Origin of the sequence: Denitromonas ohlonensis (genome assembly GCF_007625205.1) — a bacterium.
Classification (GTDB): Bacteria; Pseudomonadota; Gammaproteobacteria; order Burkholderiales; family Rhodocyclaceae; genus Nitrogeniibacter; species Nitrogeniibacter ohlonensis.
Genome location: NZ_VMNI01000003.1, coordinates 164,955 through 219,265, shown reverse-complemented (window position 1 = coordinate 219,265; position 54,311 = coordinate 164,955). Strand labels below are relative to the sequence as shown.

The following is a 54,311-nucleotide window of genomic DNA, read 5'->3' as shown; positions in this document are numbered from 1 at the left end:
CGTCACGAAGGCCGTCTGGTCCCGAACGAGTCCTTCTCGCTCGAGCTGCCGCCGTATTCGCAGGATTTGTCCGACGCGGGTAAAGGCCCGTCCGAGGGCTGGTCCTTCACCAACTCTTTCTGCTCCGAGCGTTATGTCGGTGGTATCGAGAAGGGTCGTCCGCCGTATGAAGCCGGTTGTTCCGCCAAGGACACCGACTACATGCACGTGGTCAACTGGAAGAAGGCGGCCGAGCTGGTCAAGGCCGGCAAAGCCACCAAGATCAACGGCCACGACGTGCTGCCGATCGAAGTGGCAGTCAAGGAAGGCGTGCTCTTCCTGGTGCCCGAGCCCAAGTCCCCGCACGGTGTCGACGTGACGCCTGACGGCAAGTTCATCACCGTCTCCGGCAAGCTCGACACGCACGTGTCGGTGTACAGCTTCGAGAACATCATGGCCGCCATCAAGGCCGGCAAGTTCGAATCGAAAGATCCGTACGGCATCCCCGTGATCGCCATGAAGGATGCGCTGCACACCCAGGTCGAACTCGGCCTTGGCCCCCTGCACACCCAGTACGACGCCAAGAACTGCGTAGCCTACACCTCGCTGTATGTGGACTCGCAAGTTGCCAAGTGGAACTACTGCGAAGGCAAGGTGCTCGACAAGATCAGCGTGCACTACAACATCGGTCACCTGATGACCATGGAAGGCGACACGATGGCGCCGCAGGGCAAGTATCTGGTGGCCCTCAACAAGCTGTCGATCGACCGCTTCAACCCGGTGGGCCCGCTGCATCCGCAGAACCACCAGCTCATCGACATCAGCAACGACAAGATGCAGTTGCTGTACGACATGCCGCTGCCGCTGGGTGAGCCGCACTATGTGGTCGCCATCAAGGCCGACAAGCTGAAGCCTGCTGTGCGCTACAAGGTCGGCACCGATAGCCGCACCGACAAGCCGCACCCGGGTGCCGTCCGTGCCGGTCAGGAAAAGACCGTCCGCAATGGCAACAAGGTCGAAGTGTTCGGTACGCTGATCCGCTCGCACATCACGCCGGAAACCATCGAAGTCGAGAAGGGTGACGAAGTCACGGTTCACCTGACCAACCTCGAGCGTGCGCAGGACGAGACCCACGGCTTCACCGTCTCGACCTTCAACGTGCATGCGTCGGTTGAGCCGGGCAAGACGGTCACCGTCAAGTTCACCGCCGACAAGGAAGGTGTGTATCCGTACTACTGCACCGAGTTCTGCTCGGCGCTGCACCTCGAAATGCAGGGCTATCTCCTGGTCAAGCCGAAGGGCTGGAAGCCGGAGAAGGACGCCTCGCTGGCGGGTGCTGGCTATACGGAAGAGGACTACAAGAAGACGCTGAAGAAAGTGGCAGACACCCAGGTCGTCATCGACCAGGTTGTGGGCTACATCACCAGTGTTAACTACACCGACTTCCCGGACGTGGTTGCCATGATGGAAGACGCTGTCGATCAGCTCAACCGCACCAAGGAAGCCAAGGCCAAGCACGAAGATGCCGCTCGCGGCGCTGACTGGGACCAGGCTAACCTCTGGGCCGAGCAGGTGTGGCAGTACCAGGTGAAAGCCGCCGACCTCGGTCTGCGTGCCAAGACCTACCTTGAGCAAAATGGCGCCAAGAAGGTTGAGTAATTCTTGACCTGAACCAAAGCGGTACCGACCGGGGAGTGATATTTATTGCTCCCCGGTTTTTCATTTACGAGAGGGAATACCCATGAAGAAAGCAGTAGTATTCGCCGCATTGATCGGCCTGATGGCTACGCCGGCGCTGGCCGAAGATGGCGCCGCGCTTTACGCATCAAAGACCTGCGCCGCCTGTCATGGCGCCGACGGCAAGAAAACCCTGATGCCGAACTACCCGAAGATCGCTGGTCAGAATGCCGCTTATCTTGAAGCGCAGATGGCCGACATCAAGAGCGGCAAGCGCAACAACGGCCAGACGGCTGCGATGAAGGGTGTGATGCACCTGGTCGATGATGCACAGATCAAGGTGCTCGCCGACTACATCTCGAAAATGGCACCCTGAGCGATTCCGGCTGTTCGTGCCGCACCGTGCATTGGCCTTCGGGCCGATCCACGGTGTCTGTCTTTCAGGCGCATGCGGGCAGTTTTTGATGGGTATCAACGTACGCTTGCGAATGTTCGCGTACTTTAGCGATTACTAATTCTCCTCGGAGGGATGAGAGTCATGAAACAGTTTTTGATTGCAGCGTCGCTGGCCGTATTTGCCGTCGGCGCAGTGCAGGCGGCCGGCGGCCCCGCACCGAAGAAAACCGGTATCGAAGGCGAGGGCTATGTCTGGAACGCCGAGGGCGGCGAAAAGAACGAAGCCCTGACGCTGAAAGGCGACGTCAAAAAAGGCAAGGAAGTCTACGAGATCTGTGGCGCCTGCCACCTGCCCTCGGGCGCGGGCCGTCCGGACGGCACCTTCCCGCAGCTGGCCGGTCAGCACTCGACCGTGCTGATCAAGCAGATGGCCGACATCCGCGCCGGCCTGCGTGACAACCCGACCATGTATCCGTTTGCCGCAACCATGACCGACGCGCAGGACCTGGCCGACGTCTCCGCCTACATTGAAAGCCTGTGCGTGCCGGTCGATCATGGCAAGTACGACGAAGCCGACAAGATGCTGCAGATCGCCAAGGGCCGCACCCTGTACAAGAAAGAGTGCCAGGAATGCCATGGCGAAAACGGCGAGGGCGTGAAGGACAAGTTCTACCCGGTGATCGCCGGTCAGCACTATGCCTACCTGCTGCGTCAGATGACCGAAATTCGCGACGGTCACCGCCGCAATGCCAACCCGGACATGGTGAAAATCATCTCCAAGTATTCGGACAAGGATCTGGTGGCGATTTCGGCTTACCAGTCCAGCCTGAAGATGCCGGGCAGCATGTGTAAGTAATGCTACATTCCCGACATCGCGACCGGTGGTCGCGGTGTCGGGGTTCAGCGCGACATGAATGATCGCGCGACAACAATAATCATTGGCGCCGAAAGCGCCCGGACGGACCCCGTCCCGATCGGGCGCACTGTGTCCATGGTGCTGGCACCACACCGCGACGGGACTTCCAACGACACGGTGAACGTATGCAACCCCAAAACACTGCCGCTGCGAGCAAGCAATCGCTGATCGTGCGCGGATTGACCCTGATCGCTCTGGTGCTGATGATCGGCGCCTATTTTTCGCCGACCTGGTGGGTCGCGCTGACCGCGCCCAACTACCCGGAAGACGCCTTTCCCGATGGTATCCGCATCCACTTCAGCTTTACCGGCGTGGAGAACGGCTGCAGCACGGCACCGAAAACCAGCCGTCTGATGACCGAGACCTTCCAGGAAGACCTCGGCTCCCAGAAAGAGCGCTACAACCCGATTCTCGAAGCCCAGAAAAAGCAGAAGACCGACGTCAATAAGAACGCCGAGGCCCTCGACTGCGTGCACGAGATGAACACCATCAACCACTACGTCGGCATGCACCCGATCGGCATCGGCGCGCCCGTCGAGCGGCAGGTGTCGCGCTACATCTTCGGTTTCTTCGGGGTGATGCTGCTCGGCTTCGCGATGGCCAAACGCAAGGCGCGCCTGACCGTGATGGCCATCGGTTTCGCCGCGGTCGCCGCCTGGATGGTCGGCGAGCTGTTCGTGATGGGCAAGCTGCAGTCCTACGCCGAGTACTACATGGGCGAGGCCGGTGCGTTCTTCAATGAACCCGAGCGCATTGCCGAGTGGGGCAGCATGCTCAAGAGTGTGACCACTGGCGTGGCGGTGGGCCTGATGGCGGCGATGGCCGTGGTGTGGGTCGGTGTCTGGAAGATCCGTGGCTTTTCCTTGCTGCTGGCCTTTGTGCCTGCGCTCCTGCCGATCTTCTTCGTCATCGACTACGCGGGCTGGCTGTGGTTCTTCGGCCACAACCTGCACCCGTGGGGCGCATTTACCGTCAAACCCTTCATGCCGACGGTGTTCGGCGTGGGTAAGGTGGCGCAGTTCTCTACCTATTCCTATCCCTACTGGGGCTATCTGCTGGTGGTGATCATGAGCCTGTGCCTGTTGCTGGCCACGCTGCTGCGTCGCAAGCAGATGCGAGAGGGGACGGCCGAGTGAAAACCCTGGCGCGGCTTTTGCCGGTTGTCGCGGTGCTCGCTGGTTCGCTGTTCCCGCAAACCATCGCCCTGGCCGATGTCGATTCGATTCTCGACAAACTCAAGGCCTCGGGCCTGAAGGCGGCCGGAGAGGCGCCCAAGGCGGGGCCGGCCGAGCCGTTTGATCCCCGGGTGGCGTTTCCTGGCGCCGGCATGGAAAAAGAGGCGCCGAGCGAATCGGCTGCCGACTCCTGGGGCGATTCCAGCCGGCCGGCGCCCAAGCCGACCGCGCCCAATCGCACCGACATGCCCTGGTTCCAGACCCTGGTGGATGCGGCGCCGGTCGGCAGTGTGCTCAAGGTGCCGCCCGGCGACTACGCCGGCCCGGTGCTGGTCGACAAGACGCTCACCATCGAAGGCGATGGCAAGGTCGTGATTCATGGTGGCGGCAGCGGTACCGTGATGGTCGTGCAGGCGGCGGGCGTGACCTTGCGAGGGCTGCACCTGACCGGCTCTGGCGGGTCGCACGACTCGGACGACGCCTGTCTGAATGTGCGCGGCCAGCACGGCCTGTTCGAATCGATCCGGATGGATGATTGCCTGTTTGGGGTCGATCTCAAGCAAGCGAACCACAACACCCTGCGCAATAGCTACATCAGCTCCAAGCCCGCTGAGCTGGGTCTGCGAGGCGACGGTATCCGGCTGTGGTCGAGCCATCACAATCTGGTGGAGGGCAACGAGGTTGTCGATTCACGTGACGTGGTGGCCTGGTACTCGAACGACAACATCTTCCGCAACAACCTCGGCCGACGCTCCCGCTACTCGCTGCACTTCATGTTCGCCAACCGCAATCTGGTGGAGGGCAACAAGTACTACGAAAACTCGGTGGGCGTATACGTCATGTATGCCGGCTACTCGACCATCCGCAACAACGTCATTTCGCAGGCCAATGGCGCCACCGGCATGGCGGTCGGCATGAAGGAAGCCTCGGATGTGATTATCGAAGGCAACGAGATCATCTACTGCGCAGTCGGTATCGGCAGTGACATCTCGCCCTTTGAGCCCGACAGCACCGTAACCATCCGCGGCAACCGTATCGCCTACAACGGCATCGGCATTCAGTTCACCTCCGACATCGGCGGTACCGAGGTGAGCGGCAACGTCTTCGAAGGCAATCTGTCGCAGATCGCCGTCGGCGGTGCCGGCGCCGCCACCAAGAGCAAGTGGCACGGCAACTACTGGGACGATTACCAAGGCTTTGACCGCAATACCGATCGTGTGGGCGATACGCCTTACGAGCTGTACGCCTTCACCGATCAGCTGTGGATGGAGCAGCCCTACGCCCGCTTTTTCAAGAATGCGCCCATGCTCGAGGCGCTCGATTTTCTGGAACGGCTCGCGCCCTTCACCAGCCCTGTGCTGTTGCTCAAGGACGACGCACCGCTGTTCTACAACCCCAAAGAGGCAAGATCATGAGCCAGGAGACCGAATCCGGTCCGGCCGTGCCGGCCGAGTCTGACGCTGCGGCCGCACCCCGTGCCAAAAAGGGCGGCGCTGCACCGCGCTCGAACGCCCGGGCGCTCGAGGCGCGACGGCGATTCATTCGCACCGCGGTGATGAGCACTGGTGTGGTCGGCGCGGGGCTGGCCGGCTATCTGCCAGTGGCCGCGCAGGCCGACAATCCCCGCCTGCGCCCACCCGGTGCGCTGGACGAAAACGATTTTCTGTCGTCCTGTATCAAGTGCGGTCAGTGCGTTCAGGTGTGTCCGGTCGAAGCGATCGTGCTCGGTGACATCACCGATGGCTTTGGCCTGGGCGTGCCGCATATCGACTCGCGCAAGCAGGCCTGTGATTTCTCCTGCGATGCGGTGCAGTGCATTCTGGCCTGTCCGACCGGTTCGCTGGTCTATCGCAAGCCCGATTTCCTGAAGATCCGCCCCGGCGCAGAACTGGCGCATAAGCCGGTACTCAAGGCCAAGGCCAACGACCCCGAGCCCACGCTCAACCTGATCGAGCGTGCCGGTCTTGCGCGTCTGTCGCGTCCCGAGGCCTGTCTGGCGACGCAGGGCAAGGGCTTCAAGGGGCCGGCGCGTGGCGCCGACTTCACCGGGCAGATGCGCTACATGGACGTGGATCGCTGGGCGCCCATTCCGGTGGCCGACCACCCCTATGAGCGCGATCTGTGCGACCTGTGTGTCACCGAGTGCCCGATTCAGGACGCCATTCGCCTGGAAGTGACCGAAGCCGCCGACGGCAGCAAGCGCGGCATCCCGGTGGTGATGGAGCAATGCGTGGGCTGTGGCGTGTGTGAAATGATCTGCCCCGTGGAGCCGACCGCCATCGTGGTTGATTCGCGGGCAGTGTGGGAGGGCGAAGCATGAAAGGCCGATTTCTAGAGCAGATCATGCTCATGCTGGGCCAGGCGCCGAAAAAACCGGTGGAAATCACGCCGGAAGCCCAGAAAATTCACAAAATGAAGCGCCTGACCAAGGATGACTTCGAGGCCATGAAGCAGCATGTGCGCGACCATGCCCTCGAAAAGAACACTTGGCGCAACCGTCGCTGGACAGTGCTGATTCTGGTGAACATCCTGTTCACCTTCTCGTTCTGGCTCGACATCCAGATCCTCGAAGGTGCGCTCACCGCCTCGCGCTTTGTCGGCTTTCACCTCATCGATCTGAACTCGGCCTTGCAGGTGATGCTGGCGCACAAGCACATCATCGTGAACCTGTTCATTGGCACGGCCACGGTGTTCCTGCTGTGGGCGGCACTGGGCGGGCGCAGTTTCTGTTCCTGGGTGTGTCCCTATCACCTGGTGGCCGAACTGTTCGAAAAGCTGCACCTCAAGCTGGTGGCCAAGAAGCTCGTCACCGACCATGAGTTCCATCGCGGTGCCCGCACCGTGATGTGGGTGCTGTTCTCGCTGCTGGCGATCGTCACCGGCTTCACCGTTTTCGAAACCCTGTCGCCGACCGGTATCCTCAGTCGCGCACTCATTTATGGCCCCAGCCTGGCGCTGGGCTGGGTCGCGCTGCTGCTGGTGTTCGAGGTGGTATATTCTCGTCGCGCCTGGTGCCGGTATGTCTGCCCCATCGGGCTGACCTACGGCGCAGTCGGCGTGATCTCGCCTGTGCGCGTGGTGTATGACCTAAATCATTGCTTCCACGAGGGCGACTGCCGCAAAGTGTGCCTCGTGCCCCACGTGCTCGAAGTTGTCATCAAGGGCCGCTCGCCGGACGTCAAAGTCCCGATCGGACCCGACTGCACCCGCTGCGGTCTGTGCGTGGATACCTGCCCCAGCGGTGCCCTCAAGTTCGAGGTCAAGGGGCTTAACAAGCTGCTTTAAGCGACCCCGGATGATTCGTTTCGATAGCGTCAAAAAACTGTTCCGGCGTCACCCCGTCCTCGACGGCGTGACGCTGGACATCGCCACTGGCGAGCGTATTGCCCTGATCGGCTCCAACGGTGCCGGCAAGACCACCTTGATCCGTTGTCTGCTGGGTGAGTACACCTTCGACGGCGAGGTGCTGGTCGATGGCGAATCGCCGCGCAAGCAGCGCGCCAGCGTGCTCGGCAAGATCGGCTTCGTGCCGCAATTGCCGCCGCCGCTCAAGATGCCGGTCGGCCAGTTGGTCACGTTTGCCGCCGCGGTGTGCAATAGCGACCCCAAGCGGATCGAGATCATCGGCACCCGGCTCGGCCTGAATATCGAAGAACTGCGCAACCGCCCCTTCAATCGCCTCTCGGGCGGCATGAAGCAAAAGCTGCTGATCGCCATCGCGCTCGGACGCGACGTGAAAGTGCTGGTGCTCGACGAGCCCGCCGCCAACCTCGATCCCGAAGCCCGGCACATTTTCTTCAGTCTGCTCGCCGAGCGGATTGAAAACACCTCGATGATCATCTCCAGCCACCGTCTCGACGAAGTGGCGCAGTTGGTCAATCGTGTGATCGAAATGGACATGGGTAAGGTGGTGCTCGACGACCGCGTGGCCGACGACTCGAATCTCGCCGCCATGCTCAACACCAAACTGCGTCTGCATCGTGCGGATGACGCCATTGCCCGGGCCCTGAGCGAGTGGAGCTTCACCGACGTGGGCGAGGGCATGGAGTGGCACGGGCTGGTGGCGGGCCCCGACCGTCTGCGCTTCCTCGGCATGCTCTCGCGCTATGTGGGCCTGCTCAAGGGCATCGACATGGTCGAGCTCGATCCGGGAGTCACCCTGCAATGAGCCGACGCCACTTTTTCCGCCAGATCGGCGCGCTCGCCGCTGTGCCGCTGGCCGGCAGCCTGCTGACCGCCTGCGGGCCGGACGACCCGAACACCGGGCCGGTCGAGGTCAAATGGGATCGCGACCCCTGCGAGCGTTGCAACATGGTGCTCTCCGATCGCCGCTTTGCCGCCCAGATCCGCGACCCCCAGAAAGTGCCGCACAAGTTCGACGACTTCGGCGACGCCATCATCTTCATGAGCGAGAAAGGCTGGCCCGAAGACCAGATCGAATTCTGGGTCACCGACTACAAAACCACCTTGTGGATTGACGCCTTCAAGGCCCGTTATTTTGGCGGCAAGATCACGCCGATGGGCTACGGCCTCGGTGCCACCACCATCCCCAATCCGGGCGACATGTCCTACGAAGAAGCCAAGCAGTACGTGCTGGCGCGAGGCAAGTAAATGAAACACCTGTGGCTCACCGCCAAGCTCGACTTGGTCGAATCCCTGCGCTCGCGCTGGTTCCTCATCTACTCGTTGGTGTTCGGCGGCATCGTTGCGCTGCTGTTTGCCTTTGGCCTGACCGAATCGCGGGTGCTCGGCTTCATCGGCCTGTCGCGCCTGCTGGTCACCTACATCCAGCTGGCCATGGCGATCCTGCCCATCTTCGTGCTCATCACCACCGTGCGCTCCGTCGCCGGCGACCGCGAAGCCGGTGTGTTCGAATACCTCCTCTCGCTGCCCGTGTCGCTGTCGGCCTGGTACTGGGGCAAGATCGTCGGGCGCTATATCTCCATCTTTCTGCCGGTGTTCGCCGCCATGGCCGGTGCCGCGCTGTGGGCGATGTTCCAGGAAATCGAAGTGCCCTGGGGCATGTTCCTTTACTACACCGCCATCCTCGCCGCCATGGGCTGGTGCTTCCTCGGCATCGGCATGCTCTTGTCCACACTGGCGCGCAGCACCGACGTCGCGCAAGGCCTGGCCTTCGTCACCTGGCTGGTGATGCTGCTCTTCCTCGACCTGATTCTGCTCGGCCTGCTGATTCAGTCGCGTGTTGCGCCCGAGTTTGCCATCACCCTGGCGCTGGCCAACCCGCTGCAGGTTTTCCGCACCGCCGCGCTGTCGATGTTCGACCCGCAGCTGATCGTCTTCGGCCCCTCGGCCTATGTGATTCTCGATCTGTTCGGCGTCGCCGGCTTCAAGATTTTCGCGGTGGTTTATCCTGTGCTCCTTGGCACCCTGTCTGCCGCGACCGGCTTCGTGCTGTTCCGCCGCAGCGATCTGCCTTAACAAGGAATCGCCATGCGCCACCTGTTTGCCCTGCTGTTTTTTGCGGTCACCAGCCTGTCGGCACACGCTGCCGATGAGGCCACGGCGCTGTTCGCCGCCGGCTTCCCCGGTCTGGATGGCCAGCCGGTCGCGCTGGCATCGCTCAAGGGCAAGCCGGCCGTGGTCAACTTCTGGGCGCGCTGGTGCGGCCCCTGCCGCAGCGAGATTCCGCATCTGGCCGAACTCGCCAAGCAGCACAAGGCGGCGGGCTTGCAGGTGGTCGGTATCGGGGTCGAAGACCTCGGCGACAGCGCCCGCGACTTCGTCGCCGCCTACGAAATGGACTATCTCGTCGTGTTCGCCGGCGCCGGCAAGGGCGTCGAGCTCATGAAGGCGCTCGGCAACACCAAGGCCGGGCTGCCCTTCACCGTGGTCATCGACGCCGATGGCAAGATCACCACCCGCAAGCTCGGCGTGATGAGCGCCGAGGACATGCAGGCCGCCGTCGCGCCGCTGCTGTGAAACGCCGACAGGCCCTGCATGCGCTGGGCGGCCTGACCGCCGGCCTGGTGTTTGGTCGGGCGCGCAGCGCGCAGGCCCTGCTGCCGCCCGCCAAAAAAGGCCGTGTCGTGGTCGTTGGCGGGGGTTGGGGCGGGCTCTCCGCCGCCGCCCATCTGCGCCGCGCATTGCCGGCGTGGGACATCGTCCTCATCGAGCGTCAGGCGCAATTCTTCTCGCTCCCGTTGTCCAACGCCTGGCTGATCGACCGGGTGCCCGACGCCACGCTCGAGCACGACTACCGCCAGGCGGCCGCGCGTCATGGCTACACCTTTGTGCAGGCCGAAGTGCGCGGCATTGATCGGCAAACCCGCCAGATTGAAACCGCCGGTGGCCGCCTGAGCTACGACTGGCTTCTGCTCTCGCCCGGCATCGCCGAAAATCTCGCGCCGTGGGTCGGTGGCGACAGCGACGCACTCACGGCGATTCGCCAGCAGTTCGATGGCGGCTTCGTTGGCGCGGCCGGCGTCCGGCAGCTCAAGCAGCGGCTGCATGCCTTCAAAGGCGGCGATCTGCTCATGACCATCCCGCCCGCGCCCTACCGTTGCCCGCCCACGCCCTATGAGCGGGCCATCGCCATTGCCACCTGGTTTCAACAAAAACAGATCAAGGGTCGGCTCATCGTGCTCGACCCCGGCGCCGGCATGGCCGGCTTCCGCGACAGCTTCGACCGCCAGCTCTCCGACTATGTCGACTTCAAGCCTTTCCAGCGTATCGAGCGTGTCGACCCGTTCAAGAAAGTGGTGGTCACCGATTTCGATGAATTCCCCTTCTCCGACGCCATCCTCGCCGGTCCGCAACACGCCGGCGCGCTGATCCGCCTCGCCGGCCTCGACCGACGCAACGACCACGGCGAGCCCACCGGCTGGGCCGACGTCGACGCCCGCACGCTGCAATCCGTCGCCGACGAGCACGTCTTCGTCATCGGCGACGCCGTCGGCCTTGTCTCCCCGCTCTTCGGCCACTACCCCAAAACCGGCCACATGGCCGTCCACCACGGCCGCATCGCCGCTGCCACCATCGCCGCCCGAATCCACGGCAAGCCCTTCGACCCCCCGTTTCCCGACAGCACCTGCTGGGTCTACGACAGCTTCACCCCCCCGGAAATGGTCCGCATCGACGCCAGCTACCGCATCCGCGGCGACGGCGCGCTGGAGCAACGTATCGACCAGTCGCGCGAGAACCAGCCGCGTGGCGAGGAAATGACGTGGGCGGCGGGAATGTTTGGGGAGATGTTCGGCGGCTAAGCTTGCCGCCGAACAAGCAGGATCAGTTAGAAACGGCCGAGCAGAAGTGTTGTTTCAGCGAGAAGACGGCTCTCTTCGTTGGGGCTCTTCGCTTTGTAGACAGCTTTGACGACGGCTTCATAGGCATGGCCTCGGCCGCCGGAGCATGGCGCCAGATAACCGGGGGATCGGTAGGCGCCTTGGCCGTACGACCGGGCTTCGATAAACGCGCCAGCCGGCATCTCGGCGCTGAAGCCTTTGACGCTCGGCAGGGTTGCGCTGCCGCCACCGCTCACCCAGTACCCAATCGTGCCGTGCCCGCCGTTGTTCGATAGCGGCCCGTAGTCGCGATCATTGAACTGGATGATGATCGCGTTTGCCCCCGTCGGGATATTGCTGACTTTCAATGCCGGACTGACGTCTTTGCCGCCGAAGTTGGAGCACACGCTGTCCGGCGGGATCGTCTTGCCGTCCCAGGCCGAATCGCGAATGCGACCTCCAGTGTGGGCAGTTTGTCGGCGACAGGACGATAGCCGCCCGATGAGACGCAGCCGGTGAGACCGATGAGTGCAGCGACGTAGATCGATGTGTAGCGCATGATGTCCTCCCGTGGTTATGCATCGACCATCTTAAATGGATGTTGGTGTGGGTGGTGGGGTTCGGCGGGCTGATCAATGGCTGCCTGGATGTCGCGTCGTAGGGTGGGTGGCTTGCCACCCACCATCGTGCTTTATGAAAAACGTTGCTTGGTGGGCAGCGGAGCTGACCACCCTACTACTCCGCGGTGGTCAAGCTGGGCACGATCGATCCGCCCTCTGTCGCGCCAACCGGAGGGGGTGGCGGGCGGAAAAAGGGGCTTCGCTTGTTTGAGCCCGCAGGGCGAGTTCGCGAAGCACCCCGCCCGACATCGCCGCAGGGCGGGAACCCCGAAGGGGCGCGAAAGCGGGCTGTGCTTCTTTGCTTAGCTTTCTTGCACAAGCAAGAAAGTAAGTCGCCCGCCGGGGCGAGACCCGGCCAATTCAAGTGATTCGAAGCCGCGGTATTTGACGGCGGGCGATGCGTGAATGGAGTTCATTTAGGCTGAGATGCCGCATGTTGGGCTTCGCTGCGCTCAACCCAACCTACACCCCTCGCCGCCTGTGCGGCGCACGGCCCACCCTCAGTGCCGCCACCACACCTTGCTGTCCCCGTCCTTGAGGATCAAAAAGGTATTGAAGGGCTCGCGCCGGGGGCGTTCGGTGCCCTGGGTCTTGTCCAGGGTGGTGCAGCCGGTTTCGCAGGTGGGGCTGGAGTATTCGCGGCCTGGGGCGCCGAGCGGCAGGCCGGGCACGGCGAGGCCGCGGGCGTCGGGCTTTTTCTTGAGCAGCAGCTGGATGTCTTCGGCGGGCACGTGGCCTTCAATGAAGTAGCCGGCGACCGTGGCGGAGGGGATGGCTTCGTAGCCGCGCGGGACCTTGAGGCGTTCTTTGGTGGCCTTGAGGTCGTCCATGGGCAGGCGATTGACGGTGACCTTGAAGCCGTGCTGGCGCAGGTGCTCGGCGTAATCGATGCAGGCCAGGCAGACGGTCGGGGCGTACATCTCGATCTCGGCGGCGGGGGTGTCGGCGTTTGCGGCGGTGCTCAGCGTGAGCGCGGTGAGGGCGGTAAGGAGCAGGGTTTTCATGGCGTCTCCTTCAGCACGGCTTGCCGGCCTGGCAGCCTTTGAGAATCCACAATGAGATGACGCCGACGGTTTCGTCGGCCTTGACCTTGCGGCCCATCGCGGCGGGGTCGCGGCCGTGGATGTTCTTGGCCACCGGGTCGGCGCCGGCTTCGAGCAACAGCTGGGCGTTGTCGGTTCGGGTGGCGTAGGCGGCCATGTGCAGCGGGGTGGAGCCGTCCTGGTCGCGGGCGTTGGGGTCGGCGCCGGCGGCGATCAGGGCGCGCATGGCGCTGAGGTCGGAATTCATGGCGGCCAAGTGCAACGGCGTGGAGCCGCGGGCGGTGCGCGCGTCGCGGGCCTTGGGGTCGGCCTTGAGCGCGGCAGTCACCTCGTCGCCGGTGCCGGTGCGGGCGATCTGGTGAATGGGTTGTTCGCCGGGGTTGGCGTCGGCGATGGCCAGCGTCGGCAGGCCGAGGGCCGCCGTGATGGCCAGCAGGCGGCTCAGGCCGCGCAGTCGGGTCAGCATCGACATCGGTCAGTTCTCCTGTGAGTTTGGGGCGCGCCCACGAGGCGCACACCTTGCCGTGGACGCACCCCGCCTGCCTTGCGCGGACGCAAATGCAGGGCGATTGGTCGCCATCGGATGGTCGCGCCATGATGCCACCGGGGCGGTTTTGCGTGGTGTGCTTCAGCGTTTGCTGATTTGGACCCGGATTGCGCTGAAGCGTTGCAGTGCTATAGCTCAAGTATGCCCACACGTGGCGCCGGCTGATGTGGGTGGCGGTGCGGCGCCTTGTTGCTCATGAGACCGTCGGACGTCTGGCGCTATGTCGTGTTGTGCTGCCTGCCCGCGACGGCCTGGGCGGCGTCGGCGAGTGCGGACTGGCTGGCGCAGATCGCGATGGGGCTGGGCGAGGGCTTGCGTCGTGTGGGCCTCGCGGTGGTGCACGGGGTGCTGCATCCGGGGGTGAGTGCCGACGGCATCGCTTTGGCCTTGTCGGATCGGCGACAGGGCCTGGAGGCATGGCAGGCGGCGGTGACGCATGGGTGGGCGGGTCTGGCGGTGGACCCGGCGGGCAGCGCCGGCGTAATCGTGATGTGGATGGTGTGTGCGGCCGGCAGTGTGGCCGTCGCGGCGGGTCTGAGTGCTGGCGGTGCGCGGCTGTGGCGCCTGGCAACGCGGTGGCGATCGGCGCCTCGACGATCGGGCCGCGTTGGCCGCTTGCGCCGGGCGTGGGCGATGCGGGTGGAGCGTCGGCGCGGCGAGCTCAGCGCGCGATGGGGGTGGTGGCAAGATGCGGGGCATGGCGTTGCGGACCTGCTGGCGACGCCGCGCTTGCTGCGCCGGCATGGGTTGGCCGGGGTGCGCTTCCTGGGGTGGCGGCTGCGGCGCGGGCTGGGGCGGCTCGTGGCGGTGCTTCTGCGCCAGCTCGGCCAGCAGTTCGCTTATCTGGCCTTGCCGCTGGTGTTGCTCGCCGGACCGTGGATTGATCTGGGCTTGCAGCGCGAGGCCACTGCGCGCCACGCGGCGCGGACGCTGGTGCCGGCGACGCGAGATTTTCTCGCCGATGCGCCGGGGGCGAGCGCGCCCTCGCTTATGGCGCAGGCGATGGCGCTACGGCAGCGCTATGCGGCGCACCGGCAGGCGTTGTTGGCACCGATTGTGCGATTGGATCGGCGCCTCGATGCCGATCTCAACGCGCTTGATGCGCTGGTCGGCGCAGGGCCTGTTGACAGCGGGATGCTCGATCATCGTTTGGATGGCGCGCTCGATCGGTTTGTGTCGGACCGTCTGCGTTGGGTGGGGCAACTGGTCTGGCCTCTGCCCGACAGGGCGCCCGATCCGCTCGCCGTGCCCCACACCTGGTTTGAGAGCCGGGCGACCGAGCACCGCCTCTTTGCCCAGGCGCGCGAACAGGCGGCCGACCCCGCCGCGCGCGCCGCGCTCGATACGCTCTTGACCACGCTGGATGCGGAGTGGGACTACGACATCTGCCTGCGCGCCTGGGATCCGAACCTGTTGCTGGATCGGCCCTGGTCAGCGGAGGAGGCCGCGGAAGCGGCGCGAGAATGCGGGAGGCGGCCATGAGCGTGCTGGTGCGCTACTGCAACCTGCTGGCGGCGTGGGTGGTGTTGCTGCATCTGCTCAGTCGCGGCAGTGTGACCGGCGATGGGTTGTCGGCGTCGATGGCGGCCATGGGCAGCGCCGCCTTCTTTTTGAGCGGTCGTGTGCTGGCGGCAGTCGAGCGGTGGTGGACACAGCGCAGACGGGACCGTCGCGCCGAGGCGGTGCTGCTGCAGCTGCTCAGCGGGGTGGATGATGTGGCGCCGCAGTTTGCGGTCTACCTGCGCCCGTTCTCGGTGACCGGTCGCCTGACGGTGACCAATCGCCGCTGGCGTGGCCTGCCCCTCATGCCGGCGTATTTCGCTCATGAGGCAGAGATGGAGTTCGAACGGGTGCTCGCCGCCGCGCTGTCGCCCGATCTGCCCCTGATTGCCCTGGGGCGGCCGGGCGAGGCGATTGGTGCGGGCCGGATCGCGGTGACGGACGCGGCGTGGAAGACCATGTTTCAGCAGCTCATCAAGCACGCCCGCTGGATCGTGATGATCCCGAGCGATCAGGGCGAAACCCGCTGGGAGGTGCAGCAGCTGGTCGCCCAGCAGCGCTTGGGCAAGACCGTGTTCGTCATGCCGCCGGCGCTCAAGCGCGGCCGCATCGACGTGCCCGACTATTGGCGGCAAGTGCGCGCCGGCCTCGCGCCGGATGGCGTGTGCTTGCCGGCCTATACGCCGGCCGGCCAGGCGTTCCGGCTCGGCCCGGGCGGGCGCTTTTATCGCAGCCGCTACTTGCATCGCTTGGGGGTGGCGGCCTTGCGCCGTACGCTGGCGGGCCTGACCGCGGAGCGGCCACGCTAGCACCAAAGCAATAGGTTTTCCGTCGGCTCGCCTAAAGTCTGGCGATGCTCCGCCGTAGTCTGCTTTGTACGTCACGGTGACCGCTCGCGCGTAGCGGTCCCGGGGACTCGATCAGGCAGAGGAGATTTTGATGGCGTCGACAGTTTTGGTGGTGGACGATTCGGCAATGGCGCGCAAGATGCTCATCCGCTCCTTGCCCGCGGCGTGGGATGTCGAAGTCCGTCAGGCCACAAACGGGCTTGAAGCGCTGGCCGCCTATCGGCAGGGCGACGTAGACGTGATGTTTCTGGATCTGACCATGCCTGAAATGGACGGCTTTCAGGTGCTCGAAGCCCTGAAAGCCGAGGGACTCAATTGTCTGGTGGTGGTGGTGTCGGCCGATATCCAGCCGGAGGCGCAGGAGCGCGTCAAACGGTTGGGGGCCATCGCCTTCGTCAAAAAACCGGTGGATGCCGAGAAGTTGGGCGTCGTGTTACGTGAATACGGAGTCGCCCTATGAGCACCGCCTTGTTTTCCGAAGACCAGCGCGATGCGCTGCAGGAGCTGACCAATATCGGCATGGGGCAGGCGGGCGCGTCTGTGGCGGCCGTGTTGGGTGAATTCGTGATGCTCTCGGTCCCGCGCATCCTGGTGCTCAAGCCGAATCTGATTCCCCCTGCGCTTGCGCGCATTGTCGGGTCTGAAAAGGTGACAGCAGTGCGTCAGGGCTTTCATGGCGATCTTCGGGGCGAGGCCGTGGTGGTGTATGGCGTCTCGCACTGCCGCGAGCTGGCCGATCTGATGGGCTATGACGACGTTATTGACGAGGCCACTGAGCAAGAATTGCTGCTCGATGTGAGCAACGTGCTGGTCGGCGCCTGCCTGGGCGGCCTGGCCGAGCAACTCAATGCCGAGATGGGTTTTTCCGCGCCCTCGTTGATGGCCACCGAAGCCGAGGTGAGCAGCCTGCTCGACGTGGAACGGATGGACTCGCCATGTGCCCTGTTTGTCGAGGTGAATTTCAGCCTCGAAAAACGTTCCTTCTCCTGCCATCTGGTCATGCTGTTGCCGGAGGACCAGATTCTGGTGCTGCGCGACGCGATCGACCGTTTCCTGGCGAGCTTGTGACATGACCGAGCTGACCCACAGCGAACTGAGCGGATTCATCGCCGACCGGGTCGAGATCGGTGTGTTTGCCCTGGACGCCGACTTCAAGCTCACGTTGTGGAATCGCTTCATGGCCACGCATAGCCGGCGTTCGGCCGCGGATGTGCTGGGGCGCAACCTCTTCGAGGTGTTCCCTGAGCTGCCCCGATCCTGGCTTGAACGCAAGGTGCGCCATGTGCAGGCGCTGCGCAATTACGCCTTCACCTCGTGGACACAGCGACCCTATCTGTTTCGCTTCGACCACAACCGGCCGATCACTGGCGGCGTCGACGCCATGCGTCAGAACTGCACGTTTTTGCCGGTCAAGAACGAAGCCGGTGAGGTGGTGCAGGTGTGCGTGACCGTGCAGGACGTGACCGACAACGCCATCGCTCACGAAGAGCTGGCGGCCAGCATGGCCGAGATCGAGCGCGAAAAGGCCGAGCAGCGAAAGCTGATCGGCGAATTGGCGCAGGCGCAGAACCAGCTGCTGCAGTCCGAAAAACTTGCCTCGATCGGCCAGCTGGCGGCCGGCGTGGCCCATGAAATCAACAACCCGATCGGCTTCGTCAATTCCAATCTCGGGACGCTGGCCAGCTATGTGGATGAGTTGATGGTGGTGCTTGACGCTTATACCGGCGCCCACGAACAGATGCCCGAGGGGCTGCGAAGTGCGATCGACGCGCAGATCAAGGGCGTCGATCTCGACTACCTGCGCGAGGACCTGGTCAATCTCGTTACCGAGAGCCGCGACGGGCTCGACCGGGTGAAGAAGATCGTGCAGGACCTGAAGGACTTCTCGCGCATGGGCGAGAGCGAAGCCGCCTGGGCCGATCTGCATCATTGCCTGGACACCACGCTCAACGTGGTCGCCAACGAGATCAAATACAAGGCCGAGGTGGTCAAGCAATACGGTGAGCTGCCCGAGATTGAATGCGTCGCCTCGCAGCTCAATCAGGTGTTCATGAACCTCGTCGTCAATGCTGCGCAGGCCATCGCCGAGCAGGGCACGATCACGGTGAGCACCGGCACCGAGGGCGAGCAGGTGTTTGTGGCGGTGCGCGATACCGGCGCCGGCATTCCGCCCGAGGTGCTCAAGCGCATCTTCGACCCCTTCTACACCACCAAGCCGGTGGGCACCGGCACGGGGCTGGGGCTATCGGTGTCCTACAGCATCATCGAGCGCCACGGCGGGCGCATCGTGGTCGACAGCAAGGTCGGCGAAGGCACCGAGTTCAAGATCTGGTTGCCGCTGCGCTACCCGGCGGCCAAGGCGGTCGCCAGCTGATGGACGCTCTGGCAGGCTACTTCAGGCTGCCCGACAAAAACTGACGCAGGCGTTCGCTGCGCGGGTTATCGAAGACATCCGCCGGGGCGCCGACCTCCTCGGCCAGGCCCTGGTGCAGAAACATCACCTGGCTGGACACCTCGCGGGCAAAGCCCATTTCGTGTGTCACCACCACCATGGTGCGGCCTTCCTCGGCCAGCGCGCGCATCACCTTGAGTACTTCGCCGACCAGCTCCGGGTCCAGCGCCGAGGTCGGCTCGTCGAACAGCAGCACCGCCGGCTCCATGGCCAGCGCGCGGGCAATCGCCACGCGTTGCTGCTGACCGCCCGACATATGTGCCGGGTAGGCGTCGCGGAAGCGGGCGATGCCGACCTTGTCGAGATAGGCCTCGGCACGCTCGCGGGCCTCAGCCTTGCGCAGGCCGAGCACATGCACCGGCGCTTCCATGACGTTCTCGATCACCGTCATGTGCGCCCACAGATTGAAGTGCTGGAAGACCATCGCCAGGCGGGTGCGCAGGCGCTGGAGTTGCTTGGCGTCGGCCACTTTCAGATGGCCATCGCCACCGCGCACCAGACGGATTTCTTCGCCCGCCACATGAATGCGGCCGGCGTCGGGCTGCTCAAGGAAGTTGATGCAGCGCAGGAAGGTGCTCTTGCCCGAGCCGGAGGAGCCGATGATGCTGATCACGTCGCCGGCCTCGGCCGACAGCGAGACGCCCTTGAGCACCTCGTGGTCGCCGTAACTTTTGTGCAGGTCTTCGACGGTCAGCTGGGTCATGCGGTGTGTCCTTTGATCGCCTTGCGCGGCTGCAGATGCGCCAGATAGCGCCGCTCGGCGAGGCGGAACAGGCCGACCAGCGCGAAGGTCAGCGTCAGGTAGAGCAGGCCGGCAAAGATGAAGGCTTCGAATGGGGCAAAGTGTTGCGAGTAGGCGTTGCGTGCCGCGCCGGTCAGGTCCATCAACGTGACGGTCGAGGCGATCGCCGTGCCGTGCAGCATGAAGATCGCCTCGTTGCTATACGCCGGCAGCGCCCGGCGCAGGGCGCCCGGAATCAGGATGCGCCGCAGCATCGTGAAGCGACTCATGCCACAGGCCTGGGCGGCTTCGATTTCGCCGTGCGGCGTGGTGCGCAGCGCGCCAGCCAGAATCTCGGTGGTGTAGGCGCAGGTGTTAAGGGTAAAAGTGACCAAGGCGCAGCCATAGGGCTCGCGGAAGATCAGCCAGAAGGTGTTACCGGCCTGCCATTGCGCCTGAACCCACTCAAACTGGCCGAGGCCGTAGTAGATCAGCAGCAACTGCACCAGCATGGGCGTGCCGCGGAAGAAATAGGTGAAGACCCACACCGGGCCGGCGACCAGCCGCTTGCGCGAGATCCGCATCACCGACAGCGGAATCGCGATCATCAGCCCGGCGGCCAGCGACAGCACGGTGAGTTGCGCGGTGAGCCACAGGCCGCTGGCGTATTGCGGCAGGCTGTCGGTGATGACGCTCCACTCGATCATGCCGCGCTCCGGCGCACGCCGACCGAGTAGCGGCGTTCGAGGTGATTGAAGACCACCGACGAGAGCGCGGTCATGGCCAGATAGAAGGCACAGACCACGGCGTAGAACAGGAAGGGCTGGTGGGTGCTGCGCCCGGCCTGGTCGGCCAGCCAGGTGATGTCCGACAGACCGATGATGGACACCAGCGCGGTGCTCTTCTGCATGACTTGCCAGTTGTTGCCCAGGCCCGGCAGCGCGTGGCGCAGCATTTGCGGAAACAGGATGTGGCTGAAGATCTGCCAGCGGCTCATGCCATAGGCGGCGCCGGCTTCGAGCTGACCGGCCGGCACGGCCAGAAAGGCGCCACGGAAAGTTTCGGTGAAGTAGGCGCCAAAGATGAAGCCCAGCGTGGCCACGCCGGCGACGAAGGGATTGACGTCGACGTAGTCCCATTCGAGCGCGTCGGTCGCCATGTTGATGAGCATCTGCCCGCCGTAGAACACCAGCAGCATCATCACCAGATCGGGGATGCCGCGCACGATGGTGGTGTAGGCCACCGCCGGTGCGCGCACCAGGCGCAGCTTGGAGAGCTTGGCCGAGGCCCCGGCCAAGCCGAGCACCAGCGCCAGCACGAGCGAAAACACCGCGACCTGGAAGGTCAGCCAGGCGCCGTCGAGCAGCGAAGGAGCGTAGCCGTGAAGCATGGCGTTAACGAGCACGCCCCGCGGGCGCGGGGCGATCGGTCAGCCGAGCGGCGGACAGCGTGCAGCTCATTCGCCGTAGATGTCCTGGGCGAAGTACTTTTTGCGGATGCTGTCGTAGGTGCCGTTGGCGCGGATCTCGGCCAGGGCCTGGTTGATCTTGGCTTTCAGATCGGTGTCCTTCTTGCGCACGGCCACGCCCACGCCTTCGCCGATGACGGCCTTCTCGTCGGCGTTGCGACCGAAAATGGTCGGGCCAGCGAAGGCGTGCCCTTCACCGGCGGGCTTGTTCAGGAAACCGCCCTCGGCTTCAAGCGCATCCACCCAGGTGGCGTCCAAGCGGCCAGCGGCCAGATCGAGATAGACCTCTTCCTGTTTGCCGTAGCGAACCACCTCAACGCCCTCGCTGGCCCAGAAGCGGCTGGCGAAGTTGTCGGCCACTGTGCCGCGCTGCACGCCGATGCGCTTGCCTTTGAGCAGCGCCAGATCGGGGCGCAGCGCGCTGCCTTTGGCGGCCACCAGACCCAGCGGCGTGGCGTAGTACTTGTCGGAAAAATCGACTTTTTTCTTGCGGTCTTCGGTGATCGACATCGACGCGGCGATGGCGTCGAACTTGCGGCCCATCAACGCAGGGATCATGCCGTCCCACTCTTGCTTGACCCAGGTGCACTCGGCTTGCATCTGCTTGCACAGCGCGTTAGCGATGTCCACATCAAAGCCCTGCACCGTGCCGTCGGGCGCGGTCATGTTGAACGGGGGGTAGGCGCCTTCGGTGGCGAAGCGGATCTTGGTCCAGTCTTTGGCTAGGGCGTTCTGGCTGAGGATGGCGAGGGCGGCCATCAGGCAAATGCGTCGGATCATGGGTGTCTCCTCCCGTCTTGTTCGATTCTGCCGTTCCTGCCTTGTGTGCGGCGGCGCGTGGGCCGCATGATCGCAGGATCGCACACTTGGTTCAATGTGCGGCTGACCGAAAGGGAAAAACGCGCGGAGATGGCCGGCTTCCCGGAAAAAGCCGCCGGAATTCGGCGTTTTGGCAAAAATTGATTCTTGCCCTCAGGCCTCGCTTGCGTCGGCCAGGCGTTTGATGATGGCCTCGGCGAGGGCGTCGGCCGCTGGCGGGTGGAAGCGGAAGAACAGTTCGGGCTCGACCAACTCGAGTTCCATGAGGCGAAAATCGTTCGGCCCGCGGCGCACGAAATCGACCCGCGCATACAGTGGCAGCGTGGCGCAGGCGCGTACGGCGGCTTCGGCAAAAGCGCGTTCGTCGTCGGCCGGTGCGTGCGCGTGCACGGTGCCGCCGTGGTCGTCCTGCACGCGGAAGTCGCCGACCTTGGCGGTTTTGCGAATGGCGTGGGTGGTGAGGCCATCGATGACGATCAGCGATAGTTCGCCGTCGCTGACGATGGCCGGCTCGAAGGCTTGCACCATCATCGCTTCGGCGGCAACGCAGTCGGCAAAGAGCGCTTCATGGGCGGCGGCGTTGTCGGTGTTGATGCGGTAGGTGAGCCGCGCGGCGCCGGACACCACGGGCTTGAACACCGCCTCGGGCCAGCCTTGTGCGGCCAGAATGTTGGCCAGCCTCGTCGCCTCGCCGCGATCGACATACACCGTCGGCACGATGGCCACGCCCGCCGCGCGCAGCTCGGCCAGATAGCGCTTGTCCATGTTCCAGCGCAGGGTGGCCGCATCATTGAAAAAGCGGGTCTGTGCGGCGGCCCGGTCGAACCATCGGCTGAAGGCGTCAAAGCGGTCGAAATAATCCCAGGTGCTGCGGAACAGGGCGCAGCGGGTGTCGCGCCAGTGCATGTCGGGGTCGGCCCAGGAGCGACGTTCGACACGCTGGCCACGGGCGCGCAGCGCGTCAGCCACCAGGCCGTCCTCGGTGGCAATCTGCTGCTGGTACCAGTCGCGGGGGTCGGGCGTGGTGTAGCGATCTTCGGTGAGGATGATGACGTCGGTGGAGGCGGACATGGTCGGGCGGGGTGGTAGCGCAAAGGCGGCATTCTATCCGCTTGCCCGGGCGCTTGCCGCGTTGAGGCTGGCGCGCTGGGCCGCCAGGCCGCATCATGTCGAAAGACTATTTGAACGCACAAAGGTGGCGTTGCCGTGAGCCTGGAAGCCCTGATGCTGGTGATTGCCGGCGCGATGTTGCATGCCGTGTGGAACCTGTCGGCCAAGCGGGCGGCGGGCGGGGTGGTGTTTGTCTGGGCCTTCAACATGGTTAGCGTGCTGGTCACGGCGCCGATCGCCGCCTGGCTGTGGCTGGACTTGCCGCAGGCGCTCAGCGCGCACGCCTGGCTGGCGATTTCGGCCAGCGCGGTGGTGCATATCGTCTACAACCTGGTGTTGCTGCGCGGCTATCGGGTCGGTGAGTTCTCGGTGGTGTACCCGGTCGCGCGCGGTAGCGGGCCGATGTTTGCGGTGCTCGGCGCCTTGCTGTGGTTTGGCGAAAACCCGTCGCTTATTGGCTGGCTGGGCATTGGCGCGGTGCTGGCCGGTTTGTTTTTGATCGGCGGCGTGGTGCGCACGGTGGTGGCCTCGCCGGGCTTGTTGACCGGCATTCACTGGGGGCTGATGACCGGCGTGTGCATCGCGGGCTACACCCTGATCGACGCCTGGGCGGTCAAGGCGATTGGCGTGCCGGTGATCTTGTATTACAGCCTCGGCCTGATGGTGCGCACGGTGTTCCTGGCGCCGCAGATGCTGGCCCGGCGCGCGGTCTTTCGTGCGGAGGTTCGGCGGAACCTGCGCCATATCGTGATGATCGGCGTGCTCTCGCCCGCTGCCTATCTGCTGGTGTTGCAGGCGATGACGATGGCGCCCTTGAGCTATGTGGCGCCGGTGCGCGAGGTGTCGATGCTGATTGGCGTGCTGATCGGGGCGCGGGTTTTGCGCGAGGCGGTGAGTGCGTCGCGGCTGGCCGGCGCCGGCCTGATGGTGGCCGGCGTGGTCTTGCTCGGCCTGGCTTAGCCTGCGACCGGCTGGTGTCGCGCGCGGCGGACGGCGATCACCGCAAAGGCGGTGATGTTCATCAAAAAGGCGTAGATCACCGCCGGCACGGCCAGCGCGGGGGCGGCCAGCAGGCTGACGGCGAGGGTGATGCCGAGCGCGCTGTTCTGCATGCCGCACTCCATGGTCAGTGCGACGCGGCCGGCGCTGTCGAGCCGCACCAGCGCGCCCAAGGCAGCGCCCGTGGCCATGGTGATCAGGTTGAGCAGCAAGGCGGCCGGCCCGACGCTCGGGAAGTGCTTGGCCATCGCCGGCCACTGGCTGGCGAAGGTGAACAGCACGATCAGCAGAAACAGCCCGGTGGCGACGCGGTGAATCACGACGGCGTGACGTACGCCGATGCGTTCGGTTTCGTTCAGCCACAGACCGAGGGTGACCGGCAGCAGCGTGATCAGAAACAGGCCGCCGACGGTCTGACCGAGGGGCAGTTGCACGGTCGCCGATTCGCCCATGAAGTGGGTCAGGCTGGCACCGACGATCAGCGGCACGGTGAGGAAGGCGGCGATGCTGGTGAGCGCGGTGAGGCTGATCGACAAGGCGGTTTCGCCGCGCGCCAGGTGCGTCACCATGCCGGCCGTGACGCCGCCGGGGCAGGCAGCGAGAATCATCAGCCCGACGGCGGCTTCCGGCGCCAGATTCAGGCCGGTGGCGATCAGCCAGGCGGTCAGCGGCAGCAGCAGGATCTGCGCCAGCAGGCCGAGGGCGATCGCGTCGGGGCGGGTCATCACCCGGCGGAAATCGGCCAGTTTCAGGCCCAGCCCGAGGCTGAACATGATGAAGGCGAGGCCCAGGGGCAGCAGGATCTTGATCATGGTCAGTGGGGCCGGTTTACCACAGCAGCGCGATACTCAGCAGCGCGCCGAGCAGCAGTTGGGCCTGGGCGGTGCGTGCCAGGTGGTGGTTCATTTGCGCGCCCGGTGGCTGGTGGCGGAAACGCAGCGCCAGCCACAGGCATACCGGCAGGGCCAGCCAGGCGGCGCCGACGCCGATCATGCCGAGCTGCTGGGCGAGCAGCGGAAACGGCGCCAGCATGAGGATGGCGTAGAGGCTGCGGGCGGGGCCGGTGCCGAGCACCGAGGCCAGGGTACGGCGGCCGGCGCGGCGGTCGGCTTCGAGGTCGCGCACATTGTTGACCAGCAGCACCGCCGCGGCATGGCAACCCAGCGCCAGGCCAAGCCACAGTGCCGAGGCGGTGAAGCCGCCGCTTTGCAGATAGTGGCTGCCGGCCACGGCGACCAGCCCGAAAAACAGCATCACGAAGACTTCGCCCCAGGCGGTGTAGGACAGCGGCCGTGGCCCGCCGGAGTAGGCCCAGCCGGCGGCCAGCGAGGCCAGCCCGATGGCGAGGATCGGCCAGCCGCCAACCACCACCAGATAGATGCCACCGAGCAGCGCGGCCAGAAACGTGGCCAGCGCGGCGCGCCGCACCTGACCGGGGGTGGCCAGGCCGGAGGCGGTGACGCGGGCGGGGCCGAGTCGGGTCGGGCCGTCGTTGCCACGCAGGGCGTCGCCGACGTCGTTGAACAGGTTGGTGCCGGCCTGGATGAGCAGGGCGCAGAGCAGGGCGACGATCAGTGGCAGCCAGGCGATGCCGGCGCCCTCATGCCAGGCCAGCGCGCTGCCGGCGACCACCGGGATGGCGGACAGCGACAAGGTGCGCGGGCGGATTGCCATCCACCACAGACCGAACTTGAGGCCGCGTCGACCGGTGTCGGCCATGCCGGTGCCGGAGCGCAGGTTCATGCGGCGCCCTCCGGCATGAGCTTGCGACCGGTGTGGATGCAGGCGATGCCGAAAGACACATTGCGCCAGCGCACCTCGTCAAAACCGGCCTCGCCGACCATCTGCGCAAAGCTGCGCTGGTCGGGAAAGCGGCGGATGGATTCGACCAGATATTGATAGGCTTCCGGCGCCTTGGCCACCCAGGCGCCGAGGCGCGGGATGACGAGAAAGGAGTAGGCGTCGTAGAAGGGCTTGAGCCACCACTGCGGACGCGAGAATTCGAGGCAGGCGAACTGCCCGCCGGGCGCGAGCACGCGGTGGATCTCGGCCAGCGCGGCGGCCAGGTGGGTGGTGTTGCGCAGGCCGAAGGCCACGGTCAGCGCCTGCACGCTGCCGTCGGCAAAGGGCAGGCGTTCGGCCTCGCCGCCCAGCCAGCGCAGGCTCGGGGCGTCGCCCCGGTTGCGGCCGGCTTGCATCATGGCCAGGCTGGGGTCGCACACCACCAGCGTGCGGCCGGGCGCGTCGGTCATCAGGCGGGCGACATCGCCGGTGCCGCCGGCCAGATCGACGATGAGTCCGTCGCGCGGCAGATCGCGCACGAAGCGGCGCTTCCACAGGCGGTGGATGCCGAAGCTCATCATGTCGTTCATCAGGTCGTAGCGGCCGGCCACGGCGTTGAAGACGTGGCGGATGCGTCGCTGCCGCTCGGCAGGGGCGACGTTCTGATAGCCGAAGGTGTCGTCCAGGGGTGCAGTCATGGGCGCGGGCGTGTTTCGGGTCGGTGGCCGGGCACGGCCATCTGGCCGCGCGTTCGGGCCGATTGTAACGCGCGCCGGCTCATGGGCGCGGTGCGGGGGCCTGTTCGATGAGCTGGCGCAGGTCGTCGACGATCTGGCTGACCGGGGCGCCATAGGCGAATTTCTTGACGAAGCTGCCGCCCGGCGCGAGGACGTACAGCCCGGCGGAGTGGTCGACCGTGTAGGCGTCGGGCGCCGCGTTGGGCTCGCGCACGATCTCGTAGCGCACCTTGTAGTTCTGCGCCACCTTGGCGACCAGCGCCGGCGAGCCGGAGAGGCCGATGATGCGCGGATCAAAGAAGTCGGCGTACTGCTGCAGGTTGACCGGGGTGTCGCGCGCCGGGTCGACGGTGATGAACACCGGCTGCACCCGCTCGGCGAGCGGCCCGAGCTGCTTCATGACGTCGGCGACTTCGGCCAGCGTGGTGGGGCACACATCGGGGCAGAAGGTGTAGCCGAAGCTGATGAGCTGAAATTGCTCGGGAAAGGTTTCGTTGGTGACCGGGCGGCCCTTGGCGTCCATCAGCGCGTAACGCGGGCGCAGGGGGCGGTCGTCGTCGGCCGGGGCGTCAGCGGCGATGCTGCCGACGCTGGCGAGCGCGAGCAGCGCCGCCAGGGCGGCGAGTCGGAGTGGCTGAAGCATCAGCCCTGCGACTTGAAGTGGGCCTTGAGGCGGGTGTCGATGCCATGCACGCGCTGCGACAGCTCGGTCTCTGAGGGGCAGGGCTCGCCGCTCTGGCCGAGGAAGGCCTCATTGGTAGCGGCCTCGAACACTTCGCCGTTGGCGCGGGTTTTGGGGACGGTGTGAATCATGACGACCTTGATGGCGGACATGTTGGTGGTGTGCTTGCAGGCCAGGGCCACGCCATTGGCTGCGCCCAGCTCGGTGATCAAGTCAGCGCCGACATCGGCAGCACGTGCCGGAGTGATGGCAAACAGGGCCGACAGCGCGAGCAGGATGGCGACGTGCAGAGTGGTTTTCATTGCTTGTCCTCGATGTTCTGGAGGGTGGTGAAATAGGCCAGCATGTTTTGCAGCTCGGCTTCCTTGAGGCCCTTGAGCACGCCCTCGCCGGGGGTTTCTTCGTCGTGCGGGCGTTCGCCCGCCTGGAAGCTCTGCATCTGGCGCATGAGGTAGTTGCTGTACTGGCCGGCGAGCATCGGCACGATCCGTTTGCCGCGGGCGTCGTCGCCATGACAGGTGGTGCAGCGTGCTTCGTAAAGCGTCTTGCCGGCGGCAATGTCGCCCTCGACGCGCGGGATGAGCATCACCTTTTGCATGGCGGTGAGGCGGGTCAGCGCGTCGTCGGTGTCCTTGAACTTCGGCGGCCGGGTCGGCAGCTCGATGGCGGCCAGGTAGGCGGCGATGTCGCGGATGTCTTCGTCGGGCAGTTCGCGCTCTTGCGTGTAGGGGAACATTGGCAGGTTGATGCGCTCGCGGGCGCGAAAGCTCTTGAGTGTGAACTCGATGAACTTGGCGCTCTGGCCGGCAATGCGCGGGTATTCGCCCTGTTTGCCGCCCTGGCCGTTTTCGCCATGGCAAGCCGCACAGGTGCCGTTGATTTCACGACCGTTGTCGAGATTGGGCTCGTCCGCGAACGCGAGCGCAGGCAGGCAGAGGGCGAGCAGGGCAGAGCGAAAGAGACGAGTGACCATGGCAGACCGACAAATCAGGGATGGCTGAAGTATCGCCGCCCGCGCTGCGCGACGGTTTGACGCAGCGCAAGTGAGGCTGAGGTTGGCGGCCGACACAGCGCTCACGGGCGTAATATCTGGCGGCGCCCGGGGGGCGCGCGTGACGCTTTTTCTGAAATGAAACGAGGGGTTTTCATGTCTGCGGATTTTTTTGATCAGGTCGCACCCATCCGTCTGCGCGACCCGCTGGCCGCCTTGCTCGGGGCGTTTGATGACGGCGTGTACGACATTGGCTATCGCGAGGTGGTCAAGCTGGCCGGGCATTCCTGCCCCACCGTGGCCGGCGCCTACCTGATGGCGCGCACGGGCTTGCAGGCGCTTTACGGCGATGCGCTGCCGGTGCGTGGCGATGTGCGGGTGGATTTGCCCGCGTCGGTGGATGAGGGCGTGACCGGGGTGATCGCGAATGTGCTCTCCTTCATTACCGGCGCCACCGAGCGCAGTGGATTTCATGGGCTGGCGGGCCAGTTCGACCGGCGCAATCTGCTGCATTTTTCGCAACCGGTGGCGCACGCGCTGGCGCTGACCCGGTGCGATACCGGCGAGAAAGTGTCGGTGCGCTACGACGCCAGCAGCGTGCCGGCCGACCCGGCGATGCGGCCGCTGATGTCGCGGGTGCTGTCGGGTCAGGCCTCGCCGCAAGAGGCGGCGGCTTTCGGTGCCCTGTGGCAGGCCCGGGTGCGCGCGATCCTCGTCGATCATGGCGATGATCCGGCGGTGGTGTCGGTCGCGGCCTGAGCGCGTCGGTGCGCGCAGTTCAAGCGGGTATGAGAGGATGTCGCCCCGCAGGGGGCGGCAAGCGGCAAGGACCATGACCGAGCATTTCACCGACGATCCGAACATCGACAAAAAAGACGCGGCGCTGGCGGCACAGCGTTTTCGCATGCTTGAAGACATTGCCCGCGAGCTGTCGGCCAAGGATGTCTCCTTTCCGACCTGTTTCGATGCCGCCCTGAAAATTCGCAATGCCCTGCGCGACCCCGATGTGCAGGTACGCAAGGTCGCTCAGATGATCGGCATGGAGCCGCTGGTGGTGGTCAAACTGCTGCGAATGGCCAATTCGGTGGCCTACAATCCGGGCGGCCGCACCGTGACCGATGTAGACGCCGCCGTCATGCGGATTGGTCTGGAGGCGACGCGCACGCTGGCGATCTCGATCGCCATGGACCAACTGCTGCGCTCCAAGGACCTGGTCTGTTTCGGTGAGTTGCCCAAGGCCTTGTGGATGCACACCTTGCGCACGGCCGCCGCCGCGCGCGTGGTGGCCGCCCGGCTCACGCGGGTGAATCGTGAAGAGGCGATGATGGCCGGGTTGGTGCACGACCTGGGCGCGTTCTACATGCTCTACCGCGCGGCGCAATATGAAGAGATGCGCATCCGGCCGGACTCGGTCAGACACCTTATCGCCCAGTGGCACGAGAGCATCGGGGAGTCCTTGATGGGCGCGCTCGGTCTGCCCGAGCACATCATCCAGGCCACGCGTGAGCACGACCAGCCGCACGCGCTTGACTACGGCGTGCGTACGCTTGAAGAGGTCGTTTACGTCGCCAATCAGTTGGCGGGGGGGATGGCCGGCTGGTTGTTCGGCGGCAATTCGCCCGCCGAGGGCTATCCGGCGCTGGATGATCCCGAGCTGATCGCGCTGGCCGACGAGATCTAGGCTGAATACCAGGCCTTGATGACCGGGTTGTCCTGAGCTTTGTTTTTCGTGCGGTCGTCCTGACCGCGCGCAGTATCTGACAACGCGCTGGTCCGACGCTTATCGGGTGAACACGCCGATGTGCGGCCCGATCAGCAGGTCGGTCACCGTCTGGGGCAGGTTGCGGGCACCGGTAAAATCGCCTTGCGTGATGGTGGCGTGCGAGAAGTCGGCGTCGGTGAGATCAGCCTGACGGAAGATGGCGGCGCGCAGTGAGGCGCCGCCCAGGCGCGTGCCGCGCAGGATGGCGGACGAAAAATCGGCCGACTCGCCGTCGGCACCGGTGAAGTTGCTGCCGGACAGGTCCGCGCCGACCAGAATGGAGTCGGTGAGCACGGCGCGCAGCGCATTGCAGTCACGCAGGATCGCGCCGCTCAGATCGGCCTCGGGCATCAGCAGGTCCTTGAGGAAGGCGCCGCTGAAGTCGGCCTGGGGGGCTTGGGTGGCGATCAGGTTGGCGCCGAACAGGTTGGCGCGCTGAAGCTTGGCGCCGGACAGGTCGGCCTTGTCGAAAATGGCATGAAACAGATCGGCGTCAGCCAGCTGCGCGCCCTTGAGCTGGGCGCCGCGAAAGTTGGCCCATTTGGCGGTGATCTTGTTGAGCCGGGTGCCGTTGAGGCGGGCATCGGTGAAGCGCACGTTGTCGAGGTGGGCGCCACTCAGATCCAGCCCCGACAGATCACGCCCGGTGAAATCGCAGGCGGTCAGATCGTGCCCGGCGGCCGGTGCGAGGCAGTCGCCCTTGGGCAGTTCGGCCGCCATTGCCACGCTGGTAAGCAAGGCGGGCAGGACGGCGCAAAAAGCAGATCGCATGGCAGGCTCCGGCAAGGCACCCGACCGTCACCGGACGGCAGGCGTGTTGGCTCACCGAGTATAGGCGGCTGCGCGGCCGGCGGCGAGTGGCGCCGGTGCGCGCTGGGCGATCAGCCGATGTAATCGCGCCGCACGCGTTTGATGTTGCACAGCAGCTCATACGCGATGGTGCCCGCCGCATGCGCGACGGTATTGATCGGCACGGTGTTGCCCCATAACTCGACCCGGCTGCCGATGCGGGCGGCCGGCAGGTCGGTGAGGTCGACGGTCATCATGTCCATGGACACGCGACCGATGACGCGGGTGAGCTGGCCATCCACCGCCACCGGCGTGCCGGTGGGCGCCACGCGCGGATAGCCGTCGGCGTAGCCCATGGCGACCAGACCAACGCGCGTCGGGGTGTCGGAGACGAAGCGCCCGCCATAGCCCAGCGCTTCGCCGGGGGCGAGTTCGCGGATATTCATGATCGCGCTCTCGAGCGTCATCACCGGCTTGAGGCCGTGGTCGTCGCTCGGCATCGGGTCAGCGCCGTAGAGCAGGATGCCGGGGCGGGCCCAGTCGCGATAGCCGGCCGGCCAGCCGAGGATGCCGCCGGAGTTGCACAGGCTGCGCTCGCCGGGCAGGTTGGCCGTGGCGCGGTCGAAGGCCGCGATTTGCTCGGCAGTGGCGGCTTCGTCGGGTTCGTCGGCACGGGCGAAGTGGGTCATCAGCACGATCGGGCCGACCTGCGGTAGCGCGCGCAAGCGGGTGTGGGCGGCGGCGTAGTCGGCCGGGGCAATGCCGGCGCGGTGCATGCCGCTGTCCATTTTCAGCCATACGGTGAGCGGGCGGATGCTGCGGTGGGCTTCGATCAGGGCGAGCTGTTCGGCGTTGTGCGCGACCATCCACAGGTCGTGCATGGTGGCGTGGGCGAGGTCATCCGGACCGAAGGCGCCTTCGAGCACCAGGATGGGCAGGCGGATGCCGGCGTCGCGCAGCTCCAGCGCCTCTTCGACGACGGCGACCGCGAAGGCATCGGCCTCGCCGGCCAGCGCGCGGGCACAGGCGACGGCGCCATGCCCGTAGGCGTTGGCCTTGATCACGGCCAGCGCTCGCCCGCCGTGACGGCTGCGCGCCAGGCGGTAGTTGTGGCGCAGCGCGCTCAGGTCAATGCGGGCGATGGCAGGTCGACTCACACGGCACTCCGATGGGCGCCCTGCAGGCGTGGCGCCATGCGGGGCTGTTCTGGGCGAGTGTAGCGGTCCAGCGACAGCCCATCGGTGGAAATGTCCGGATGACGGTCGGTGGCCAGATCGGCAACGAGCTTGCCCGATCCGCAGGCCATCGTCCAGCCCAGGGTGCCGTGACCGGTGTTGATGAACAGGTTGCCGTAGTCGGTGGCGCCAACAATCGGCGTGGAGTCGGGCGTCATCGGGCGCAGGCCGGTCCAGAACTCGGCGGCGGGTACATCACCGCTACCGGGGAACAGGTCGTTCACCACCAGTTCCAGCGTCTGGCGGCGGCGCGGGTTGAGCGACAGATCGAAGCCGGCCAGCTCGGCCATGCCGCCGACACGGATGCGGTCGTCGAAGCGGGTGACGGCGACCTTGTAGGTTTCGTCGAGCACGGTCGACACCGGTGCGGCCTCGGCGTGGGTCATCGGGATGGTCAGCGAGTAGCCCTTGACCGGATACACCGGCAGCTTGAGGCCGAGCGGGGCGAGGAAGTCGCGGCTGTAGCTGCCGAAGGCGAGCACATAGCGGTCGGCGCGCAGCACTTCATTGCCGACACGCACGCCGGTGATGCGGCCCTTGTCGGTGATCAGGCCGTTCACGTCCTGCCCGAAGCGGAAGTCGACACCCAGCTCGGTGGCCATCTCGACCAGGCGGCGGGTGAACAGATGGCAGTCGCCGGTTTCGTCATTGGGCAGGCGCAGGCCGCCGGCGAGTTTGTGTTTGGCATGGGCCAGCGCGGGCTCGGCACCGGCGACCTGGTCGCGGTCGAGCAGTTCGAAGGGCACGCCGAAGTCCATCAGCACATCGATGTCGCGTTTGGCCGCATCGACCTGGGCCTGGGTGCGGAACAGTTGCAGCGTGCCGCGGCTGCGGCTTTCGTAGTCGATGCCGGTGTCGGCGCGCAGGCCGCGCAGGCAGTCGCGGCTGTATTCGGCGAGGCGCATCATGCGCGACTTGTTGACGGTGTAACGGTCGGCCGCGCAGTTGCGCAGCATGGCCATCATCCACTCCAGCTGGAAGCGGGTGCCGTCCGGCCGGATGGCCAGCGGTGCATGGCGCTGGAACAACCACTTCATGGCCTTGAGCGGAATGCCGGGCGCGGCCCAGGGCGTGGAGTAGCCCGGTGAGACCTGCCCTGCGTTGGCGTAACTGGTCTCCAGCGCGGGGCCGGGCTGGCGCTCCAGCACGGTGACGCGGGCGCCGTTGCGGGCGAGGTAGTAGGCGGTCGAGGTGCCGATGACGCCGCTTCCGAGTACGATAACGTCCATGACGAGCTTCCTGATGTGCTGATATTGTGATTCGCTACTTTATTGCTTTTTTTGTAGTGAATTTCACTTACAATCCAGGCGATATTTTTTGATAATCACTTTATTTTGGCCATTTCTAGTCATGGAGAGGTGAAATGCGTGAGCTTGATCGCCTGGACCGGAAAATTCTCGATTTGCTTCAGAAAAACGGCCGCCTGCCGATGACTGAACTTGCCGACAAGGTGGGTTTGTCGAGCACGCCGTGTACCGAGCGGGTGCGCCGGCTCGAGCGTGACGGGGTGATTACCGGCTATCACGCCCACCTCAACCCGGTCGCCCTGGGCAAGCCCTTGCTGGTGTTTGTCGAGATCAAGCTGTCCGCCAAGTCGGGGGATGTGTTCGACAAGGTCAAGCATGAGATGCTGTTCATCCCCGAGGTGATGGAGTGTCATCTGGTGTCGGGCGAGTTCGATTACCTCATCAAAGCGCGCATCAGCCAGATGGGCGAGTATCGTCGACTCTTGGGCAACATCCTGCTCAAGCTGCCGGGCGCGACCGAATCGCGCAGCTCGGTGGTGATGGAAGAGATCAAGGAAACCTTGTTCCTGCCGACAGATTAATGACGGAGAAGCACCGATGCCGACTTCAGGCCACGACACGCGAAATGCCATAGCCCGCCTCATCGGATTGACCCTGATGGCCGACGGCGAGCTGGCCGATGGCGAATTGGCGGCGCTTGACCGCCATGACATCCCCGGACTGGTCGGCCTGAGTCGCGATGCGCTGCTGCGCGCCGTGGCCGATCTGAGTGCCGAGTTGCTGGACGAGTCGGCGGAGGCGCGGGTTGCGGTGCTTGACCCGGCGCACATCGACGCCTTGCTCGACGCGGTGACCAACCCGCAGCAGCGCCTGCTGGTGATCCGCGCAATGGTCGTCCTGGCAAAATCGGACGGCTCGATCAGCGACCCCGAACAATCCCTGTTGCGCCGCGCGCTGGAGCGCTGGCGCCTGACCCTGGACGATGTGGTGGCCTGATGTACTTCATTCTTGGCGGCTTGCAAGCCGACACTTCAGTTGAACTCATTACCGAGGGTTTGCGCCCTTACTTTCATGTGACCGGGGTCGTGCTCTATCGCGAGGGCGATGCCGACCACCCGATGGCCAAGGTGTCGGTCAGCGACAGCTACATGCGCGTGTGGGAAACCGCCAACCGCTTGCGCGGCATCTACCACCGCGGGCGCGCGCTGACCTTCTACATCCCCGCGCACCAGCATTTCGATCACTTGTTCGAGGACGACACGACCGACCCGCGCGAGGCGATCCACCTCGGTTGAGTGGCGGCATGACTTAAGTCACGGGAATTGATGGCCGTCAATTGCGAATGATTCGCATTTGTATAAACTGCTGAGCATCGAATCCCCGGGTCAGCCAGCCGAACGCCAGCCAGCCCACTCAACTGGAGTGGAGCATGCTTTTCCGACTGCGTCCTGTGGCGCTGGCTATCCTGTGCCTGCCGGCAACCGCCGCACTGGCCAATTCCGACGCGGAACTTGGCACCGTCAACGTTACTGCCCGTGGCTATCAGGCCGACACCCTCGACACCCCGCAAGCCGTCACCGTGATCGCCCCCGAGGCCGCCGATGCCGGCGCCCCGGCCGGTGCGATGTTCCGCGGCCAGCCCGGTCTGGCGGTGCAGACCGACGGCGCCTGGGGTCAGAACCCGGTTATCCGTGGCCTGAAAAAAGAGAGCGTGGTGGTGCTGGTCGACGGCGTGCGCCTCAACTCGGCCCAGCCCTACGGGTCGATCGCCTCATTGCTCGACGTCGGCTTGCTCGAACGCGCCGAGGTGGTGAAGGGGCCAAGCTCGGTGCTCTACGGCAGCGGCGCGCTCGGTGGCACGGTGAACTTCATCACCGCGCCCACGCGTTTCACCGACACGCCCACCCACGGCGGCCAGTTCTCGCTCGGTGTCTCGAGCGCCGATTCGGGCGTCTCCGGGGCCGCGCTCTACCGCTTCGGCAGCCCGGACCATGCGCTGGTGGTCGGTGTCGCCGCAAAAGAAGTGGACGACTACGAAAGCCCGTCCGGCACGGTTGATCGCACCGGCTACTCGACCGACGACCTGCTGTTCAAGTACGCCTTCCGCGTGTCTTCCGCCACCGAGCTGCACCTCAACCTGCAACGCCATAGCGACCACGACGTGTGGTACCCCGGCTCGGCGCGCACCGGCGGCCAGAGCGGTGGCGCGGGCATCCCGGCGCTGCTGGGCACGGTCACCATCCACTCGCCCGAACAGCACCGCGAGCTGATCGAAGGCGGCATCAAGACCGAACTGGGCAGCGGCACCTTGATGGCCGAGGTCTACCGCCAAGAGGTGTTCCGCCAGATCCGCGCCTGGTCCGACAATATCCAGCGCAACTATGTGCGCAACGATGTCACCTTCGTCACCCACGGCGCGCGCGGGCGCTACTTGCTGCCGATCGGCGAGGATCACCTGCTCACGCTGGGCGCGGAGACCTGGCAGATGACCGGCGACCCGGCGCGCTACATGGACAACAACGCGCCCTTGTTCAACAACAATGTGCGCAACGACCCCTTCAGCGACGGCGAGATCACCTCGACCGGCGTGTTCGTGCAGGACGAGATGCGCTTCGGCGCCACCCAGATTGTCGCCGGCCTGCGTTTTGACCAGATCCAGGGCGACGCCGCGCAAAAAGGCACGGCCACCACCGGCCTCGACAAGACCGACAACACCGTGTCGTGGACGCTCGGGGCCATCCACGCCGTGTCGCCGCTGCTCAACCCCTACATCAACATCGGCAGCGCCTACCGTGCGGCCGACATGCGGGAGCGCTTCGAAGACGCGGCCCGTGGCGATGGCTACTACCACTTGGGCAACCCGCAGCTCGACCCCGAGCGCTCGACCAGCATCGAGATCGGCCTCAAGGGCCGCAACGCGTCGCTCGACTACACCCTGGCGCTCTTTCACACCCGAATCGACGATTACATCGCCGGCCGGGTCACCGGCACCAACGCGCCCAACGGCCTGCCGATCAAGCTCGCGGAAAACCTCGACCAGGTGGTGATCTACGGCGCTGAAGGCAGCCTGAGCGTGCCGCTGGGAAGCTTCGTAGCAGATGCTGGCTTCACCTGGCTGCGCGGTGATAACAAGCAGGATGACGAGCCGCTGGCCGAGATGCCGCCGCCCGAAGTGCGCCTCGGTTTTGGTCAGCCGGCCGAGCAGGGCTTTTACTGGCGCGGGCAGGTGCGTGCCGTGGCCCGGCAGGACCGTGTGGCGACGCTCTTCACCAATGGCGGCGAGAACGAAACCGCCGGCTTCGTCACCGCGGATGCGGCCTTCGGCTGGCGCTTCGGCAAGCTCGGTGGTCTGAACAGCGCCGATCTGGGCGTGAAGCTGAGCAACATCTTCGACCGTGACTACCACGAGCACACCACGCTCGGCCTGTCGGGGCAGGAGATCGCTGCCACCGGGCGCAACATCACCCTCACCCTGACCGGGCGCTTCTGAGATGGCGCGGCGGCTGTGGTGGATCGTGTGCGTCAGCGTGCTGATGATCAGCGCGCCGGCGCAGGCGGCGGACAAGCTGGCGCGGCTGGTGCTCGCCGGGCCGCCGGCGGCCGTGTCCTTCCCGCTGGTGCGCATGCTCGAGTCCGGCGCGCTGGCCGACGTGGCCGACACGGTCGAGTTTGTGCTGTGGCGCGACCCCGACCAGCTGCGCGTGCTGGCGCTGAACGGCAAGGCCGATGTGCTCGCCATGCCCACCAACGTCGCCGCCAATCTCTACAACAAGGGCGTGCCGCTGCAGCTGCTCAATGTGTCCACCTGGGGCATGCTGTGGCTGGTCAGCCGCGACCCGGCAGTGCGCACGCTGGCCGATCTCAAAGGCAAGGAGGTCGCCATTCCCTTCCGCGCCGACATGCCGGACATCGTCTTCAGCGTGCTCGCCGAGGCGCAGGGCATCGCCCCCAAGCGTTATTTCCATCTGCGCTACGTGGCCTCGCCGCTGGACGCCATGCAGTTGCTGATCATGCGCCGCATCGACCATGCCTTGCTGGCCGAGCCGGCGGTGTCGATGGCGCTGCGCAAGACGCAATCGTTCCCGATCAGCGTGATCGCACCGGAACTGCATCGCGGCGTGGATCTGCAGGTCGAGTGGGGCAAGACCTTCAAGCGCGAGGCGCGCATGCCGCAGGCCGGTATCGTGGCCATGGGCGCGGCCCTCAAAGACCCCGCGCTCGCCGCGCGCGTGGCCGAGGCCTATGCCGATGCGCTGGTGTGGTGCGGCGACCATGCCGTCGAATGCGGCCAGGCCGTGGCCCGCCATGTGCCCCAGCTCATGCCCGAGGCGGTGGCCGACTCGCTCGCCCACAGCCGCCTTGAGGCCGTGTCGGCGCAGGCGGCGCGTGCCGAATTGCAGTTTTTCTTCGACCGCCTGATGGCCAAGGACCCCGCGCTGATCGGTGGCCGGCTGCCCGACGACGGCTTCTACGCGCCGCAATGATCGGCGTCGTCCGCACCTGGCTGCGTGGCCTGCCCGCCTACCTGTGGGGCGGCTGGGGCGCCATCGCCAGTTTGCTGCTGTTGCTGGCCGGTTGGGAGTTCGCCAGCCAGTGGCTGGACCCGCTGGCGTTGCCGGATCCGCGTACGGTGCTGGCCACGCTGCACGGCCTGCTCACCGACGGCAATGCGTGGTCCGAACTGGCCATCACCGGCCGGCGCGCGCTCTCCGGCTTTGCCCTGTCGTTGGGCATCGGCAGCGCGCTGGGCATGCTCGCCGGGCTGTCGATGACCGCCTCGATGATGGCGCGGCCGTGGGTCACGGTGCTGGTCGGCACGCCGCCCATCGGCTGGCTGGTGCTGGCCATGCTGTGGTTTGGCGCCAGCGACGGCACGCCGATGTTCACCGTGTTTGTCGCCTGTTTCCCGCCCATCTTCATCGGCGCCATGCAGGGCGTGCGCACGCTGGACGGCCAGCTGCGCGAGATGGCGCAGGCCTTCGCGCTGCCGCCGCTGCAGCGCCTGTTCGATCTCTATCTGCCGCATGTCTTGTCCTATTTGTTTCCGGCCTGGATCACCGCGCTCGGCGTGTCCTGGAAGGTGGTAGTGATGGCCGAGCTGCTGGCCACCGCCGATGGCGTGGGCGCGGCGCTGGCGGTGACCCGCTCGCAGCTCGACACCGCCGGCTCGCTGGCCTGGATCGTGGCCGTGGTCGGCGCACTGCTGGCGGTGGAGTACCTGTTGCTGGAGCCCGTCAAACGCGAGGTGGAACGATGGCGCACGCTGGCGTGAACACTGCCGCGCTCGAACTGGCCGGCGTCGGCCATGCCTACGGGGCGCGCACGGTGTTGTCGGGCATCGACCTGCACCTGCCGGCCGGGCGCATTCACGCGCTGGTCGGCCCCTCGGGCTGTGGCAAGACCACGCTGTTGCATCTGGTCGCCGGCTTGCTGCCACTGCAAGACGGCACCATTCGCAACGGCTTCGCGCGCAGCGCCTGCATGTTTCAGCAGCCGCGCCTGCTGCCGTGGAAGAGTGCGCTCGACAACATTGCCCTCGGCCTCAAGGCCCGCGGTGTGCCGCGTGCCGCGCGCCATGCGCAGGCACGCGATCAGGCGCGGCGCTTCGGGCTGGACGACACCGCGCTGGCGCAGTATCCGCAGCAACTCTCCGGCGGCATGCAAAGCCGCGTCGCGCTGGCCCGCGCGCTGGTGCTCGCACCCGACCTGCTGCTGCTCGACGAAGCCTTCTCGGCGCTCGACGTCGGCCTCAAGGCCGAGCTGTACCGCCAGTTGCTGGCCGAGCAGGCGCGGCGGCCGATGGGTGTGCTGATGATCACTCACGACTTGATGGAAGCGGTGCGCCTGGCCCACGCGGTGTGGGTGATGGCGCCCGCGCCCGGGCGCATCGCCACCGGCTTCCGCTTTGACGACGCGCCCGCGCAGCGCACCGATGCGCAAGTCTATGCGCGCACCGCCGGCCTGCTCGAAGACGCCACGGTGCGCGCCAGCTTCGGCCTCGATGCGCCCGCGCCGGCGGCGCCGCTGGCGCTGGCCGCGGTCGGGGGGCTGCGATGCTGAAGCGCCTGCTCGCCGCGCCGATTTTGCTGTGCGCCTTCCGCCCGCTGTTCCTGCTCGCGGCGGTCGCGGCCGTGCTCTGCATGGCCGCGTGGCTGGGCTTCTTGCTGCTCGGCTTGCCGCTGCCTGCGGTGCCGGGCGGGCCGGTGGTGTGGCATGCGCACGAGTTGCTCTTCGGTTTTACCTTTGCGGCCATTGCCGGTTTCGTGCTCACCGCCGTGCCGGAGTTCGTCGATGGCCCGGCCGCACCGCGCCCGGCGGTGCTGGCGCTGGTGCTGCTGTGGCTGGGCGCCCGCCTGGCCTGGTCGGCCAGCGGGGCGGTCGGGCCGTGGCCGGCGGCGGTGTTGAATGTGGCGCCGGTGCTGGTGCTGATCGCGCTCGTTGCGCCCATGCTGTGGCGCGATCCGGCGCGGCGGCATCTGAGCATCCTGTGGGCCTTGCTCGCCTGGCTGGGGGGGACGGTCGGGTTCTACGCCGAGGCGCTGCGCGGCGAGCCGCCCCTGCGCAGCCTGCATGCCGCCATCGGCGTGGTGATGGTGCTGGTGGTGATCGTGATGAGCCGCATCTCGATGAACGTAGTCAATTCGGCGCTCGACACCCTCGGCGAGACGACGGTCAGTTACCTCGCCCGTCCGCCGCGCCGCCACCTGGCGGTGGCCTGTATCGTCCTGTTCACCCTGGCCGACGTGCTCGTCCCCGGCGCGCCCACCGCCGGCTGGCTGGCGCTGGCGACCGCCGCGGCCTTGTTCAATCTGCTCAATGACTGGCACCTGGGTCGGGTGTTGCTGCGCCGCTGGGTGCTCATGCTTTACGCGGTGTATGTGGCGATGGCGCTGGGCTATGCGCTGATCGGCCTCGCGCTGCTGGCCGGCGTGGGCAGCGTCAGCGGCGGGCGGCATCTGCTCGCCATCGGCGCACTGGGGCTGAGCATTTTCGTGGTGATGAACATCGCCGGGCGCATTCACACCGGGCGCGAGCTGGATGCCCGGCGCTGGATTCCGGTCGCTGCCGGCGTCTTGTTGCTGGCGGCCGTGGGGCGTGCCGGCTGGTCATGGTGGCCGGCCGACGGTGCGCTGCTGCTGTGGCTGGCGGGGGGCGGCTGGCTGTTCGCCTTCGGCGGGTTCATCGCGCACTACCTGCCGCTCTATTTGCAGCCGCGCCCGGATGGCGGGCTCGGCTGCGAAGGGGTGATGGACTCAGACTGAGCGGGTGATGCCGCCATCCACCCGCAAGTTCTGGCCGGTGATGTAGCTCGCATCGTCACCGGCCAGAAACACGATCGCCTTCGACACTTCCTCGACCCGCCCGTAGCGCCCCATCGGAATGCGCGCACGGCGGTCTTCCTTCTCCGGCAGGCTGTCGACGAAGCCCGGCAGCACATTGTTCACGCGGATGTTGTCCTTTGCGTACTGGTCGGCAAACAGTTTGGTGAAGGCCGCCAGCGCGGCGCGGAACACGCCCGAGGTGGGGAAGGTCGCTTCGGGCTCGAAGGTGGCGTAAGTCGAGATATTCACGATGGCCCCGCCGCCCTGCGCCTGCATGATCGGCGTCACCAGCCGCGCGATGCGCACCACGTTGAGCAGATAGGTGTCCATGCCGGCCTGCCAGTCGGCGTCGGTCATGGCGAGGATGTCGCCCTTCGGGCCGTGGCCGGCGCTGTTGACCACCGCGTCGATGCGGCCCCATTTGGCCATGACGGCATCCATCAGCGCCTGCAGGTCGGCCGGCGACTGGTTCGATCCGGTCAGCCCGATGCCACCCAGCGCCGCGCCGAGTGCTTCGCCCTTGCCGGACGAGGACAGCACCGCCACCGCGTAACCGGCTTCGGCCATCGCGCGCGCCGCGTCGGCGCCCATGCCGCTGCCACCGCCAATGATGAGGGCCACTTTCTGTTCGTTCATGCTGCGCTCCAAACGGGGTTTTTCGCCATTCTAGGCGTGCCGGCATGTTGGCGCCGGTCCTGCGCGGCGAGGTGGCCCGGTCGGTGGCGGCGAAATCGTCATGGCATAGGGCGGCGATCTGGTGTGTACTGCGGTTGTGCGGCGCCGCCGCATGCCACGTTTATCCCAGGGCCTGCCATGGAGCTTTACCACCTCAAAACCTTTGTCACCGTGGCGGAAGAACGCCACCTGACCCGCGCCGCCGAGCGCCTGTGCGTCAGTCAGCCGGCCATCAGCGCGCATATCAAGGCGCTGGAAGAAGAGCTGGGCCTCGCGCTGTTCGAACGCACGCCCAAGGGCATGCTGCCCACCGCGGCGGGCGAGGCACTGCTCGCCCGCGCCCGGCGTGCGCTGTCGGCGGTGGGTGAGGTGGGGCTGCATGCGCAGGAATTGCGCGGCGAGGTGATCGGCTCGGTGCGCATCGGCCTCAATACCGATGCCGGCTTTCTGCGTCTGGTCGAGCTGCAAAGTCTGCTGAAAGCGCGCCACCCGCGCCTCGAGATCGAATTCCTCGGCGGTACCACCGGCGCCAACCTGCCCAAATTGAAGAGCGGCCGGCTCGATGCCAGCTTTGTCAGCGGCACGCTCGACGACAGCCTGTTCGACAGCCAGGTGCTGCGCGAAGAGGAGATGGCGATCGCCGCACCCGTCGCCTTGCGTGAGGCCATCGGCGCGGCCGACATCGCCACGCTCGCCCGCCAGCCGTGGATTCACTCCTCACCCGACCGGGTGCAGCACAGCGTGATGCAGGCCATGTTCGAACCCCACGCGCTGTGGCCCGAACGCAGCATGCTGGCCAACCAGAAAGACGCCGTGCTGGCCATGGTCGCCGCCGGTGTGGGGCTGGCGATCACCCGATTGCAGGACATCGAGCGTGCCGCTCAAGGCGGCAGTATCTACGCCGTGCCGCTGTCACTCGAACCGACGCCGACGGTCTCGTTGCGTTTTGCCTGTTTGCGTCAGCGGGCGGCTGAGCCGGTGTTGCGGGCGGTGCGCTCGGCCGTGTTGGCGGTGTGGGGCGTGCCCGGCTGACGCTCGGTTGGCCCGTCGGGGGCCGATACCGGGATGGTCAGCCGGAACTCGCAACCCTGATCCATCTCGGCACTGACCAGCGTCAGCGCGCCGCCGAGCACCGAAGTAGCCATGTGCTGGCAGAGGTGTAGCCCCAGGCCCGTGCCGCCCTGGTGACGTCGCGTGGTGAAGAAGGGGTCCCAGATACGTTCCCGCGTGTCGGCGGGAATGCCGCAGCCGTCATCGATCACTGACAGCGTTACCTGATCTTCCTGAGGGCGGGCGATGATGCGGATATGACCGACGCGACCATCGGTGTAGCCATGCCGCACGGCGTTGCTGATCAGGTTCTGGACGATCTGCCCGAGCGGGCCGGGATAGCTGTCGAGCGTCAGCCCCGGTGGGATGTCGAGCTCGACCCGGTGGCGAGTGTGCTTCAGATCGTTGTGCATCAGCGCCAGTACATTGCCGACGGTGTCGGCCAGGTCGAAGCGGTGGCGGGTGGCGGTGGCACGGTCGGCGGCGACCTCCTTGAACTGCCGGATCAGCTGGGCGGCGCGCTGCAGGTTGTCGTTCAGTAGCGCCAGCCCGGCGGCGTGGGCGTCGGTAAAGCGCGTTATGTCGGATCGGCGAAGCCCTTCGGCAAAGGCTTCTTCGAGTGTGGCGAGTTGCTCCGCCAAGCTGCCGCTGGCCAGCATGGCGGCGCCCAGTGGGGTGTTCAGCTCATGCGCCACGCCGGCGACCATCAGGCCGAGCGAGGCGAGCTTGGCGCTGCGTACCAGCTCGTCCTGGGACTGTTCGAGCCGGGCCAGCGATTGCGCCAGCTCCTGGTTGCTGCGGGCCAATGCGTCGCCGGTGCGTTGCTGGCGGAGGCGGCTGGCGGCCAGCGCCAGGGACAGACCGGTGAGCACCAGCAAGGCGGTGCCGGCGATGCCCAGGTGAAGGGCGAGCTGCTTGTTGCGCACCTCGGCCAGGGCCTCGGGCGGGATCTGGCTGAGTACATGCCAGGCCGGTGCGTGCAGGTGTGGCGAGGCGCTGCCCGGGGCAAAGCGGCGGAAGGTCCACAGGCCGGAATCGAGCTGGATCTGCCCGGCGTTGCGCGGGCTGTTGCGGATGTGGGCCCACAGCGCCGGATAGCGGACACCGAGGCGCTTGTCGGTCTGGCCGGTGACGAAGCCGAAGGCGTCGGCCGGATCGGGGGCGTGCAGCCAGTAGCCGTCCGCGTCGACCAGCGCGGCGTCGCTGCGGTCGGGGTCGGTGAAGCTCGCGAGCAGGGGGGCGGCATCGAAGTTCAGCACCACGATGCCCAGCGGCGTACCGTCGGTCTGCGTGACGTGTGTGGCGATGCGCAGCATCGGCTGGAGTGGCAGAACCACGCGCCCGTACTCCATGTTGGCGTCCAGTGGCGACAGGTAGATATGCCCGTCCGGTAGTGCCTGGGTTGCGGTGCAATAGGGGCGCCGCGACTTGTCCTGGAGGTCGTTGTCGGGCACCTGGGTAGGGCGTCCGTCGGCCGCGCGCTCGATCCGCAGGCGTTCGTGGCAGGCCGGGTCGAGCAGGCGGACCTGGGCATAGTCGGGGTGGGCGTCGAGCAGATTGCCGAAGAAACGGCCGAGGCGTTCCCTGGCAATGGAGGCAGGCAAGTGCTGATGGGCGCTGCGCGTGACATGCTCGATCAGGCGGATGTCGTTGGTCAGGCGGATCAGGGCGTTGGTGAGGACGGCGGAGCGCACATCGACATAGTCGGACTGTGCCACCGCCAGCTGGCTCAGGTCGTTCTGCAGCCGGCTCTGGTAGAGCAGGGTGGTGAGCGTCGGCACCAGCAGCCACCAGGGCAGGATATAGGGCAGCAGGATCCACAGCGGTCGCAGCCGGTCGCGCAAACCGGTGGCGGCAGGCGCGGTGTCGGCGGCGGTCATCCGAGTTCGGCGTGCTGCCGGCAGAAATCGATGAATTCCGGCAGGGGCAGCGGCTTGGCAAACAGCCAGCCCTGGCCGGTCTGACAGCCGTTGTCGCGTAGCCAGTCGGCCTGGCCGCGGGTTTCGACGCCTTCGGCGATCAGCCCCACGCCGAGGCTGCGTCCGAGCTTGATGATCATGCTGGCGATCTGGCGGCAGCGCTCGTCCTGTTCGAGGTGGCGCACGAAGCTCAGGTCGATCTTGAGGTGATCGGCCGGCAGGTCGCGCAGGTATTCGAGCGAGGACTGCCCGGTGCCGAAGTCGTCGATGGCGACGATGCCGCCGGCGGCACGATGCGCACGCAGCGCCTGAGCCACCTGACTGAAATTGCGCATGGCCGCGGTTTCGGTGATTTCGAGCGCGAGCCGGTGCAGCTCGACGCCGGCCTCGGCGCAGTGGGCAGCGACCCGTTCCGCCAAGCCGGGGGCGTCGAACTGGCGCGCCGATACGTTCACACTCAAGGGCAAGTCGTTCAGCCCGGCCGCGTCGATGGCCTTGAGCGCCTCGCAGGCCTGTTGCACGACGCGGTCGCCGATGGCGTGGATGTAAACCGATTTCTCGGCCACCGGGATGAATTCGCCCGGCGGGATGAGGCCGGCATCGGTACGCCAGCGCAGCAAGGCCTCGGCGCCGACAATGCGGCCGGTGCTCAGGCAGACCTGCGGCTGGAAGACCAGGAACAGGGCATCGCGCTGCAGGTCCTGGCCCAGTCGCGACATCAGGGCGAAGCGTTCGCCCGCCTGCCGCTCGATGTCCGGATCGTAGGCCACTCGAGTGCCGGGGCCGCGCTGCTTGGCGGCGCGCAGGCTGGTCCATGCTGCGCGCAGCAGTTCGTCCGCATTGCCGGCGACGGCGTCGAGGGTGAGCTCGGTGGTGCAGGCGGTCAGGCGGTAGAGGGTGTTGTCCAGGCGCAGCGGCTGCTCGAAGACGGTCATCGCTTGGGTGCTGTCGATCTGCTCGGCGGGGCCGATGACGGCAAACAGGTCGGCGGTGACGCGGGCGAGCATGGCCGGTGGCGGGAAGGCCTGGCGCAGCGGCTCGATCAGTGCGCCGAGAATGCGGTTGCCCAAGGCCACACCGAAGGCATCATTGAGGCCCGAGAAGTTGTCCAGGTCGATCAGCAGCATGCGGTGCCGGCCGCCGTTCTTGCCGATGCGCAGGCGTTCGATCTCGCGCAGCAGCGCGGCGCGGTTCGGAATATGCAGCAATTCGTCCTCATAGGCCATGCGGTCGAGACGGCTGATCAGCGCCACGTTGCCGAAACCTTTCGAGGCATTGGCCGCGAACACGCCGAGCAGCTCGTGTTCGGCGGCCACCAGTGGCCGGCCGGTCGCCAGGTAGACGGCATAATCGGCCATGGCATGCTGCCGCGGGAAATACAACACCTGGAAATCGTCCCGCGCGATGGGGTGGCGTCCGGTCAGGGCGGCGGTAATGCTGTCGGCGATACTGCGGTCCGGCAGGGCCATGAGCGAGCCCTTCAGATAGGCCTCGAACCGGCCGGCGGCGCCGATGATGACCGGTTCAGCCGCCGGTGCCGCCTCGGCGCCGTCGAGACCTTCGACGCAGACGATGCCCTCGGCGGGCACCTTGAGCAGGTCGGCCAGTTCGACCAGCACCGCGCTGGCGATCTGCTCGATGGTACGTGCGGCGGTGAGCCGGTTGCTGGCTTCGAGAATCAGCTGCAGGCCTTTGCGTGCGGAGGAGACTGCGCTGAGTTGGCTGTAGCTGCGGATGGCCGCGGTGAGCACGTTCTTGAGGCCACGGCTGGCCAGGTCGGACTTGAGGCAGTAGTCGGACAGGTCGTAGGTTTCCATCACCTCGTCAACCGGCGCGAAGCCCGGCTGGCCGGTGAGTAGCACGATGCGCGGCTCGTGCAGGCCGAGCATCTCGCGTACGCCCTTGACCAGGCGCAGCCCGGCGTCCTCGGTCTCCATCACCACATCGGCGAGGATCACCGCGAAATCGCGGTCCTTGCCGAGCAGGTGTGCTGCCTCGGACAGGCTGTAGGCCTGTAACAATTCAAGTGGCCGGCCGAGGATGTGGAGGTCGCGCAGGGCATGGGCCAGCGCCTGCTGGAACCCCTGGTCGTCGTCGACAGCCAGGATGCGCCAGACGTTGGAGGGCGAGGCGGCGGGGGCGTGGTCCTCATCGCGAAAACCGATCAGAGCGTCGGTCTCGCGGGAGTCGGGTGGAATCGTAGCCATGCGCGTCTTGGTGGTATGGAGATACCCAGATAGTATGGTACTTGCTGCCCGGTTGCACGCCCGTTCAGTTGACCGCAGGTACGCCGGTGCGCTGTGAGTGCGGCGCCGCGCTCACAGCGTCTTCAAATACTCCACCATCGCCGCCTTATCCTCATCCGGCAAGCCGGTGCGGTAGTCATGCCCTGATTGCCGCCGCCCTTGAGCCGAGTGTCGTGCAGGCTCATACTCGCGTCCTCTCCTGGGGCGACATAACCGACCCGCTCGCGGCCGCAGAGGGCGGCGCCGCGCCAGATGTCGTCGAGGAAGGTGGCGACGCAGCCACACAGGGGTGCTTCGACGAGGCCATCGCGCTCGATGCCCATATCGGTGACCACGTTGTTGGCTTCTTGCGTTGCCTTTTTATTCCACGTCTCCATGCGGCCGCCGCTGGTGCCAACCGACTTCGACGGGCACGACGGTGCCGGTTCGCTCGCGCCGGTGCCGCGGGCGGCGCGGGCTGCAGTGGCGTCGGTTGGAGGCTGCGGCGGCGACGGTTCAGAGGATTTCGGCCAGAGCTTCTCGCCGGTCCAGCTCCTGCTTGAAGCGGATCATGTCGATCTCGAGGGCGTCCCGCGCCGAGATGACACCGAGCACCTTGCCGTTGATGTCCACCACGGGCACATGGCGGAAGCCGCCTTCAAACATCAGGTGCAATGCGTGGCCGAAAGGCATGTCCGGCCCGATCGCGACCGGATCGGTGGTCATCACGGCGCTCACTGGCGTGCAGAAGGGGTCGAGCCCGTTGGCCACCACGTCGAACACGATATCGCGTTCGGTGCAGATGCCGAGCAGGCGGCCGTCGTCGGCCACCAGCACGGCGCCCTGACGGTGCTCCCGCATGAGTCTGGCCGCGTCGCCGACATTCATGTCGAGGGGCGCCGCGATGAAAAACCGGTTGGCGATGATTTTGCTGACGGATCGGTTTGGCATGATTCGCTTCCTATGTGTGAGCCCGCGCGACGTTGGCGGAGGCTGTGATCAGTGCTCCAGGCCATCGCCCCAGCGACGCAGGGCCTGGGTGAGCAGATCCGCTTCACTGCGGGTGACGCGGCCATCGGCGGAGATGATGTCGAGCATGGCGCCGAGCAGGCGCAGGCGGTGCGCCGGCCGCTGGATTTCGCCGAGCAGTTGCTCGATCACTTCTGGCTGCATGTGCAGGCGCCCCGCGCTCCAGTAGGCCGAGCATTGCAGCAGGTCGTTGCAGAAGTCGTGCACCACGGCGTCGAACTGCTCCGCGCTCATGCCCATGTCTTCAAGCACGCCGGCGCGCTTGAGCTGGGCGGTTTCCGCTGGGTCGAGTCCGCCATCGACCAGCATCGCCAGGGAGACGATCCGGGCGGCGGCTTCGGCGCTGTCATTCGGGTAGCTACGCATACTGAAGGTCCTTGTGTTGTTCGATCGTGAGGTCAGGCGTACCAGTCGGCCTGCCCGTTCAGGCGGGTTCGTCGGTGTTGGCGAGTGCGTCCATTGCGGGGCGGCGCGACTCGCGACCCCGGCGGGCATGGGTGCGTGAGAGCCGGCGCATCAGCGAATTCATGGCGCGCTTCGACACCCGGTCGATCGCGCTGTACATGTCTTCCCGCGTGTCCTCGATCACCACCGGCGCGCCGCCGGCGATATGGATCGCGACCAGGCAGCGCTTGTCGACGCCGCCGCGCGGACCGTTCTCATCGGACAGATGCACGCTGACATGGCGGGCACGGTCGCGAATCCGGCCCAATGAGGATTGCAGCCGCTGCAGCGTGTAATTGCGCAAAGCCGGGGTCATTTCGAAGCCTTGGCTTTTGATGTCGACATGCATCACGAACTCCTGCTGTGGGTGAAAGACGATCTCACTCTAGACCAGCCAATCCATCGACAAAACTCCAATATACTGATCGTCATCATCAATATTTTGGAGGTGTCAGCGCATGGCATCGCTCAACTACAAGCACCTGCGTTACTTCTGGGCGGTGGCCAGGGCCGGCAGCATTGCACGCGCCGCCGAGTCGCTCCACCTCACGCCGCATGCCATCAGCAGCCAGATCACCGCGCTGGAAGCCAGTCTGGGCGCCAAACTGTTTGAGCGCGAGGGACGTCGATTGATCTTGTCGACCACGGGCAAGCGCATCCTCGAACACGCCGAAACCATCTTTTCGCTGGGCGATGAAATCCTCGACATCGTCGGCGACACCTCCACGCGCGATACCCAGCCGCTGCGCATCGGCATTGCCGATTCGGTGCCCAAGGCCGTGGCTTACCGCCTGGTGTCACCCGCGCTGCGCCTCGACGATCCGGTCAAACTCACCTGCCGCGAGGGGCGCCTCGATACGCTGCTCGCCGATCTGGCCATTCACCGGCTCGATCTGGTCATTGCCGATCGGCCCATGCCTGCGCGCCTGAGCGTGCGCGGCTTCAACCACCTGCTCGGTGAAAGTCCCTTGTCGGTGATGGCCACGTCGGCAGTGCGCCAGGCCCACCCCGATCCCTTCCCTGCCTGTCTGGACAATGCACCTTTCCTGATGCCCGGCGAGGACACGGCAATTCATGGTCCGCTGAGCGACTGGTTCGACGTCCATGGCATCCGCCCGCAAGTGGTGGCCGAGTTCGACGACAGCGCCCTGCTCAAGGCCTTCGGCCAGGCCGGCGCCGGCTTCTTTGTTGCTCCGAGCGCCACCAATGACTACGTGTGCCGGCAATACGGGGTCGAGGTGATGGGCCAGATCGATGAGGTGATCGAGCAGCTTTATGCCATTACGACCGAAGGCAAGCTCACACGGCCCGCCATTCTGGCCATTCAACAGGCGGCGAGAACGGAAATCTTCGGCGAGCCGGTGGCGCGCGCGAAGGCGCCGCGGAAGCGCAAGTAATGCCGCTTGCGGACGCGCGGGGCGGCGAAGCTCATAGCGTCTTCAAATACTCCACCAAGGCCGCCTTGTGCTCGTCGGGCAAGCCCGTGCCGTAGTTGTGCCCCTGATTCCCGCCGCCCTTGAGCCGGGTGTCGTGCAGGCTGCCGTAGTACTCCGCGTCTTCGCCGGCGGTGACATAGCCGACGCGCTCGCGGTCGTACAGGTTGTAGCCGCGCCAGAAGGTGACCGGGCGCTTGGCGGGGGGCTCGAGCAGATCGCGCAGGGTGGGTACGGAGCCATTGTGCAGGTAGGGCGCGCGTAGCCAGATGCCGTCGAGGAAGGCGGCGACATAGCCGCGCAGGGGCTCTTCGACGAGGCCTTCGCGTTTTATGCCCATCTCGGTGACCACCTTGTTGGCTTCATACGCGGCCTTTTCGTTCCATGTTTCCATGCGGTCGCGGCTGGTGCCGACCTCTTCGACGGGCACGACGGTGCCGGTGCGCTCGCTGGCGTGGCAGCCGGCGCAGGTGGCGTCGAAAACGGCTTTGCCGCGCTCGGCCAGGACGGTGTCGATGGCGAAGGGGTAGGCCGGGGCGCGGGCGGCCTTGAGGTAGTCCAGCATCCAGTCGATCTGTTTGAGGAATTCGGCATTGTCCTTGGGCGGCGCGCCGAGCAGGCCGAGGGCGGAGTCGATGACCACCGAATAGGCGTTGTGGCTGTCGCCGGCAAAGTTCATGCGGTGCCCCTTGTCGGCCTGGTATTTGCCGAGGTTCCAGATGGACGGCATGTCGGTGGGGCCGAAGGTGTCGTCCATCGGCCACTCGATCATGAAGTACTTGGTGAGGTTCATCGAGTCGTCGCGGCCGCGCCCCCACTCGGGGAAGGCGGGGTGGTACAGCCAGGCGAACTGGGTCTGGCGTTCGAGGAGACGTTTCTTTGTAATAGGAATGAGCAGGTAGCGGTAGATGAGGGCGTCGTCCCAGGCCAGATCGGTGACGAGGTTGATTTCGCGCATGAGCACATCGGCGTCAAAGCGCGGGTCTTTGGCGCAGTCGATGAGGAAGCGGAAAAAGGCGGCCAGATCGAGTGTGTGGTTGGGGCCGGTGGGCACGAACACCGGGTTGGAATCGACCGACTCGCGGTAGGTGGCGGTGTGGCAGACGGCGCAGGTGTTGGCCACGCGGTCGAAGCCGATGGTTTTCTTGGTGAAGCCGACCGGCAACTCCATGCCTTGCTCCCACGCCACGCCAAAGCTGGCGTAGCCGCCGGGGCCGGGGAGTTTGTCGGGGAAGACGCGCGGTAGCACGTAGAAGATCCAGTAGGGAATGCCGGCGTCGGCCTCGGCGCCGATCGAGCCGTATTTGAAGCGCATCTCGGGGTCGTCAGTGATCCACGCCGGTTGCGGCACCTCGCGGAAGAATTTGACCCAGCCATAGACGCCGGCGGCGATGCCGAAGAGTACGACCAGGCCGAGGACGGCGAGCCAGGTGCGGCGGGGTTTGGTGTTGGTGGCGAGGCTCATGCGATGGGCCCTCCGGGGGGTGTGCCGGGGCCGGCGGTGTGGTGGGCGGGCAAGCCGCCCACCCTACGGGGTGCGCCGGGGAGGTGCGGGGTGGCCAGGGCGTAGCCCGGATGCAGCGCAGCGGAATCCGGGAGCAGTGTGCCGAGTCCCAATGGCTTGTGGACCGCGCGGTGCCCTTGGCTGACACGCGGTGTGCCCGCTCGGGCGGGTGTTCCCGGATTCCGCTGCGCTGCATCCGGGCTACGTTTTTGCGGGAGGGGGTTCATTCTCGGGCCCTCAAAACGTCTTCAAGAATTCGACGATGGCGTCCTTGTCCTCGGGCGCCAGCGTGGTGCCGTAGGCCGCGCCTTCGTGGCCGCCATTGCCGTTGCCGGGCTCGGTGGTGTCGAACGGGAAGTACTGCCGGTCGGGTTCGGCGGCCACGTCGGAGACAAAGCCGAGGCGGTCGCGGTCGATGATGTCGTTACCGCGCCAGAAGCGGGTGGGGCGGTCGGCCGCGGGGTTGAGCAGGTCGCGCACGGTGGGCACCGAACCGTTGTGCAGGTAGGGCCCGCGCAGCCAGAGGCCGTCGAGCGGCATGTTGGCGTAGCCGTGCGTTTTGCGGAAATGCTGGAAGCGGTGCGGGTAGCCGGCGTAGAGCGTGCTCTGGTTGACCGCCAGGGTGTAGGTGTAGGAGTCGAGCCGGGCGCGGTCGGTGGCGATGTCGGCAATCGGCGTGACATGGCCGACGTATTTGCCCGCAAAGTCGCGCCCGCTGGCGCCGTGGCAGGCGGCGCAGGTGGCGGCGTAGAGCGTCTTGCCGCGCTCGGCTTTTTCGGTGTCGATGGCGTAGGGCCAGACCGGCGGGGTGAGGTCGAGCAACCATTGCTCGATGCGGCCGACGGCGCGCAGGTCGATGGTCGGCGGCGTGGTGCCGGTGCCGAAGGCGGCGCTCTTGTTGCGCTCTTCGGTGCGGGTGTTGTTGCCGTCCCAGTGCAACTCCATGCGCTCGCCGTCGTCGCGCTTCATGCGCGGGCCTTGCAGCCAGATGGACGGGAAGTCAGAGGCGCCGAGCAGCTCTTTTTTGGGCAGCTGGTGCATGGGGAAGTTGAACAGGATCTTGGCCGAGTTGAAGGTGTCCACCCGGCCCGGCCCCCAGTCGGGCTGCTCAAAGGCGAAGGCGAAACGCTCGCGCAGCATGAGCAGGCGCTCGCGCATCAGGCTGATCGCCACCGGGTAGACCACATAGCGATCGAGCGGGCTGAGCCGGCCGGCGGCGGCTTCGATCTCGGGCACGATGAACTCGCTGCGAAACTTCGGCCCGGCCGCGCAGTTGAAGAAGAAGGTCTCGAAGCCTTTGAGATCGAGCCGATGCGCCGGCATGCCGAGGTATACCGCCGGTGCCGCGCCCGGCGCATCGCGCACGGTGCTGGCGTGGCAGGCGGCGCAGTTGAGGAAGACGCGGTCGATGCCGAGGTTGAAGCGCTTCGATACGCCGATGGGCAGGTCCTTGCCCGGCTCGTAGGTGAAGCCGATCGAGCGGTAGCCGTCGCCGGGCAGGTGCTCGGGGCAGACCTTGGGCAGCACCTTCCATATCCAGTACGGAAAGCCCGATTCGCGCTCGCCGCCGGTGGAGCCGTACTTGAAGTGGCTGGGCGCGTCGGCATAGGCGACCGGGATGTCGGCGGTGAAGCGGCCGAGCGCGTAGATGCCGCCGACCAGGCCAAGCACCCAGGGCAGCCACAGCAGGCTGCGGCCGAGCCAGTGGGGATGGCGGGGCGGGGGGGAGGAGTCGGGATGGGCCATCGCGTCGTCTCTCAAAAGACCGCACAGTCGGGCAGGTCGGCGTAGGGGCGGGCGGCCAGTTGTGCCGGGTTGTGGCCGTTGGCTTGCAGCCGGCCGTGAAGCCATTGGCGCATCGAGGCCAGATCGCCGCTGTGCTGGATGTCGCCGGCCTGGGTCGAGGCCGGGGGCGGCATGGGCGTTTTTTCACGCGTGCCGGCGGGCGACGCCCACATCGCCAGCCGGCGGGCCATGCGCGGGGCGCAGCGGTCGACGGCGGCGCGGATGGTGTCGCGGTCGCCATGCAAAAAGCCGGGCGGGAAGGCTTCGGTGCTGTCGTGGCACAGGCCGCAGTGTTTGTAGAAGGGCGCAAGATCGGGGTCGTCGGGGCTGCTGCGCTCGGCCAGTGTCGGCACCGGCGCGGGGCGTTCGGTGGGCATGGGCAGCAACGGTGAGAGCACGGCGGCGCGGCGCAGCGGGGCGTCGTCGAGGGCGTCGCTACGGCCGGCGAGGGTGTCGGCGACGAGGCGGTCGACATGGGTGCGCAGGGCGGCGAGATCGTCGGTGAGCAGGACGCGAACCGCGCCCGGGCTCACTTCGATGCGCCGAAGCGCTGCGCCCTCGGGGGTGCGCGGGGCGGTGCCGGCGGGGTAAAAGTGGCCGTCGGCGCCACGGCGAAACGGCGGGGCGCTGCGGGCTGGGCCGGCGCCGAGCACGAGGCGGTCGATCTTGAGTTGGTCGGCGCTGCGCCGGGCGCTGAGGGCGAGGCCGCTGGCGTGGTGGCAGTCGAGGTCTTCGCGCTCGGGGCGATGGCGGCGGCTGCACTCGAGGGTGAGGGCTTCGGCCTGCATGCCGATTGCGCCGCGCAGCGCATGGTCGAGCGCGGCGATGTCGACGTCGGCAATGAACTGGCCGAGTGCGTGGATGAGGTTTGGCAGCGTGGCGGCGTCGTTGACACGCCAGTGGCCAAGCGGCGGGCGCAGGGCGAGCGGGTCGAAGCGTTCGGCCACGTCGGCGACGCGGCGCAGCTCGGCGGGCTCGGTCGGCAGCGCCTGCCAGGGCAAGGTGGCGGCGAAGGGCTGGCGGTTGGGGATGTCGGGGTTGGGCACGGGCAGGCCGTCGGGCCAGCGTTGCGACCAGTGGGCGGCCAGCGGTGCCAGCGCCGGGTCGTCGGTGAGTCGGCCGGTGGCGGGGCTGCCGAGGCGGTCGAGCAGGGTGCGCCACAGCAGGCGGGCGCGGCAGCGTACGGCGGTGGGGCGGTCGGCATGGGCACAGCCGTGTTGCCAGACGGTCTGCGCGATGGACAGCAGGTTGGCGCGGTCGGTGGCGTCGTCGATGGCGTTGGCCACGTCGACGCCGTGACGCCAGGGCAGGCCGTAGAAGTCGCGACCGGCGGCGCTGAGCAGGCGGGCGATGGCCGCGTTGCCGCTGGTTTCGTCCCAAGTCTGACGCGAGAACAGCGGCGCGGCGTTCTGATGGCAGGCCAGGCACAGGCCGCGATTGCCGGCGCGCAGGCGGGGCGTGGCGCCCTCGCGGTAGTCGTCCACGATCTCGAATTCGAAGCGGCCGGCGCTGTCGTTGTAGCTGATGACTTCGAGCACGCCGGCGGCTTCGTGGTAGCCGAGGTAGAGCCGGTCGCGCAGCAGCGGGCGGTCGGTGGCGGCTGGCTCGCCGGTGACGGCGACGACCACGCGGGGCGATTCAAAATAGTGCGCGGCGCCGGCAGTGTGGCGTTGCAGCGAGCGGCCGAGCGGGATGAGCACCAGCGGCAGGCCATCGCCGGCCTCGCCGCCGTTGGCGGAGACTTGCCCGCGCAGTTGCGCGACCAGCGCCTCGATGGGGTAGGTAACGCGTGCGGCGGGCTGGCCGGGCGGGGTCATCAGCTGCGCAAACAGCGAGGCGCCCTCGGCCCAAACGACCGACGGCGCCAGCCACAACGCGCACAGCAGGCGCAGGCCGAGGGATCGCCACGCGCTGCGCATGGGCGCGGCCTCATTTCGCCGCGGCGACGAGTTGCCGGTGCTGGGTGCCGGTCCAGCAGTCTTCCGCCGTCTTGCCGGTGGCGAGGTAGCCGGCCTTGCCCGCTTCGTCCACGGCCTTGTTGTAGAGCACGAAGTTCACCACGAAGGCGCGGTCGATATAGGCGCGGCCCAGATACAGCCCGGGGCGGATCATGCGCACCTCGTCGCGGATGGCGAAGCCGTCGCGGCCGGCCATCATGTCGGGCATGCGCCGGTAGCCGGGCAGCTGGT

Annotated in this window: 58 protein-coding genes (2 of these 58 cut by a window edge); 30 read left to right on the top strand and 28 right to left on the bottom strand. The window is 66.2% G+C overall.

What is annotated here, in order from left to right; genetic code table 11:
* The 12 genes from nosZ to FHP89_RS03445 form a co-directional block, all read left to right on the top strand.
* Positions 1-1,638 carry the 3' portion of a Sec-dependent nitrous-oxide reductase gene (nosZ, locus tag FHP89_RS03500; RefSeq protein WP_144176352.1) on the top strand. It extends 660 nt beyond the left edge of the window, so 1,638 of the gene's 2,298 nt are visible here — the last part of the coding sequence; its start codon lies off the left edge, out of view; its stop codon occupies positions 1,636-1,638.
* An 82-nt stretch (positions 1,639-1,720) separates the two neighbouring features.
* Complete coding sequence (locus tag FHP89_RS03495; RefSeq protein WP_144176351.1) at positions 1,721-2,032, top strand: c-type cytochrome; 312 nt, start codon at positions 1,721-1,723, stop codon at positions 2,030-2,032.
* Positions 2,033-2,194: 162 nt separating this feature from the next.
* Positions 2,195-2,908 carry a c-type cytochrome gene (locus FHP89_RS03490; RefSeq protein WP_144176350.1) on the top strand — a complete coding sequence of 238 codons (714 nt, stop codon included), beginning with the start codon at positions 2,195-2,197 and terminating at the stop codon, positions 2,906-2,908.
* Positions 2,909-3,093: 185 nt separating this feature from the next.
* Complete coding sequence (locus FHP89_RS03485) at positions 3,094-4,104, top strand: hypothetical protein (RefSeq protein ID WP_144176349.1); 1,011 nt, start codon at positions 3,094-3,096, stop codon at positions 4,102-4,104.
* The gene (gene nosD / locus FHP89_RS03480) at positions 4,101-5,558 is read left to right on the top strand and encodes a nitrous oxide reductase family maturation protein NosD (RefSeq protein ID WP_246116203.1); all 1,458 of its coding nucleotides are present in this window, start codon (positions 4,101-4,103) and stop codon (positions 5,556-5,558) included. Before FHP89_RS03485 ends, nosD begins: the two co-directional genes overlap by 4 nt.
* Positions 5,555-6,463, top strand: coding sequence for a 4Fe-4S dicluster domain-containing protein (locus FHP89_RS03475; protein ID WP_144176348.1), 909 nt, complete (start codon positions 5,555-5,557; stop codon positions 6,461-6,463). Before nosD ends, FHP89_RS03475 begins: the two co-directional genes overlap by 4 nt.
* A complete protein-coding gene (locus FHP89_RS03470) occupies positions 6,460-7,428 on the top strand; it encodes a NapH/MauN family ferredoxin-type protein (RefSeq protein ID WP_144176347.1) in 969 nt (322 codons plus the stop codon). Before FHP89_RS03475 ends, FHP89_RS03470 begins: the two co-directional genes overlap by 4 nt.
* Positions 7,429-7,438: 10 nt before the next feature.
* Positions 7,439-8,311: an ABC transporter ATP-binding protein gene (locus FHP89_RS03465; RefSeq protein WP_144176346.1), complete on the top strand. Its 873-nt coding sequence runs from the start codon at positions 7,439-7,441 to the stop codon at positions 8,309-8,311.
* Entirely contained in the window at positions 8,308-8,754 is a 447-nt protein-coding gene (locus FHP89_RS03460) for a protein NosL (protein ID WP_144176345.1), read from the top strand. The genes FHP89_RS03465 and FHP89_RS03460 overlap by 4 nt, the downstream gene beginning before the upstream one ends.
* The gene (locus FHP89_RS03455; RefSeq protein WP_144176344.1) at positions 8,755-9,582 is read left to right on the top strand and encodes an ABC transporter permease; all 828 of its coding nucleotides are present in this window, start codon (positions 8,755-8,757) and stop codon (positions 9,580-9,582) included. It begins immediately after the preceding gene.
* A gap of 12 nt (positions 9,583-9,594) precedes the next feature.
* Positions 9,595-10,083, top strand: a complete 489-nt coding sequence (locus FHP89_RS03450; protein WP_144176343.1) for a TlpA family protein disulfide reductase — start codon at positions 9,595-9,597, stop codon at positions 10,081-10,083.
* Positions 10,080-11,366 (top strand): FAD-dependent oxidoreductase, encoded by a 1,287-nt coding sequence (locus FHP89_RS03445; protein ID WP_144176342.1) that lies wholly within the window; start codon positions 10,080-10,082, stop codon positions 11,364-11,366. Before FHP89_RS03450 ends, FHP89_RS03445 begins: the two co-directional genes overlap by 4 nt.
* A gap of 26 nt (positions 11,367-11,392) precedes the next feature.
* Here FHP89_RS03445 and FHP89_RS03440 read toward each other — a convergent pair whose 3' ends face one another.
* The 3 genes from FHP89_RS03440 to FHP89_RS03430 all read right to left on the bottom strand — a co-directional run bounded on the left by FHP89_RS03440 (position 11,393) and on the right by FHP89_RS03430 (position 13,519).
* Positions 11,393-11,791: a hypothetical protein gene (locus FHP89_RS03440; protein WP_186300262.1), complete on the bottom strand. Its 399-nt coding sequence runs from the start codon at positions 11,789-11,791 to the stop codon at positions 11,393-11,395.
* A gap of 713 nt (positions 11,792-12,504) precedes the next feature.
* Positions 12,505-13,008, bottom strand: a complete 504-nt coding sequence (locus FHP89_RS03435; protein WP_144176340.1) for a DUF411 domain-containing protein — start codon at positions 13,006-13,008, stop codon at positions 12,505-12,507.
* A 10-nt stretch (positions 13,009-13,018) separates the two neighbouring features.
* Entirely contained in the window at positions 13,019-13,519 is a 501-nt protein-coding gene (locus FHP89_RS03430; RefSeq protein WP_260851465.1) for an ankyrin repeat domain-containing protein, read from the bottom strand.
* Between the two features lie 264 nt (positions 13,520-13,783).
* On the opposite strand from FHP89_RS03430, the gene FHP89_RS03425 reads away from it, so the two are divergent.
* The 5 genes from FHP89_RS03425 (at position 13,784) to FHP89_RS03405 (ending at position 18,316) form a co-directional block, all read left to right on the top strand.
* Positions 13,784-15,076: a hypothetical protein gene (locus FHP89_RS03425; protein WP_144224961.1), complete on the top strand. Its 1,293-nt coding sequence runs from the start codon at positions 13,784-13,786 to the stop codon at positions 15,074-15,076.
* The gene (locus FHP89_RS03420; RefSeq protein ID WP_144176338.1) at positions 15,073-15,903 is read left to right on the top strand and encodes a hypothetical protein; all 831 of its coding nucleotides are present in this window, start codon (positions 15,073-15,075) and stop codon (positions 15,901-15,903) included. Before FHP89_RS03425 ends, FHP89_RS03420 begins: the two co-directional genes overlap by 4 nt.
* Before the next feature lie 130 nt (positions 15,904-16,033).
* On the top strand, positions 16,034-16,402 hold the full coding sequence (locus FHP89_RS03415; RefSeq protein ID WP_144176337.1) for a response regulator: 369 nt from the start codon (positions 16,034-16,036) through the stop codon (positions 16,400-16,402).
* Positions 16,399-17,010: a hypothetical protein gene (locus tag FHP89_RS03410; RefSeq protein ID WP_144176336.1), complete on the top strand. Its 612-nt coding sequence runs from the start codon at positions 16,399-16,401 to the stop codon at positions 17,008-17,010. The genes FHP89_RS03415 and FHP89_RS03410 overlap by 4 nt, the downstream gene beginning before the upstream one ends.
* Before the next feature lies 1 nt (position 17,011).
* Positions 17,012-18,316, top strand: a complete 1,305-nt coding sequence (locus tag FHP89_RS03405) for an ATP-binding protein (protein ID WP_144176335.1) — start codon at positions 17,012-17,014, stop codon at positions 18,314-18,316.
* Between the two features lie 16 nt (positions 18,317-18,332).
* Here FHP89_RS03405 and FHP89_RS03400 read toward each other — a convergent pair whose 3' ends face one another.
* The 5 genes from FHP89_RS03400 to FHP89_RS03380 all read right to left on the bottom strand — a co-directional run bounded on the left by FHP89_RS03400 (position 18,333) and on the right by FHP89_RS03380 (position 22,473).
* A complete protein-coding gene (locus FHP89_RS03400; RefSeq protein ID WP_144176334.1) occupies positions 18,333-19,097 on the bottom strand; it encodes an ABC transporter ATP-binding protein in 765 nt (254 codons plus the stop codon).
* Complete coding sequence (locus FHP89_RS03395; RefSeq protein ID WP_144176333.1) at positions 19,094-19,822, bottom strand: ABC transporter permease; 729 nt, start codon at positions 19,820-19,822, stop codon at positions 19,094-19,096. Before FHP89_RS03395 ends, FHP89_RS03400 begins: the two co-directional genes overlap by 4 nt.
* Positions 19,819-20,505 (bottom strand): ABC transporter permease, encoded by a 687-nt coding sequence (locus FHP89_RS03390; RefSeq protein WP_144176332.1) that lies wholly within the window; start codon positions 20,503-20,505, stop codon positions 19,819-19,821. Before FHP89_RS03390 ends, FHP89_RS03395 begins: the two co-directional genes overlap by 4 nt.
* Positions 20,506-20,571: 66 nt before the next feature.
* A complete protein-coding gene (locus FHP89_RS03385) occupies positions 20,572-21,363 on the bottom strand; it encodes an ABC transporter substrate-binding protein (protein ID WP_144176331.1) in 792 nt (263 codons plus the stop codon).
* A 192-nt stretch (positions 21,364-21,555) separates the two neighbouring features.
* Positions 21,556-22,473: an ATP-grasp domain-containing protein gene (locus tag FHP89_RS03380; RefSeq protein ID WP_144176330.1), complete on the bottom strand. Its 918-nt coding sequence runs from the start codon at positions 22,471-22,473 to the stop codon at positions 21,556-21,558.
* A gap of 135 nt (positions 22,474-22,608) precedes the next feature.
* Between FHP89_RS03380 and FHP89_RS03375 the strand changes: the two genes are divergently transcribed.
* Positions 22,609-23,472, top strand: coding sequence for a DMT family transporter (locus FHP89_RS03375; RefSeq protein ID WP_144176329.1), 864 nt, complete (start codon positions 22,609-22,611; stop codon positions 23,470-23,472).
* Here FHP89_RS03375 and FHP89_RS03370 read toward each other — a convergent pair.
* The 6 genes from FHP89_RS03370 to FHP89_RS03345 form a co-directional block, all read right to left on the bottom strand.
* Positions 23,469-24,323 carry a bile acid:sodium symporter family protein gene (locus FHP89_RS03370; RefSeq protein ID WP_144176328.1) on the bottom strand — a complete coding sequence of 285 codons (855 nt, stop codon included), beginning with the start codon at positions 24,321-24,323 and terminating at the stop codon, positions 23,469-23,471. The two genes, FHP89_RS03375 and FHP89_RS03370, sit on opposite strands and share 4 nt — an antisense overlap.
* A 16-nt stretch (positions 24,324-24,339) precedes the next feature.
* The gene (locus tag FHP89_RS03365; protein WP_260851464.1) at positions 24,340-25,254 is read right to left on the bottom strand and encodes a 1,4-dihydroxy-2-naphthoate polyprenyltransferase; all 915 of its coding nucleotides are present in this window, start codon (positions 25,252-25,254) and stop codon (positions 24,340-24,342) included.
* Positions 25,251-25,991 (bottom strand): class I SAM-dependent methyltransferase, encoded by a 741-nt coding sequence (locus FHP89_RS03360; RefSeq protein WP_144176327.1) that lies wholly within the window; start codon positions 25,989-25,991, stop codon positions 25,251-25,253. The genes FHP89_RS03365 and FHP89_RS03360 overlap by 4 nt, the downstream gene beginning before the upstream one ends.
* Positions 25,992-26,070: 79 nt before the next feature.
* Positions 26,071-26,673 (bottom strand): SCO family protein, encoded by a 603-nt coding sequence (locus tag FHP89_RS03355; protein WP_144176326.1) that lies wholly within the window; start codon positions 26,671-26,673, stop codon positions 26,071-26,073.
* Positions 26,673-27,014 (bottom strand): hypothetical protein, encoded by a 342-nt coding sequence (locus tag FHP89_RS03350; protein WP_144176325.1) that lies wholly within the window; start codon positions 27,012-27,014, stop codon positions 26,673-26,675. Before FHP89_RS03350 ends, FHP89_RS03355 begins: the two co-directional genes overlap by 1 nt.
* The gene (locus FHP89_RS03345; protein ID WP_144176324.1) at positions 27,011-27,685 is read right to left on the bottom strand and encodes a c-type cytochrome; all 675 of its coding nucleotides are present in this window, start codon (positions 27,683-27,685) and stop codon (positions 27,011-27,013) included. The genes FHP89_RS03350 and FHP89_RS03345 overlap by 4 nt, the downstream gene beginning before the upstream one ends.
* A 174-nt stretch (positions 27,686-27,859) precedes the next feature.
* Here FHP89_RS03345 and FHP89_RS03340 point away from each other — a divergent pair, with 174 nt between their 5' ends.
* Together FHP89_RS03340 and FHP89_RS03335 are read left to right on the top strand one after the other, a co-directional pair.
* Positions 27,860-28,462: an FmdE family protein gene (locus FHP89_RS03340; protein WP_144176323.1), complete on the top strand. Its 603-nt coding sequence runs from the start codon at positions 27,860-27,862 to the stop codon at positions 28,460-28,462.
* A gap of 73 nt (positions 28,463-28,535) precedes the next feature.
* Positions 28,536-29,384: an HDOD domain-containing protein gene (locus FHP89_RS03335; RefSeq protein WP_186300260.1), complete on the top strand. Its 849-nt coding sequence runs from the start codon at positions 28,536-28,538 to the stop codon at positions 29,382-29,384.
* Positions 29,385-29,483: 99 nt separating this feature from the next.
* On the opposite strand, the gene FHP89_RS03330 is transcribed toward FHP89_RS03335, so the two are convergent.
* The 3 genes from FHP89_RS03330 to FHP89_RS03320 form a co-directional block, all read right to left on the bottom strand.
* The gene (locus tag FHP89_RS03330; protein ID WP_144176321.1) at positions 29,484-30,236 is read right to left on the bottom strand and encodes a pentapeptide repeat-containing protein; all 753 of its coding nucleotides are present in this window, start codon (positions 30,234-30,236) and stop codon (positions 29,484-29,486) included.
* A gap of 110 nt (positions 30,237-30,346) precedes the next feature.
* Positions 30,347-31,411, bottom strand: a complete 1,065-nt coding sequence (gene alr / locus FHP89_RS03325; protein WP_144176320.1) for an alanine racemase — start codon at positions 31,409-31,411, stop codon at positions 30,347-30,349.
* On the bottom strand, positions 31,408-32,718 hold the full coding sequence (locus tag FHP89_RS03320; protein ID WP_144176319.1) for a D-amino acid dehydrogenase: 1,311 nt from the start codon (positions 32,716-32,718) through the stop codon (positions 31,408-31,410). The genes alr and FHP89_RS03320 overlap by 4 nt, the downstream gene beginning before the upstream one ends.
* Positions 32,719-32,852: 134 nt before the next feature.
* On the opposite strand from FHP89_RS03320, the gene FHP89_RS03315 reads away from it, so the two are divergent.
* From FHP89_RS03315 to FHP89_RS03280, 8 genes are all read left to right on the top strand, one after another.
* Positions 32,853-33,317: a winged helix-turn-helix transcriptional regulator gene (locus FHP89_RS03315; protein WP_144176318.1), complete on the top strand. Its 465-nt coding sequence runs from the start codon at positions 32,853-32,855 to the stop codon at positions 33,315-33,317.
* A 16-nt stretch (positions 33,318-33,333) separates the two neighbouring features.
* On the top strand, positions 33,334-33,732 hold the full coding sequence (locus tag FHP89_RS03310) for a TerB family tellurite resistance protein (protein WP_144176317.1): 399 nt from the start codon (positions 33,334-33,336) through the stop codon (positions 33,730-33,732).
* Positions 33,732-34,031 (top strand): RNA-binding protein, encoded by a 300-nt coding sequence (locus FHP89_RS03305; protein WP_144176316.1) that lies wholly within the window; start codon positions 33,732-33,734, stop codon positions 34,029-34,031. The genes FHP89_RS03310 and FHP89_RS03305 overlap by 1 nt, the downstream gene beginning before the upstream one ends.
* A gap of 134 nt (positions 34,032-34,165) precedes the next feature.
* On the top strand, positions 34,166-36,226 hold the full coding sequence (locus FHP89_RS03300) for a TonB-dependent receptor plug domain-containing protein (RefSeq protein ID WP_144176315.1): 2,061 nt from the start codon (positions 34,166-34,168) through the stop codon (positions 36,224-36,226).
* A 1-nt stretch (position 36,227) separates the two neighbouring features.
* Entirely contained in the window at positions 36,228-37,220 is a 993-nt protein-coding gene (locus FHP89_RS03295; protein ID WP_144176314.1) for an ABC transporter substrate-binding protein, read from the top strand.
* Positions 37,217-38,008, top strand: coding sequence for an ABC transporter permease (locus FHP89_RS03290; protein WP_144176313.1), 792 nt, complete (start codon positions 37,217-37,219; stop codon positions 38,006-38,008). Before FHP89_RS03295 ends, FHP89_RS03290 begins: the two co-directional genes overlap by 4 nt.
* Positions 37,990-38,796, top strand: a complete 807-nt coding sequence (locus FHP89_RS03285) for an ABC transporter ATP-binding protein (protein WP_144176312.1) — start codon at positions 37,990-37,992, stop codon at positions 38,794-38,796. The genes FHP89_RS03290 and FHP89_RS03285 overlap by 19 nt, the downstream gene beginning before the upstream one ends.
* Positions 38,790-39,998, top strand: a complete 1,209-nt coding sequence (locus FHP89_RS03280) for an NnrS family protein (RefSeq protein WP_144176311.1) — start codon at positions 38,790-38,792, stop codon at positions 39,996-39,998. The genes FHP89_RS03285 and FHP89_RS03280 overlap by 7 nt, the downstream gene beginning before the upstream one ends.
* Here the strand turns inward: FHP89_RS03280 and FHP89_RS03275 are convergent.
* Positions 39,990-40,694: an SDR family oxidoreductase gene (locus tag FHP89_RS03275; protein ID WP_144176310.1), complete on the bottom strand. Its 705-nt coding sequence runs from the start codon at positions 40,692-40,694 to the stop codon at positions 39,990-39,992. The two genes, FHP89_RS03280 and FHP89_RS03275, sit on opposite strands and share 9 nt — an antisense overlap.
* A gap of 177 nt (positions 40,695-40,871) precedes the next feature.
* Here FHP89_RS03275 and FHP89_RS03270 point away from each other — a divergent pair, with 177 nt between their 5' ends.
* Positions 40,872-41,765, top strand: coding sequence for a LysR family transcriptional regulator (locus FHP89_RS03270; protein WP_144176309.1), 894 nt, complete (start codon positions 40,872-40,874; stop codon positions 41,763-41,765).
* Here the strand turns inward: FHP89_RS03270 and FHP89_RS03265 are convergent.
* The 6 genes from FHP89_RS03265 to hpf all read right to left on the bottom strand — a co-directional run bounded on the left by FHP89_RS03265 (position 41,693) and on the right by hpf (position 47,749).
* Positions 41,693-43,663 (bottom strand): sensor histidine kinase, encoded by a 1,971-nt coding sequence (locus tag FHP89_RS03265; RefSeq protein WP_144176308.1) that lies wholly within the window; start codon positions 43,661-43,663, stop codon positions 41,693-41,695. The two genes, FHP89_RS03270 and FHP89_RS03265, sit on opposite strands and share 73 nt — an antisense overlap.
* A complete protein-coding gene (locus tag FHP89_RS03260; RefSeq protein ID WP_144176307.1) occupies positions 43,660-45,909 on the bottom strand; it encodes a GGDEF/EAL domain-containing response regulator in 2,250 nt (749 codons plus the stop codon). The genes FHP89_RS03265 and FHP89_RS03260 overlap by 4 nt, the downstream gene beginning before the upstream one ends.
* 122 nt (positions 45,910-46,031) lie before the next feature.
* Positions 46,032-46,325, bottom strand: coding sequence for a hypothetical protein (locus FHP89_RS03255; RefSeq protein WP_144176306.1), 294 nt, complete (start codon positions 46,323-46,325; stop codon positions 46,032-46,034).
* A gap of 118 nt (positions 46,326-46,443) precedes the next feature.
* Complete coding sequence (locus FHP89_RS03250; RefSeq protein WP_144176305.1) at positions 46,444-46,878, bottom strand: CBS domain-containing protein; 435 nt, start codon at positions 46,876-46,878, stop codon at positions 46,444-46,446.
* Positions 46,879-46,926: 48 nt separating this feature from the next.
* Positions 46,927-47,322, bottom strand: coding sequence for a tellurite resistance TerB family protein (locus tag FHP89_RS03245; protein ID WP_144308156.1), 396 nt, complete (start codon positions 47,320-47,322; stop codon positions 46,927-46,929).
* A gap of 58 nt (positions 47,323-47,380) precedes the next feature.
* A complete protein-coding gene (gene hpf, locus FHP89_RS03240; protein ID WP_144176303.1) occupies positions 47,381-47,749 on the bottom strand; it encodes a ribosome hibernation-promoting factor, HPF/YfiA family in 369 nt (122 codons plus the stop codon).
* 109 nt (positions 47,750-47,858) lie between these two features.
* Here hpf and nhaR point away from each other — a divergent pair, with 109 nt between their 5' ends.
* A complete protein-coding gene (nhaR, locus tag FHP89_RS03235) occupies positions 47,859-48,797 on the top strand; it encodes a transcriptional activator NhaR (RefSeq protein ID WP_144176302.1) in 939 nt (312 codons plus the stop codon).
* Between the two features lie 31 nt (positions 48,798-48,828).
* On the opposite strand, the gene FHP89_RS03230 is transcribed toward nhaR, so the two are convergent.
* From FHP89_RS03230 to FHP89_RS03215, 4 genes are all read right to left on the bottom strand, one after another.
* Positions 48,829-50,298 (bottom strand): c-type cytochrome, encoded by a 1,470-nt coding sequence (locus FHP89_RS03230; protein ID WP_144176301.1) that lies wholly within the window; start codon positions 50,296-50,298, stop codon positions 48,829-48,831.
* Positions 50,299-50,574: 276 nt separating this feature from the next.
* The gene (locus FHP89_RS03225) at positions 50,575-52,083 is read right to left on the bottom strand and encodes a c-type cytochrome (RefSeq protein WP_144176300.1); all 1,509 of its coding nucleotides are present in this window, start codon (positions 52,081-52,083) and stop codon (positions 50,575-50,577) included.
* Positions 52,084-52,094: 11 nt separating this feature from the next.
* On the bottom strand, positions 52,095-54,041 hold the full coding sequence (locus tag FHP89_RS03220; protein WP_144176299.1) for a hypothetical protein: 1,947 nt from the start codon (positions 54,039-54,041) through the stop codon (positions 52,095-52,097).
* 10 nt (positions 54,042-54,051) lie between these two features.
* Positions 54,052-54,311, bottom strand: partial view of a hypothetical protein gene (locus FHP89_RS03215; protein WP_144176298.1) — the 3' end only. The gene runs 643 nt beyond the window's last position; only the last 260 of its 903 coding nucleotides appear in the window; the start codon falls outside the window, past its right edge; the stop codon is at positions 54,052-54,054.

What these genes read in the sequence shown, in the direction of transcription:
- FHP89_RS03495 (WP_144176351.1), top strand. Translation starts at nt 1,721, where the DNA reads ATGAAGAAAGCAGTAGTATTCGCCGCATTGATCGGCCTGATGGCTACG.
- FHP89_RS03490 (WP_144176350.1), top strand. Translation starts at nt 2,195, where the DNA reads ATGAAACAGTTTTTGATTGCAGCGTCGCTGGCCGTATTTGCCGTCGGC.
- FHP89_RS03485 (WP_144176349.1), top strand. Translation starts at nt 3,094, where the DNA reads ATGCAACCCCAAAACACTGCCGCTGCGAGCAAGCAATCGCTGATCGTG.
- FHP89_RS03475 (WP_144176348.1), top strand. Translation starts at nt 5,555, where the DNA reads ATGAGCCAGGAGACCGAATCCGGTCCGGCCGTGCCGGCCGAGTCTGAC.
- FHP89_RS03470 (WP_144176347.1), top strand. Translation starts at nt 6,460, where the DNA reads ATGAAAGGCCGATTTCTAGAGCAGATCATGCTCATGCTGGGCCAGGCG.
- FHP89_RS03465 (WP_144176346.1), top strand. Translation starts at nt 7,439, where the DNA reads ATGATTCGTTTCGATAGCGTCAAAAAACTGTTCCGGCGTCACCCCGTC.
- FHP89_RS03460 (WP_144176345.1), top strand. Translation starts at nt 8,308, where the DNA reads ATGAGCCGACGCCACTTTTTCCGCCAGATCGGCGCGCTCGCCGCTGTG.
- FHP89_RS03455 (WP_144176344.1), top strand. Translation starts at nt 8,755, where the DNA reads ATGAAACACCTGTGGCTCACCGCCAAGCTCGACTTGGTCGAATCCCTG.
- FHP89_RS03450 (WP_144176343.1), top strand. Translation starts at nt 9,595, where the DNA reads ATGCGCCACCTGTTTGCCCTGCTGTTTTTTGCGGTCACCAGCCTGTCG.
- FHP89_RS03435 (WP_144176340.1), bottom strand. Translation starts at nt 13,008, where the DNA reads ATGAAAACCCTGCTCCTTACCGCCCTCACCGCGCTCACGCTGAGCACC.
- FHP89_RS03430 (WP_260851465.1), bottom strand. Translation starts at nt 13,519, where the DNA reads ATGTCGATGCTGACCCGACTGCGCGGCCTGAGCCGCCTGCTGGCCATC.
- FHP89_RS03420 (WP_144176338.1), top strand. Translation starts at nt 15,073, where the DNA reads ATGAGCGTGCTGGTGCGCTACTGCAACCTGCTGGCGGCGTGGGTGGTG.
- FHP89_RS03415 (WP_144176337.1), top strand. Translation starts at nt 16,034, where the DNA reads ATGGCGTCGACAGTTTTGGTGGTGGACGATTCGGCAATGGCGCGCAAG.
- FHP89_RS03410 (WP_144176336.1), top strand. Translation starts at nt 16,399, where the DNA reads ATGAGCACCGCCTTGTTTTCCGAAGACCAGCGCGATGCGCTGCAGGAG.
- FHP89_RS03405 (WP_144176335.1), top strand. Translation starts at nt 17,012, where the DNA reads ATGACCGAGCTGACCCACAGCGAACTGAGCGGATTCATCGCCGACCGG.
- FHP89_RS03400 (WP_144176334.1), bottom strand. Translation starts at nt 19,097, where the DNA reads ATGACCCAGCTGACCGTCGAAGACCTGCACAAAAGTTACGGCGACCAC.
- FHP89_RS03395 (WP_144176333.1), bottom strand. Translation starts at nt 19,822, where the DNA reads ATGATCGAGTGGAGCGTCATCACCGACAGCCTGCCGCAATACGCCAGC.
- FHP89_RS03390 (WP_144176332.1), bottom strand. Translation starts at nt 20,505, where the DNA reads ATGCTTCACGGCTACGCTCCTTCGCTGCTCGACGGCGCCTGGCTGACC.
- FHP89_RS03385 (WP_144176331.1), bottom strand. Translation starts at nt 21,363, where the DNA reads ATGATCCGACGCATTTGCCTGATGGCCGCCCTCGCCATCCTCAGCCAG.
- FHP89_RS03380 (WP_144176330.1), bottom strand. Translation starts at nt 22,473, where the DNA reads ATGTCCGCCTCCACCGACGTCATCATCCTCACCGAAGATCGCTACACC.
- FHP89_RS03370 (WP_144176328.1), bottom strand. Translation starts at nt 24,323, where the DNA reads ATGATCAAGATCCTGCTGCCCCTGGGCCTCGCCTTCATCATGTTCAGC.
- FHP89_RS03365 (WP_260851464.1), bottom strand. Translation starts at nt 25,254, where the DNA reads ATGAACCTGCGCTCCGGCACCGGCATGGCCGACACCGGTCGACGCGGC.
- FHP89_RS03360 (WP_144176327.1), bottom strand. Translation starts at nt 25,991, where the DNA reads ATGACTGCACCCCTGGACGACACCTTCGGCTATCAGAACGTCGCCCCT.
- FHP89_RS03355 (WP_144176326.1), bottom strand. Translation starts at nt 26,673, where the DNA reads ATGCTTCAGCCACTCCGACTCGCCGCCCTGGCGGCGCTGCTCGCGCTC.
- FHP89_RS03350 (WP_144176325.1), bottom strand. Translation starts at nt 27,014, where the DNA reads ATGAAAACCACTCTGCACGTCGCCATCCTGCTCGCGCTGTCGGCCCTG.
- FHP89_RS03345 (WP_144176324.1), bottom strand. Translation starts at nt 27,685, where the DNA reads ATGGTCACTCGTCTCTTTCGCTCTGCCCTGCTCGCCCTCTGCCTGCCT.
- FHP89_RS03340 (WP_144176323.1), top strand. Translation starts at nt 27,860, where the DNA reads ATGTCTGCGGATTTTTTTGATCAGGTCGCACCCATCCGTCTGCGCGAC.
- FHP89_RS03335 (WP_186300260.1), top strand. Translation starts at nt 28,536, where the DNA reads ATGACCGAGCATTTCACCGACGATCCGAACATCGACAAAAAAGACGCG.
- FHP89_RS03330 (WP_144176321.1), bottom strand. Translation starts at nt 30,236, where the DNA reads ATGCGATCTGCTTTTTGCGCCGTCCTGCCCGCCTTGCTTACCAGCGTG.
- FHP89_RS03320 (WP_144176319.1), bottom strand. Translation starts at nt 32,718, where the DNA reads ATGGACGTTATCGTACTCGGAAGCGGCGTCATCGGCACCTCGACCGCC.
- FHP89_RS03315 (WP_144176318.1), top strand. Translation starts at nt 32,853, where the DNA reads ATGCGTGAGCTTGATCGCCTGGACCGGAAAATTCTCGATTTGCTTCAG.
- FHP89_RS03310 (WP_144176317.1), top strand. Translation starts at nt 33,334, where the DNA reads ATGCCGACTTCAGGCCACGACACGCGAAATGCCATAGCCCGCCTCATC.
- FHP89_RS03305 (WP_144176316.1), top strand. Translation starts at nt 33,732, where the DNA reads ATGTACTTCATTCTTGGCGGCTTGCAAGCCGACACTTCAGTTGAACTC.
- FHP89_RS03300 (WP_144176315.1), top strand. Translation starts at nt 34,166, where the DNA reads ATGCTTTTCCGACTGCGTCCTGTGGCGCTGGCTATCCTGTGCCTGCCG.
- FHP89_RS03295 (WP_144176314.1), top strand. Translation starts at nt 36,228, where the DNA reads ATGGCGCGGCGGCTGTGGTGGATCGTGTGCGTCAGCGTGCTGATGATC.
- FHP89_RS03290 (WP_144176313.1), top strand. Translation starts at nt 37,217, where the DNA reads ATGATCGGCGTCGTCCGCACCTGGCTGCGTGGCCTGCCCGCCTACCTG.
- FHP89_RS03285 (WP_144176312.1), top strand. Translation starts at nt 37,990, where the DNA reads ATGGCGCACGCTGGCGTGAACACTGCCGCGCTCGAACTGGCCGGCGTC.
- FHP89_RS03280 (WP_144176311.1), top strand. Translation starts at nt 38,790, where the DNA reads ATGCTGAAGCGCCTGCTCGCCGCGCCGATTTTGCTGTGCGCCTTCCGC.
- FHP89_RS03275 (WP_144176310.1), bottom strand. Translation starts at nt 40,694, where the DNA reads ATGAACGAACAGAAAGTGGCCCTCATCATTGGCGGTGGCAGCGGCATG.
- FHP89_RS03270 (WP_144176309.1), top strand. Translation starts at nt 40,872, where the DNA reads ATGGAGCTTTACCACCTCAAAACCTTTGTCACCGTGGCGGAAGAACGC.
- FHP89_RS03265 (WP_144176308.1), bottom strand. Translation starts at nt 43,663, where the DNA reads ATGACCGCCGCCGACACCGCGCCTGCCGCCACCGGTTTGCGCGACCGG.
- FHP89_RS03260 (WP_144176307.1), bottom strand. Translation starts at nt 45,909, where the DNA reads ATGGCTACGATTCCACCCGACTCCCGCGAGACCGACGCTCTGATCGGT.
- FHP89_RS03255 (WP_144176306.1), bottom strand. Translation starts at nt 46,325, where the DNA reads ATGGAGACGTGGAATAAAAAGGCAACGCAAGAAGCCAACAACGTGGTC.
- FHP89_RS03250 (WP_144176305.1), bottom strand. Translation starts at nt 46,878, where the DNA reads ATGCCAAACCGATCCGTCAGCAAAATCATCGCCAACCGGTTTTTCATC.
- FHP89_RS03245 (WP_144308156.1), bottom strand. Translation starts at nt 47,322, where the DNA reads ATGCGTAGCTACCCGAATGACAGCGCCGAAGCCGCCGCCCGGATCGTC.
- hpf (WP_144176303.1), bottom strand. Translation starts at nt 47,749, where the DNA reads ATGCATGTCGACATCAAAAGCCAAGGCTTCGAAATGACCCCGGCTTTG.
- nhaR (WP_144176302.1), top strand. Translation starts at nt 47,859, where the DNA reads ATGGCATCGCTCAACTACAAGCACCTGCGTTACTTCTGGGCGGTGGCC.
- FHP89_RS03230 (WP_144176301.1), bottom strand. Translation starts at nt 50,298, where the DNA reads ATGAGCCTCGCCACCAACACCAAACCCCGCCGCACCTGGCTCGCCGTC.
- FHP89_RS03225 (WP_144176300.1), bottom strand. Translation starts at nt 52,083, where the DNA reads ATGGCCCATCCCGACTCCTCCCCCCCGCCCCGCCATCCCCACTGGCTC.
- FHP89_RS03220 (WP_144176299.1), bottom strand. Translation starts at nt 54,041, where the DNA reads ATGCGCAGCGCGTGGCGATCCCTCGGCCTGCGCCTGCTGTGCGCGTTG.